Here is a 57,671-nt window from a genome sequence, read left to right as displayed (position 1 = left end):
ATTATTAACATCATTTTGATTAACATCAACTTTTTCTAAAGAGACATGTTTCATGTCCAATAACTTTTTAGCATACTCACTGTTATGATAATTTCTTAAATACTTGATTTTAATGATCCCGGCCTGAAGTAACATCTTTGTACACTGCAAACAAGGTACATCAGTGACGTATAACTCAGCATTATCAGTTGACTCACCAAACTTAGCACATTGTAGAATGGCATTCATCTCGGCGTGGATTGTTCTTTGACAATGACCATCTACTAAATAACACCCTTCGTCAATACAATGGACATCTCCTGATACTGAACCGTTATATCCACAAGCAATTACTCGCTTATTTCGCACCAATACCGCACCGACAGATCGTCGATTGCATGTACTTCTGGACGCAACTAACATCGCTTGCAACATGAAATATTGGTCCCACGGAATCCTCTTCTTTTTCATAACTGTCATCACCTTCACTAGAATAGTTAAATCTAGTATACCAATATTTATCTATCACAGTTGCTTCAAACAGTAATCGAACTTTTCAAATTTGCAACGGTCTTATCACCAAATCCAGGAACGTTTTTCAAGTCCTCAGGCTTTTTAAATGGGCCACTTTGTTTCCGATAAGCAATTATTTTATCAGCCTTCTTATCACCAATCCCATTTAGCTGTTGAAGTTTAGCTTTATCTGCTTCATTAATATTAACCTTTCCGCTATCAGAACCCTTATCACTTCCAGCCGAATTGCCTGATGAATCACTAGCAACTTGATTGGTCTTTGGTAATCCATTAATTTCTCCACGAATTGGGACATAAACAACCTGTTGATCAGACAATTTTTGCGCCAAATTAATGTGTTTAGCATCCGCTGAACGATTAAAACCACCTGCTAATTCAACTGCATCAGAAACACGCATGTTTTTACCAACCTGATAAACTCCTGGTTTATTAACTGCTCCCTTTACATCAACATACACTTGTTGGTGATCATCATTCCCATTGCCTGCCGAATTCTCTGCGGTTGATTTAGTAACGTTTTTTCTGCGATTTGCTTTGGCTGTTGTTTGCAAATTAGTACGTGGTGCTTGCCCGCTACTATTTTGAGATGCAAAAACACAATATCCCAGCAGTCCCACCACAATAATTATCAATCCTCCAATAATTCTGTACTTGTATTCCTCAATAAATTCATATAACTTATCCATCTTTCTCTCCTTTCACATTTAAATACGAAAAAAACACAGCTTTTAGCTGTGTTTTTGATTTAAATAATTCAAAGCGTCATCAAAAGATGTGACCGGAACAATTTTCATTTTAGGGGCATACCTTTTGGCAGTTGCTTTAGCCACTTGGTAATTAGTCTTATGACCTTGCTCCATTCTCAAAATTGGCTCAGTCGGTTTAACGTATGGACAAAAGAAAACCTGTGCGCCACTCTTATTAGCAGCAATTATTTTCTTATCCACTCCACCAATTTCGCCCACTTGACCATTGGCGGCAATCGTCCCAGTTCCTGCAATTCGTTTGTAATCGTAATTCGTATGTTTTAATTCACTATATACTTGCAGGGCAAACATCAGACCACCAGAGGGTCCACCAATTTTTCCTGGGTTAATATTGGCCTTAGGATCAGTTTTAACACTCATATCATCAATCATTCCGATTCCAATCCCATAAAACCCCTTGACCAGTTGTTTCTTTGTGCCGATCGCCTGTTTATCTTTTCCATTCCGTTTAAAAGTAATTTTAAGTTGCCCATGCTTGGGTAAACTTTGAATGTACTTTACATATTCGGGACCCTTATATAATTTTTTTCCATTTATTGATTCAACCAAATCACCAGGCTTCAATTTATTAGCGAAATCGGATTGCGGATAAACGTTTAATACATACACACCATGATAACTTTGCTTAATTTTACCATGAGCTTTGTGGTAGCCAACATAAATTGCATTATTGATAGCCGTCTTCATATAAATATCTTGTACGTTATCATACTCTTGATTACTTTGATTTCCCATCACATCTGACGTTTTCTCAATTGAAACATGGGGATTCACTTTTGAATACAAGTAAGTGATTGGTCTAGCCTGCGACATTGAAACTGCAGTGATCATAAACTTATTCTTCTTATTTGGTTTAATTCCTTGAATTTTAACCATTGGTTGAATGTTAACGGCTTCACCAGGCGCTTCAATCAAAGCATTAAGCGGCCAAAAAAGGAACCACAATATAAAAATAATGATCCCTAGGAAAATCAAAAAATATCGGTTATGTTTAATCCATTTCCAGATTGTCTTCACTGATTTCTCTTCTCCTTTAATGCCTCACACACAACGTTAGGAACAAATTTTGATACATCTCCACCAAAATGATTAATCTCTTTAACCATTGAAGACGAAATCAATTCATAATCATGGTTGGCAAACAACAACACGGTCTCAATTTGCGAATCCAACATTTGGTTTAAACTAGCAATTTCCTGTTCGTTTTCAAAGTCTTTAGTATCCCGAATCCCTCGGATCAGGATATTGGCATGTTCTGCTTTTAAGAAATCAACCGTTAAATTAGAATAGACCTTAACAGTAACGTTTGAATAGCCAGCCACACACGTTTCAACCATTTCTTTCCGTTCTTTAGGGGTAAACAACCCCACTTTACTCGAATTGTCGCCAATGGCAACGACAACTTCGTCAAATAGTTGCGTTGCTCGCTTAATAATATTCAAATGTCCATTGGTAATGGGGTCAAAGCTACCCGGATAAATGGCTTTTTTCATAATTTTTCCCTTTATATTAAAATTTGATAGATTGATATCACCGTTAAACCATAATCTTTTTGTTTAATGAGGCGATAGTTTTTAACATCATCAGACATATCAGTTTGATTGTCAGTCTCACAGATTACCATCCCATTATGACTTAACAAACCGCTATTGCTAATTTCTTCTAGTTGTTTAACCATCTGTTGCTTTTTATATGGGGGATCCAAGAAAATATAGTCAAAGAAATGACCTTCTTCTTTCAATTTAACCAGTGCTGATTCGGCATTCATCTTCCACACAGAAAAATCAGCAGCATTCGGATCAATCGCAACGTTCTGTTTAATAGTTTTATACGCAGCATACTGTTTATCAATTAAAACGGCATGATCCATTCCCCTAGAAATGGCCTCAAGGGAGACGGCTCCTGATCCGGCATATAAATCCAGAAAATTACCGCCATCAAAGTATGGTCCGATCATGTTAAATAACGCTTCTCGCACTTTGTCGGTTGTTGGGCGCGTCCGATTCCCAGGGACTGGTTTAATTTTACGTCCTCCAAATTTTCCTGAAATTATTCTCATTTTTGTTTCCTACTCTTCAACGTTATTTTCAGCATTAATCTCACCAAAAGTAAGTGCCAAGTCAACGGTTTTAGAGACACCAACCTTTTTAACAAACCTAAGTTTACTAATTTCTTGGATAGTCGTATCTAAATCAGAACTATCAACAAAAATAATAACATAATGCATCTTTTTCGATACAAATCGAATATCACCAAATCTCTTTAAGTTTTTAATTTGACGAATCGAGTATGTTGAAACAATCAATTCCGTTCGGTCAGTTAATTTGGCCATGATTTCACCTTACTTCACTTTTTTATTACTACGTTCTCTTTTTTCTACTCTACTAATATAAAGGACTAGTCCAAGACAAATGGAAAGTGCCGTTATACTTGAACCCCCGTAACTGATAAATGGAAGTGCAACTCCAGTTAAAGGAATCATACCAACCGCACCACCAGCATTGAATAGAGTCTGAATAAAAATGTAGGCAGCAGTTCCATAACAAATCGTACTATAAAAAGTATCGTTAGTTCGACTGCCAACTGCGATAATTCTTAAAACGAGATACAACAAAAGTCCCAAAACGACTAAAATACCAACGATCCCAAGTTCTTCGCCAATAACTGCAATTATAAAATCAGTATTTGGCTCTGACAAGTAACCCATCTTTTGAATACCGTTACCAATCCCGACACCAAACCAACCACCGTTACTAATTGCATAATAAGAATTCACCAATTGATGCCCGGTAGTCTGAATGTACTTAAAGGGGTCGGAAAAACTAATTAATCGTTGAAACTGGTAACTATGAAGATGATCTAAAATTCCATCAAAGGGTTTAATCCAAATCCTAAAACCTAAAATAAAGATGCCAATTACAACAATCCAAATTCTTGAAGCCTTAAAGTTACTTCCGGCTGCCAGAATCATCATTAAAATAATGAATAAGTTAATTGCAAAACCACCGGTATCAGGTTGGAAGAAAATTAAAACGAGCATGATAATTGGAAGTAGGCTTGGCTTAGCAACAGTTCTAAACTCTTTAAATAACCCAACGTTCTTAAAGAATGGTCTTTCGTGTGCTAAAACATTTGCGTAATACAAGATGAATAACGGCTTACAAAATTCAGCCGGTTGAATACTAACTGGTCCAATTCTGATCCATCCGGCTGCCCCATTCGTACTAGTACCAAAAAACTTCAAAAACACTAAAACAACGGCCATAAAAACCATTGCTAACACATAGAACTTTAAGTTACCCTCAAGCAATTTACTTCTTAGCCTTGAAAAAAACAACAGAACAATAAAACCAACAAACACAAATATCGATTGCAGAATCAGATAACGAAACGCCATATTAGTATGAGCGCTTAGCCCTTCACTAGATGAAAAGACCATGACAATTCCAATCAAACTCAGTAATAGGTACGGTACCATAATGTACCAGTCTAGCTGTTTTAAGTATTTAATCATATTAATCTCCAACTGAATATGTAAAATCCATGAATTAATACCTCTCATTATACTAGTATCACCAAATAAAAAAAGACTATTTAGCAATGGTTAAATAGTCTTAATTATTTTAATTAATTGTGACGACGCTTCTTAGCTGCCTTTTCACGTTCATTAGTATTTAAAATTCTCTTTCTCAATCTGATATGATCCGGAGTAACCTCACAAAGTTCATCCTCATTTAAGAATTCAAGTGATTCTTCAAGGGTCATATGAACTGGTTCCTTAACCTTCGCAATATCTTCGGATCCAGCCGCACGAACGTTGGTCTGATTACGACCACGGGTAATATTAACCGAAATGTCATTATCTCGTGCGTTTTCACCAACAATCATACCTTCATAAACATCGGTACCAGGATCAGTGAAAATCTTACCACGGTCTTGGACAGCCATGATGGCATAAGTAGTCACTTTACCGGAATTAATTGAAACCAAGGTCCCATTACGACGACCAGGATTCCAATTTTTGATAGCTGGAAGGTATTGACTGAATGAATGGTTCATAATTCCGTATCCACGAGTCAATGATAAGAATTGGGTGCTGTACCCAATTAACCCACGTGATGGAACTAAGAAAGTCATTCGAACCTGACCATTTCCAACGTTTTCCATATTTTTCATCTCACCCTTACGTTGTGACAAGGTATCAATGATTGAACCAGAATATTCTTCTGGGGTATCAATTTGAACGGATTCAAATGGCTCACACTTAACTCCGTCAACATCCTTATAAATAACTTCAGGACGAGAAACTTGAAGTTCGTAACCCTCACGACGCAAGGTTTCAATCAAGATTGAAAGATGAAGTTCCCCACGTCCAGAAACAACCCAAGCACCTGGATCATCAGTGTCTTCAACTCGAAGAGAAACATCCGTATGAAGTTCCTTCTTCAGACGATCGCCAAGTTGACGAGCAGTTAGATACTTCCCGTCTTGACCTACAAATGGTGAAGTATTGGTTCCAAAAGTCATTCGAAGGGTTGGTTCGTCAATTCTCAAAACAGGAAGTGGTTCCTGCTTATCAGGACTAACAACGGTTTCACCAACGTTAATGTCTTCCATTCCAGAGACAGCAATTAAATCTCCGGCCTTAGCCTCATTGATCTCAACCTTTTGAAGACCAATGAATCCCATCAATTTAGTAACACGGAACTTCTGAGTGCTCCCATCAAGTTTCATGAGAACAACATTATCCCCAACCTTGATCTTACCTCTGAAGACACGGCCAATCCCAATTCGACCAACGAAATCGTTATAATCAAGCATTGCAACTTGGAATTGTAATGGATCGTCTGAATTATCGATTGGTGAAGGGATGTTTTTGATAATGGTATCAAAAACCGGCTTCATAGTGTGTTCCTGCTTTGAAACGTCAGGATCATAACTTGAAGTTCCGTTCATAGCAGAGGCATAAACAACTGGGAATTCCAGTTGTTCTTCATCAGCACCTAATTCAATGAATAAATCAAGAACTTCATCAACAACTGCTTCAGGTCTTGCACCAGGCTTATCAACTTTGTTGATTACAACGATTGGAGTCAAATGTTGTTCCAAAGCCTTCTTTAAAACAAAACGGGTCTGTGGCATTGTTCCTTCGGCTGCATCAACAACCAAAAGGACACCATCAACCATTCGCATGATACGCTCAACTTCTCCACCAAAGTCGGCATGTCCTGGAGTATCCAAAATGTTAATTTGTTTGTCGCCATATTTAACGGCAGTATTTTTTGACAGAATGGTAATTCCACGCTCACGTTCAATCGCGTTAGAATCTAACGCACGATCTTGAATCTCAGTGTGATCATTCAATGTGTCAGATTGCTTTAATAATTCATTAACCAAGGTCGTCTTACCATGATCGACATGGGCAATGATGGCAATGTTTCTAATATCGTCTCTTGTTTTCAAAAATGTTTCCTCCTCAAAAAAGCAATTCAAAAATTTGCAATTTGATAAGTTAATAACCCAACTTCGATAAAAAAGCTGTGAGTCCATCACAGCTTTTGATTAACGCTTCGTCGAAATTTTCAGAATATCTTTTTGCGCCTTTTTTGTCGCTAACAAAACTGTGTTTGATGATAGCATATTTATGGGCTTGCCGTCAATAGTAGAAACGGTCATCCCAAGCGTTTCAGCAAGAACACGACCAGCAGCAATATCCCAAGGCCTTAAATGCGAAATATAACCGATTGTCTCCCCGCAAAGAGCAGCAACGATTTCGATCCCAGCACTACCATAAATTCGATAACCAGAACTAGCCTCTGCAATTTCTTGCATATGATAAACATCCCTAATAACAAGCGGACCACTCATTCCAATCAACCCATCTTCAAGAGAACCGTTAACTGGAGGATTCATTGTCTCAGAATTAACATAGATACCAATATCAGGGCCACCATGATACAACTTGTTATTTATAACATCATAAATGAACCCGAGCGTTGGTACGCCATCGATATAATAGGCAATCATCATTGCGAAGTGATTACGTTGCTTTACAAAATTCATCGTTCCATCAATTGGATCTACAATCCAAACCCGTCCGTTTAAATTGTCAATTTTGTCACCTAAGCCCTCTTCACCAAGAACTTTACTGTCAGGTTTAAGTGCTTTTAGCTGTTTTACAAAAAACTTTTCGTTGTCTTTATCAATGTTTGTAACTAAATCTTTCCTTCCAGTTTTTTCATCTACGTCTAAATGACCATTTAATCTTTCCATGACAAACGCACGTGCGGTTTTTAAGATTTGGCAAACATCTTGATCAATTTTATTTAAATCATCTACTGTTGTGATGGAAATCATTCCTTTCGCTTAATGGTCTTTAAATCCGAGTTTTCTTTTGCTAATTTAACAACATGATACACATCTAAACCAGACTGCTTTTCAAAATCTCTTTGTAAATTATTTTGTTCGACTCTTGCCGGATTAATCTCACAGAAGCGTCGATAACTATCCATTAGTTTCTTTCGATTAACTCCCTTATTATTATAAGCCATTTCAATATTTTCAAAGAAATGACAAACATCAATTAATTCTTTTCGACTCCAATCATCAACAATGGGATAAGAATAACTATCATTAGTTTTTCGAGGCATTTTTTCCTCCATTAATCACGGCTGCAATAATATTATTGGCCCATTCAACGTCTGAGTTTAACTTTTTTTGTTCGTCCTCTGAAAGCTGAAGTCGAATCGATTGAGCTGCTCCATTTCGATTAATTAGTTTGGGGCTAACATCCAGCCTTAGCTCATCTTTTTCTTTATCAACATTTACAACTGAACAAATTAACGATTGACCCTCATACATCGAAAAAAGTAGTCGGACAATAGCTTTACTTTGAATCATTTCATTAATAACAACCCCCTGATCATCAATCACTTCCTGAACTTGAGTAATGATGTCACTACTATAGTTGTTACTATCATCAGCCAGGTATGAAAGCAAGGTTGCAGGACCAATGTAAACCCTACTCCACGCGACTAAATTATTAGTATTTAATCCTAAGACATTGACATTAATATCATCAGCACTAACGTCAAAATTCCTCTGGAGCTCATTCTTTAGTAGCATTTCTTGGGGAAGAGTTCCAACGCCAATGATATTTTGATTATCAAGTCCAGAAAAACTTGCTGCAAAATACGTAAAAACTTCATCATGTGGGGCATCAATCACTATTTTACCGCGAAATCCATTTGAGACACAGTCATTGATTAAATTCCTTAGTTTATCAATTTCCGGTCTCAAGTCTTCTGCAATTTGAGTAGCATCCGTCAACTTGGGATTATAGAAATCAACGTTTGGCAAATACAATAATGCATCGAAATTATTTAATTCTGGCTTACTTGCAATCTGGATTGACAAGTTATGACACATCTTACTAGAAAAGACGGTTGATCGAACTTGTTCACTGTCGTCTACTTGGATAGTAACGGGAAAGTCTAAAACAATTAAAGCGTTCAAAAGTGATAAGATCCTGGTTATGCTTCCTTTAATTAATATTTTTGGTTGCATTCCAATTCCTCCATTCTTTGTTTTTAAAGAATTTATTAATTTTTTGCTTGTTAATAAAATACCATTTCAAATTTCTTTTTGCACATAAGAGTAAATTAAAATACTGAAATACCATGAAATTAACTGGTTTTGCGATTTATGATAAAATAACTGGTAGAAGTTGACATGAATTAGGAGGTAAAACGTTATGTACCTAATGAAAGACATAACTCGAGAGGGAAATCCTGTGTTACGGGAACAAAGTCAACCCGTTAAATTTCCACTTAGCGATGAAGATCGTAAATTAGGCGAAAAAATGATGCATTACTTGGAAGTTAGTCAGGATCCTGAACAATGTAACAAATACCATTTGCGAGCAGGAGTTGGTTTGGCAGCTCCACAAGTTGGACAATCCAAATCAATGGCTGCTGTTTTAACCCCACCAGAAGGCGAAGACCAAAAATCGCCCTTCAAGGCAATTATGATAAATCCAGTTATTATCTCAAACTCCGTTCAACGTGGTGCATTAACTGAAGGTGAAGGATGCTTATCGGTCGATCGTGATGTCCCTGGTTTTGTTCCGAGGGCAGACCGTGTTACGATTAAATATCAAGATTTGAACGGTAAAGTTCATCAAGTCAGGTTAAAACACTATCCAGCCATCATTGCTCAACATGAAATTGATCATCTTCACGGAACTTTGTTTTACGATCATATCGACAAAGATGATCCATTTTCCAAAACCGAAGATGAAGTATTTTTTGATTAATATCGTGTTTTTTGTGGGAGACGTTACTACGTCTCCCTTTCTTTTTCATTTAACTTATCCAAATCACTTAAATATTCATGAGTTGCAGGATTAATAACATTGGCTACATCAAAAACCATTACACTTTTGTTCAACCAACAGTCAGTCACAATCAACGTTTTTTTATGATTGGAGTCAATAAAACCATCTGAAATGGCATATTCAGATAGTTTTTGATTAAAAAGGTCCCGTAAGAGATCCGCATCATCATAGCCCTCTTTTACAACGCAACGATATTCAAAAACCATCACTCCCCTACCCCAGAAATCAGACAGTACTTGTGACCCAACGTAACTTTGCACAATTTCACGTTTGTCTTCAACCTCAAAGTATTTGACCACTTTATAGATTTCGCCATCAACGCTATGCTTCATTTTTAACTGATACCTTTTGGTCGGTAAAGTGACAAAAAAATAATGCAAACAGTTATAAATTAAAAAAGCAACGACAATTGCAACGACCAATTCTAAAAATATTTTCACTGTTCTTCTCCCATTATTGATTATTAGGTCAATTTATAGATCAATTCTAACATGAAACATGTTTGTCGATTCACATGATTCTATACTTATTTACCATAATATGCTAAAATATGATTAATTGTTGCGTTCCTGCAACCTAATGTACGAAAAATAACATTAAATCAACAAAAAGGGAGTAATTATATTGATTTACAAGGTTTTATATCAAGATGAAAATAATTCTAACCCTAAACGTGAAGCAACTAAAACGATTTACTTAGAAGCTAAAACCGTTGCTGACGTTAGAACTAAACTTGAACAACACACAAAGTACAACATTGAATTCATTGAACCGCTCGAAGGGAAGCACCTTGAATTTGAAAAAAATGATCCCGGTTTTAAAATTACGGAGTTTAACTAGTTATGAAGAAATTAAACATCAAAAATAACGAAACTGCTATTTATGGTGTTGGTGGACTCGGAGAAATTGGTAAGAATACTTATGGTGTACAATTCCAGGATGAAATCATCTTAATTGATGCTGGAATCAAGTTCCCAGAAGATGATCAATTGGGAATTGACTATGTCATCCCAGATTATCAGTACTTAATTGATAATAAGGACAAAATTAAGGCGCTTGTAATCACCCATGGTCATGAAGATCATATCGGTGGTGTGCCCTTTCTTTTAAAGGTTCTCAACGTTCCAATTTACGCTGGCCCGCTAGCATTAGCATTAATCAAAAACAAATTGGAAGAGCACGGCTTGTTAAAACAGGCTGAACTTCACGAGATTAATGATAAGTCAGTTTTGAAATTCAAAAAGACGAGTGTTTCTTTTTTTAGAACCACTCATTCAATACCAGATACAATGGGAGTCGCTGTTCATACGCCTGACGGTGTCATTGTGGAAACGGGAGATTATAAGTTCGATCTCACGCCTGTCACTAATCAGCCGCCTGATTTACAAGCCATGGCCAAACTGGGTGAGGAAGGTGTACTCTGTTTGATGGCTGACAGTACCAATGCCGAAAAGCCGGTCTGGACTAAGTCAGAAAAATGGGTTGGAAAATCCGTTCGTCATATTTTTGACGAAGTCAAGGGCCGTATTATTTTTGCTACCTTTGCTTCCAACCTCTCAAGAATTAAAACGGCTATTGATACAGCACTAGCTCATGATCGTAAAATTGCTGTATTTGGTAGAAGTATGGAAGCAGCCATTGTCAATGGTAGAAAGCTTGGTTACCTAGACGTTCCTGACAGTGCCTTCGTCGATGCTCAAGAGTTAAAGCACTTACCGGCAGATAAGGTTATGATCCTGTGTACCGGCTCTCAAGGTGAACCAATGGCTGCTTTGGCTCGAATTGCTAACGGAACTCACCGACAAATTTCGATTCAACCAGGTGATACGGTTGTCTTTTCAAGTAACCCAATTCCAGGTAACACATTAAGTGTCAACCGGGTAATTAATGAGCTTGAAGAAGACGGCGCTAAAGTCATCCACGGTAAGATTAATAACATTCATACTTCTGGACACGGTGGCCAAGAAGAAGAAAAACTAATGCTTCGTTTAATGAAGCCAAAGTTCTTTGTTCCGATCCATGGTGAATACCGAATGTTAAAGATCCACACTAAACTTGCGCAAGAATGTGGGGTCCCTGCCGACCATTGTTTTATCCTAAAAAATGGCGAAGTACTTGCTTTAACAAAAGATAGTGCTCGTGTTGCTGGATACTTCAATGCTGGTGATGTTTATATTGATGGCAATGGCGTTGGAAATATTGGAGACAAAGTCCTAAGAGATCGTCAACTTCTTTCAGAAGAAGGTTTAGTAGTGGTGGTTGCTACCATCAACTTAAAGAACCAGGAAATCCAATCTGGTCCTGACCTTCTCTCACGTGGATTCGTTTATATGCGCGAATCAGGTGAATTACTTGATGAAGGACGAAAGTTAGTCTTTAGAACCATCCGTCGTGCCATGAAGAATAAAAATGCAGACGAAAAATCAATTAGTAAAGCAATTGTCAATGATTTATCAAACTTCTTATATGAAAAAACACAAAGAAGTCCCCTAATCTTGCCAATGCTAATCATGAACAATTAACAATAAGGGCTGAATCCAATTGTTTGGATTCAGCCCTTATTTTAGTCTCATATATTATTATTAGTCTTAATAACAAAAAGGTACGCTTAGTAAGCATACCTTTTTTAATTATTTATACTTAACGATTTTGTCAATTTCATCTAATTCATCTTGAGTAAAGTCAAGATTATCCAATGCCTTCAGGTTATCATCTAAATGATCGACTTTTGACGCACCAGTGACCACACTGGCAATCGTTGGATCGTGTAATAGCCATGCTAATGACATTTGGGCAAGTGTCTGGTCACGATTCTGTGCAATATCGTTTAATTTATTTAGTTTATTAACAGCACTTTCATCACCATTAGCCAAAATAAACTTGTTAGTCTTATGCAATTTAATGTTACTTGGAATCCCCTTTAGATACTTACTAGTCAAAAGGCCCTCTGCCAAAGGACCGTAAGCAATAAAGCCATCATGATTATCTGCTAAGGTCTTAAGGGTCCCATCATCTTCCGGCTCTCGATTAAGCATATTATATGAACTCTGGTTAACTACAAACGGAGTCTTCAGTTCCTTAAATAATTTAATCATTTCAGCAGTCTGATGGCCATCATAATTAGAAATTCCAATGTAAAGTGCTTTACCTGCACGAACTAATCCATCAAGGGCTTCAGCAGTCTCTTCTAATCGAGTATTAGGATCAAATCGATGGGTATAATAAATATCCACATAATCAAGTCCCATTCTTTGAAGACTTTGATCTAGCGCAGTAACGAGGGTCTTCTTTGAAGAATAGTTACCATAAACACCTGGCCACATATGAAATCCAGCTTTAGTGGTGATAATTAATTCATCACGGTAAGGCTTTAAATCGCGTCGATAAACTTGGCCAAACATTCTTTCAGCAGCACCTGAACCGGGCCCATAGTTATTAGCTAAATCAAAGCTAAAGATTCCCTTGTTGAAAGCATGGAGCATTACCTTTTCACTATCTTTAAAATTAGCATCGTCACCGAAGCTGTGCCACATTCCAAATGATAATGCAGGTAACTGCAGTCCCGTTGTTCCTGCACGTCTTACTTTCATATTATCGTAACGATCATCTTTTGCTCTAAATACCATTAGAATCCCTCCAAATTTATATTACTTAAACAATTTACTTGTTGATTGTTCGTTCTCAATTAATTTTAAGGCATCACCAATCAGCTTGCCAACTGAAACGATCACCATTTTGTCAACTCTCTTATTCTGTGGAACGACAATGGAATCGGAAACGATCACCTGTTTAATGGCTGGATCGGAAAGATTTTGTCTCGCTTCTTCAGTAAGAACAGGATGAGTAGCAACTACATAAACCGCTTTTGCTCCCGCATTCATAATCGCTTGAGCAGTGATTTTCATCTTCTCACCCGTCACAATCATATCATCAACAACAATTGCCTTTTTACCCTTTACATCACCAATAATCGTACTAGGAACCTGACTTAGATCCTCAGGATTTCGATTATCAACAATTGCAATCGGAAGGTTCAAGTAGCCAGCCATTCCTCGTGCCTTGGCGACACTATTATAATCGGGTGAAACCACAACGGCGTCATTACTAATATCATGTTCTTTTAGGTAATTACCCATTAATTCAAGTGACCGCAAGTGATCCACTGGGATATCAAAAAATCCCTGAATTTGTGCCGCATGCAAATCAAGAGTAATGACTCGATCTACCGCACTAGATTCAAGAAAAGTAGCAATTAATTTTGCAGTAATTGGTTCTCTTGAACGCGCTTTTCGGTCAGATCTTGAATATCCATAGTACGGGATTACCACGTTAATAGTATGGGGACTAGTTCTTCGAACCGCATCAATCATAATCATCAGTTCCATCAAATTATCATTAACAGGATCAGAAAGCGATTGAACGATGTACACATCATCTCCACGAATACTTTCATCAATTGAAATTTGAATTTCACCATCACTAAAATGATTGATGGTTGCTTTACCAAGGTCCATTCCACTATATTCAGAAATCTTTTCTGCTAACGGACGATTCGAATTCAACGCAAATATCTTTTCCGACTTTTTTTCTTTTTTTGTTTTCACCATCAAGTTTCCCCTCATAACCAACTAATTACTACCTACATTATAATCGAATTTAATTCATTTATCATTATTAAAATTTTGAGGGGTAATTCCCTGCATCCCAATCATGGGATCAATTGTATTTTCAATAATCTGATCCTCCGATAAAATAAAATCTGAGGGAGTTTTCTTTTTAAAAGTCGGTCTACCCTTTTTTGAATTTCCAATTACCTTTGGAGTAAACTCTTCGTCAATCACGTATTGTAACCGTTGCTTCAAAGTCGTTTTCCGATTAACCGATTCATTTTCAATACATTCTTCAAATGAATTTGGATCTCCAATCATAATCAACATTTTCGAAGCTCTAGTAACTGCAGTATACAATAAATTCCTTTTAAGCATCCTCTTATACTGAGGAACAATCGGTAAGATAACCATTTCGAACTCACTACCCTGAGCTTTATGAATCGAGGTACAGTAGGCAAGTGTTAACTGATTCCAGTCATTTCGAGTATAGGTAACCTCATTTTGATCAAACGCAATGACCAGTTTATCTAGATAATGCTTATTATCGCTATTAACTTCAATTCCAACGACTTTACCAATATCACCGTTAAAAATGTTATTCTCAGGGACATTTACAAGTTGAAGAACCTTATCGCCAATTCGATAAGTGGTTCCCCTAAAGTCAACTTCTTTCTGAGAGTCAGCCGTTTTAGGATTCATAATGTTTTGAATCTCAACGTTTAAACGATCAATCCCTGCAGTTCCACGATACATTGGAGCCAGTACTTGTACATCCGTAGAACTAAATCCTTTCGTTTTGGCCTTATTAACAATCTGCTTAATTACCGAATCAACTTGTTGGGTATTACAATTAATAAAGCTACGATCCCTTTGGTTTTTTAAAAGTGTTTTGGGCATCTCACCATTCTTGATATCATGGGCTAATTCTACAATGGTTGATCCGTCATTTTGACGGTGAATTTGGTTTAATTCCACGCTAGGAATTGTGTGAGAACGGAGTAAATCATAAAAAACCTGACCGGGACCAACCGACGGTAACTGATCTTTATCACCAACAAAGATCACCTTCATACCGTTTGGAACCGCCTGGCATAAAATTTTAAATAAGTCTGTATCCACCATCGACATTTCATCAACGATTAACAAACCACCCTCCAAATCATTGGCAGCTTCTTCATCGCCATGACCAGTAAGACCTAGCAAGCGATGAATGGTACTGGCAGGAATTTTAGTTGACTCACTCATTTTCTTGGCAGCTCGCCCAGTAGGAGCTGCTAATAATACTGGATATGCTTGTTCTTTATAGTCATTAATATCTAAAGATAAATCATTAGCTTTGGCAAACGTTCTAACAATTCCGTTGATAATAGTCGTTTTCCCAGTTCCAGGACCACCAGTAAGCAAAAATGCAGGGTTTATCATTGCTTCATTAATGGCTTTTTTCTGAGAGTCGTCATACTCAATTCCGACCTCACTCTCAACTTTGCCAATTATCTTAGAAAAATCATTAGGTTGATCCTCCGCCTTTTTGCCACCCTGCTCAATTCGCTTGATGTTTTCAGCAATGCGTATCTCGTCATCGTATAGATTTTTTAAATAAATTTTATCTTCATCAACGACAATTTTTTGGTCTTTAGCTAAATCATACAATTCTTCACCTAACTTCTTATCGTCAATACTCTGCGTTCGATCGGTTTCAAGAATTCGAGTGCTTTCTTGCATCAATTCTCTAGTGTCAGAATACGTATTACCACTTTTAATGGATAAAGAGTCAAGAGCTGTCAGTAATCCGGCACGCAACCGTCCTTTATCGTTGTAATCTACTCCAACCTTATTCGCAATTCGATCAGCACGCTTAAAGCTAATTCCAGAAATATCTTCAACGAGTTGGTAAGGATTATTCTTAATGACTTCTAAAGCCTGCTCTTTATACTTTTTAAAGATGGCAGAAGCTAAGCTACTGCCGAAGCCATAACTATTCAGCCCAACGATGGTTTGTTCAACCCCATTATTTTCGTGAATTACTTTTGTAATTACATCCTTTTGCTTCTTGGTTAATCCAACTGAATTTAAAACCGCCGGGTTTTCTAAAACCTTCTCAATTAAATTCGTTCCCAATTTGTTAACAACTTTTTCGGCAGTCTTCGGCCCGATACCAGTAAATTCATCACCTGATAAATAATTAACCAAACCCTTTTTGGAAGTTTGACCAACCCGCTCGTAGTTTTCAGCTTGAAATTGCTTTCCATACTTGGGATGGTCAACCAACTTACCAATAAAACGATAGGTGATATCATCACTAATATCCGCAAAGTTACCAGTGATAACAATTTCATCTTCATGCCAATCTACATTGGTTTCATTAACCTTTACCAGCAAAACTTTGTAGAAACTATCTGAACTTTCAAAAAAAGTTGTCTGAACTTGTCCTTTCACAAATGGTTGCTCATTTTGAGATGAATTATTCAATTTTCCGTTCGTTTGAAATAAATCCATGGATTCAGACAATTATTTTCTCCTATTTTTTGGAATCATTTGGTTTCGAGTCATCAGGGTGCTCATTTTTTTGTTTATTTAATTGAACGACTTTTTCAATGTCTTTTATCTGACTTTGTTTGGCATCAAAATTTTTCTTATCGTACTTTTCGGCTTTCTTGAAATAATCATCAAATGGTTCACCAATCACCATCGCAATTAATCCCCGATCGAAATTAGCTTTCCCATCATTTGGATTACTTTTTAGAACTCGATCGTAAAAATCGGCTGCTTGATCGAAATCACCAAGTGCCATTAGGCACTCCCCCATCATTCGATTAATTTCAGAATCTTGCTTTGCTAATTCTTGAGCCGTTAATAAAAACACTAAAGCTCTCTTATAGTCCTTTTTCCCCATATAACTTTGAGCCAACATCACGTAAGCGTCTTTTTTTAACTCAGGATCATTCACCTGCTGAAACTGTTGAATGGCTTTTTCATATTCACCAGCAGAATAATATACGTTACCTAAACCATATAACAGCGTGCTTTTTGCTTTTTTATTTGAATCGCCAAATAAACCCAAAGCCTTCATTAATAACTCTTCAGCCTGGGTATAACTTTTAAGCTCAACTAAAAACACACTTAAATCATAGTAAGTTTGGTAGTCCTTGGGGTGATCATCAATATCTTTTACTAACTTATGAAGTGTTTCTTCCGCTTGCTTTTGACGGGGATCTTCCGTTGGTTTATTTTCTCGTCCATTATCTGTCATAGCCATCCTCCTATTACACTAAATCTGATTTTTCAACTTTCCTGTCTAAATAACTGGTGTTATTCCAATCCACCAATCGATACGTTTTTCCATGATTACTAGTTTCAATAACGGTAGTACTTGTATTAGCCAATCCACCACGTTTCCGTAAATCTCTCAGTGGGATCCCTAATAATGAATTAATCAAAGCATTTAGAGCTGCTCCATGACTAACAATTAAGATATTATCGTTATTATTGTAATTTTGCGTAATTTCATTAATTTTACCTTGCATTCGCTTGATTAATGCGGGGAAATTTTCCCCACCAATTGCTTCAGGACGATATTGATCTGGATGGTTACGAAAGGCATCAAATTCTTCTGGGAATTTCTTTTGCACATCAGTAAATTTCATTCCTTCCATCTTACCGAGATGAAACTCTTCCAAGCGACTGTCCAGTGAAATGGAGACTGGAGATTTTAACCATTTTTGAATATGGAAAGCGGTAATTCGTGCTCTTTTGATAGGGCTTGCATAAATATGTGCAAATTGAACACCCGAAAGAAATTTACCCGCTTGATCCATTTCATGGTAACTTTCGTCAAGAAGCGGTGAATCACCTCCGGCACCTTGATACCTACTTTCAAGATTCCATTCGGTCTTCCCATGTCTCACAAAATAAAGTCTCATTTAAATCCCTCACACACATTGATATAGCTTTATTATGCCAGTTTAGAATTAAATTATCAAAAAAGTCCGACTCAAAACGAGTCGAACTTTGTTTAAATATTATACATATTGTAGTTCATGATCATTTTTAAACGCGGCATCAATCGTAGCGGTTCCTAAACATTCTTGACCGTCATAAAAAACTACTGCCTGTCCGGGAGTAATTGACCGAACTGGTTCATCAAAAGTTACCTTAACATGATTATTATCGTCATCAATATGAACGGTAACCCCAGTATCCTTTTGACGATACCTAAACTTAGCCGTGCAATGAAAATCATTTCCTCGCGTATTGGAATCAATCCAAGAAAGACCAGAAGCAGTTAAATAATCAGCATATAAATGTTCATTGTCATAACCCTTTCCAACGTACAGAATATTCTTAGAAAGATCCTTACCAACAACAAACCAAGGTCGATTATCATAACCATCTCCACCAATACCGAGACCTTTCCTCTGACCAATTGTATAATACATCAGCCCATTATGATGACCCTTAACTTCACCATCAAAGGTCATCATTTTACCTGGTTTAGCAGGAAGGTATTTGCTAAGAAAATTATTAAAGTTGTTTGGACCAATGAAACAAACTCCCATTGAATCCTTTTTGTCGGCTACCCAAAGGTTAGCTTCTTTAGCAATTTTTCTAACCTCAGGTTTAGTCATTCCACCAACTGGAAACATTACTCGATCCAATTGATCCGCTGAAAGTTGACTTAAAAAGTAAGTTTGATCTTTATTAAGATCTGTGGAACGTAATAAGTGGTTGTGTCCTTCTTTATCACGTTTCAACTGAGCATAATGCCCCATTGCAATATAATCGGCACCAAGATCCATTGCATACTCGAGAAAAGCTTTGTACTTAATCTCAGTATTACAAATTACATCAGGATTAGGAGTACGTCCGCGTTTGTATTCCGCTAAGAAATACTTGAAGACCCGGTCCCAATACTCATGTTCAAAGTTAACAGAATAATATGGGATGCCGATTTCGTTAGCAACATGAGCAACATCCTTGTAGTCTTCAGTAGCGGTACAAACACCATCAGCATCGGTGTCATCCCAGTTCTTCATGAAGACTCCAACCACATCGTATCCCTGTTGTTTTAAGAGGTAGGCGGCAACTGAAGAGTCAACTCCACCACTCATACCAACAACAACACGTGTTTTACTGTTATCTTGCATAACATCACCATCATTCTTTAGATTCTGAAAATCTACGATTTGAAGGTCGCAATTCCAGTATTTACTATCATACTCTACTAACTAACATTCTTGCAACTTTTCACTCTTCTACACTTTTTGAAATACTTTTCTTAAAATCATATTCTGCATAATGAAATTAAACTGATCACGTTCTTCTTGATGATTATCATTAGAAAAGATATCCACATCATTCATTTCATTACCATCAACGACTGCCATCTTAAATTCACTCATATCAGAATTGATTGTAATCTTAAGCTTGATCGCCCTTTTATTGAATGGGGACTCAGGGTCAATGGATTTCTTATAGGAAAAATTGCCACTTTTAGTGGTGTTAAAACCAAGGTCAAGTAAAGTGTATTGTTTGATTTCTGGGTTCAACTCATATTTGTCAGTTCCACCCTTTAACTGGACTACCTTTGAAAATGCCATTACTTCTTGTTTCCCTTCTTCAAGCGATGAACAATCGCCGTAATCTCAGTAACTAATTTTTGAATGTCTTCATCAGTGGTATATGCCCCAAAACTAACTCGAATGGATTCTGAAAGTCTAGGACTATCTTTTCCAAACATTGCAGTTAAGACATGAGAAGGTTCTAAACTACCAGCGGTACATGCTGATCCACCCGACACGGCAATCCCCGCTAAATCTAAATTAGTCTGCATAACATAGGTAGAAATTCCCTTGATCCAAATGTTTAAGACGTGTGGCAGGGTATTATCACTCATCGATCCGTTTACATCAATGTCAATTCCGTTATTAGTTAATCCATCAACCACTTCGCGCTTAAATCGCATAAAATCTTCTCTTCGTTGCTTTTTCTTTTCACTAGGAAGGTTTCTAACGGCCGTAGCAAATCCTGATATTTGGGGAATATTTTCGGTTCCGGCACGTCGTTTGTCTTCCTGATCGCCACCCATAATATAACTGGTAAAATTAATTCCATTTCGTCGATACAAAAAACCAATCATTTTTGGACCATTTAACTTATGAGCCGATGTAGATAGTAAATCAATATGATCCCTTTTGACATCAATATCAAGTAGACCATAAGCTTGCACAGCATCAGTATGAAACCAAGCCTGATGATCTTTAAGTAGTTCCCCAATTTCATGAATCGGATTCTTACTACCCACTTCATTATTTCCCATCATGATTGAAACCAAAATCGTGTCATCATCAAGCGCATTCTTCAGATCAGTTAAAGAAATATTACCTTGCTTGTCAACCGGTAAATAAGTAACTCTAAATCCATGATCTTCTAAATATTTCATTGGCTTTAAAATTGCTTCATGTTCAATTGCAGTTGTAATAATGTGATTACCAAGACTCTTTCGAGCTTCAGCCGTTCTAATCACAGCTGTATTATCACTCTCAGTTCCACCACTTGTAAATACAATTTCGTTATCATCCGCATTAATACTTTTAGCAATCACATGTCGACTATCTTCCAAGATTTCTTTGGATTGTCTTCCAAGTTGATACAAAGTAGAAGCGTTTCCAAAGTTATTTTTAAACTTATCGTACATGTCATCCAACACTTCACTGGAGACTGGTGTGGTTGCGGCGTTATCTAAATAGATCTCACCCAATTAAATCATCCCTCTGAGCTTCTTTAGTATTCTTAAATAAATTTAATAGCATCTGTGCCGAACGTTTTCCGGCGTCAACAACAAACTCATCAAAACTCTGATTAGCGTTTTCATCACCAACATCTGACATCGCTCTAATAACGACGTACGGAATATTAAACTGGTGGGCAACTTGTCCTACTGCAGCGCCTTCCATCTCGGCCGATAAGGCATCTGGAAAGTTTTTCAGAATTTCATCGATCATTTTTTGTCCAGCAATGAATTGATCTCCGGTAACAATCAAACCCTTTTTAGGGTTAATTCCGGTATCTTTTGAAGCATCGGTAATTTTATTAATCCAAGTGTTAGAAGCGTCAAATCGAGCTGGCTGACCGGGTAATTGACCGTATTCATATCCTGCAGCAGTAGCATCAACGTCATGATAAGCAGTTTGAGTGGAGATTACTAAATCACCAACGCTCAGTCCTTCCCCAATGCCAGCTGCTGATCCAGAATGAATGATTACATCAACATCAAAATTCTCAAGTAAAAGGGCCGCTGTAATTCCTGCTTCAACTTTGCCAATCCCAGATTTTACTAAGACAACTTTTTGACCATCGATGGTCCCTTCATAAAACTTGATGCCATTAATATCTTTTTCTCTCTCATTTTTTAATGCTGATTTTAAAGATTTAATTTCTTCATCCATTGCACAAATAATTCCAAATGTTTTCATTTTCCCAAATTCTCCTAAATTATCCAACGAATCTCATAATTGCTAGCACGAGCACAATTAATAACAATAATAATAATATAACGACATTCAATCTTCTTCCGAGTCGTTTACGTTTGTACTCAGAAGCATCTTGTCTTTCTCTTTCATATGAGTCCGGTTGATCGGTATAATAATTCCCCGAAGATTCATCGGATTGACCCTTATTAGCATGATGAAACAATCGATCAAACCAGCTTCGCTTTTTCAAACGGGCATGCCGAGTCTCTTGATTTTCTGATTCATTATCATAACGAGTACGGGGATCTCTTCTCCCACTATCACCATACATGCGCTGATACTCAGATCTAGTCATTTCAGACCGATCTTTTTCCCTATCATTAACTACCATATATTGACCGCCTATTTCTGCATCAGTTCCCAGTATTGGATTGCCATAATTGTCTTAGCATCAATGATTTTGCCACTTTTCATCATTTGTTTGGCTTCATCTAGCGTATACTCATTAATTTCTAAAAATTCACCAGGATCTCTAGGTAACTTTGTCTTCACTGGGGTTAATCCCTCCACTAAGTACAAATACATATACTCATCAGAAATTCCAACTGATGGATAAAATGAATAAAGCTCTTTAATTTCCTTAGCGTTATATCGAACTTCTTCATTTAATTCCCTTTTAACGGCATGAATCGGTGAATCATTGTCGCGATCATCCAATTTACCTGCAGGGATTTCAATCATCACTTGTTTTGCTGGGGCGCGCCATTGTTTCTCTAAAATCATTTTATTGTCTGAGGTGATTGCAAGCATTGCTACTGATTTACAGTGGTGAATAATCTCTCTAGAGGCTAACTGTCCATTTGGAAGCTTAACTTGCTGTTCTTCTACTTGAGCAATTGGTCCATTATAAACCGGTTTACTACTAATTACTTTTTCTTCAAAATCCATAATAATCACCTTCCAAAAATAGTTTAACCATAATATAACCCCAATGCAATTGCTTTAATCTTGATGTAAAACCACCTTAGCAGCCTGGAAACCGTGTTGTCCCATGGCTTTTACAAAATCAACTTGATCACCAGGCTTAATTTGCTTTGGATTTCCAGAAATAATTCCAGTAATATGCATGAAAATGTCATCAGAATTAGGAACCTCAATGTACCCAAATCCCTTATCCCTTTCGTAACTTTTAATCGTACCTTTCATTTCGTTTTACCCCTTTGTTAATAAAAAATCGGGATCAAATCCCGATTCCATTACTTTTCATCAAATCCGTCTGTTGCTGTTTCTGGAAACTCTTCTTTAACAATCTTAGCACAACGACCACAGAACTCTGGGTAATCTGGGTCAGAACCAACATCCTGCTTAATGAGACGACAACGAACACAGGTCTCACCTTTGGCATGCTCTACTTTAATTGCTAAATTATCATCAAATCGATCTGCATCTGAGTCAACTTCATCAATTGATTTAACCTCTAATTGAGAAACCATCAAGATTTGAGCAATATCCACACCTAAATCGTTAAACAGCTTCTTAGTTGCATCATCAACATACAAAGTCAATTTAGCTTCAGACGGTTTACCAATGACTTTACCATCTCGAGCTAGTTCCATGGCTTTCAACACGTTCTTTCTCAACTTCATAAATTGATCCCACTGATGACTAATTTCATCTTCATTGTCAAAGTGCTTAACTTCTGGCATTTCAGCCAACTGAACAAATTCTTCTGGTTCATTTAAGAAATTCCAAATTTCCTCGGTCGTGTGGGGGATGATTGGAGTCATTAATTTCGTTAAAGCAACTAGGACCTCGTATAAAACCGTTTGCATTGAACGGCGTCTGTGACCATTCTTAGGATCAATGTACAAAATATCTTTTGCAAAATCCAAGTAGAAAGCCGACAAGTCACTAGTAATAAATGACAGTAATTCCTTATTAATACTCATGAAGTCGTACTTGTTGTAGGCATCTTTAACGTTTTTAATTAATTGATTCAAGCGAAGCATCATGTACTGATCAGCATGGTTCATGTCTTCATACTTAACCGAATCTGATTCTGAATCAAAATCACTTGTATTAGCTAACATATACCGAATTGTATTTCTGATCTTTTTATAACTATCAGAAACGACCTTAAAATTACCCATTGATACCCGTACATCAGCTGAAGTATCAACAGTGGTAACCCACAAACGAACAATGTCAGCTCCCATTTGCTTGATAACATCACTTGGGGCGATCGTATTTCCAAGTGATTTACTCATTTTGTGACCTTTTTTATCCAGGGTAAATCCTTGTGATAAAACATGTTTGTAAGGTGCAATGTCGGCATAGGCAACACTTGTAATCAGACTAGAGTTAAACCAACCACGGTATTGATCGGATCCTTCAACAACGAGATCAGATGGATACGTCAATTCAGGGCGTTCAGCCAAAACGCCCTGATGAGAAGTACCAGAATCGAACCAAACATCCATAATGTCATTTTCTTTGGTAAACTTACCATTTGGTGAATGCTCACTAGTAAATCCGTCTGGTAAAAGATCATTGGCTTCCCTTTCAAACCAAATATCGGAGCCATATTTACCAAACAAACTAGCAACGTGTTCAATCGTCTCATCAGTAATGATTGGTTCTCCATCTTCACCATAGAAAATTGGTAGTGGAACTCCCCAAACTCGCTGTCTAGAAATGACCCAGTCACCACGATCACGAATCATGTTATAGAGTCGCTTTTGGCCCCAATCAGGGTTAAATCCAACCGTATCGATGGCATCCAAGATTTCTTTTCTAATCTTATCAACTGAGGCAAACCACTGTGGGGTAGCACGATAAATGACAGGCTTTTTGGTTCGCCAGTCAAAGGGATAACTATGTTTATAAGGCATGTAATGAATTAACTGTCCCTGTTTTTTTAACTTATCCAAAGCAATTTGGTTAGCATCCTCATAAAAGACACCTTCAAAATCAGGACCGGCTTCTTTAGTGAGGTATCCTTTAGCATCTACAGGAGCAAATACATCTAAACCGTATTCCATCCCAATGTTATAGTCGTCCTCACCAAATCCAGGAGCAGTGTGAACTAACCCAGTTCCGGAGTCATTAGTAACAAAATCGCCGTTCATTACAACCAGTTGACGATTTTTGTCAAACGGATGTTGGGCTTTAATGTTGTTTAGATCCTTCCCTTTGACCGTCTTTAAGGTTTTAATATTTTCCCAGCCGAACATTTCTGCGTCTTTATCAAGTAAATCGGTTCCGATAACATATTTTTTCGGGTCATCATCGTGTTGAATAATCGAATAGTTAAAGTCGGGTTCAACGGTAATTCCCTCAGAACCAGGAATCGTCCAGGGCGTCGTAGTCCAGACAACCATATAAGTATCATCATCTAAAATTCCATTTCCATCAATCACTTTTTCAGCAAAAAATGCCGACGGAGAAGTCACATCATGATACTCAACTTCTGCTTCCGCTAGTGCGGATTCCGATGACCAAGACCAAATTACCGGCTTAAGTCCTTTATAAATCAAGCCTCGATCAGCCATTTTACCAAAAACACGTACTTCAGCCGCTTCATATTCGGGCATTAAAGTAAGGTATGGATTATCCCAGTCCGCTGAAACACCTAAACGTTTGAATTCATCACGTTGGCGGTCAACTTGTTTTAAGGCATAATCGTGACAAAGTTTACGAAAATCATTCGTAGACATCTCTTTGCGATTATAGCCTTTCTTTTTAAGTTGCTGTTCAATTGGTAGTCCATGAGTATCCCATCCCGGAACATAAGGAGCACGGTATCCATTCATGGATTTAAATCGAACAATAATGTCTTTGGTGATTTTATTCATGGCGTGTCCCATATGGATATCACCGTTAGCATACGGAGGTCCATCGTGTAATACAAACGATGGTTTGCCTTCATTCAGTTTTTGCCGTTGTTGATAAAGTTGATTATCTTCCCATACTTTTTCCCGTTCAACCTCTTTAACGGGAAGATTTCCTCTCATTTTAAACTTAGTTTTACCTAAGTTTAGCGTATCCTTAATTCTCATAGTATCCTCCTCAAAATAAAAAGACTTCGCCCTAATAGGGACGAAGTCTTCGTGGTACCACCCAAATTCAAAATTAACAACCGTTAATTTTCTCATTGCATCATAGACTATTAACGAAGTGATCTTTTGCTAATAATTACTTTTTTAGGCTCACACCAACCCTAATTCGCTGAAAAGACCATTAGCAACTTTCTATCTTCAATCTATCATTATTTATGTAGCTTATCATTGGGATAAATTTCAACTGTCGGATCCGTGTATGGTCCTGAAACCGACTCCACAACAAATTGATCACCCTTTGAAGAATCATTACTAGATGAGTTTACACTGCCAATAGCCTGCTTGTCAAGATTCTTCACAGCATCTTGAATCTCATCATAATTGCTAAAATTACTTGAATCGAGTAATTTATTCCAATCTTCACTCTGGGCAAAGTCTAACTGACTTTTAAGCATTCCAATCATCTTTTGACGGAAATCCTTCACACTATTTCTAAAATCATCAGTCGCAATCGAAAGACTTTGAGCCTGTTTCGAAGTGTTACCCATGATTTCATTTGATTGAGCAGTAGCTTCAGTTAAAATAGAATCGGCTTGCTCTTGAGCCTTTTGTTTGATTTCATTTGCATCACTTTCTGCATCCTTTTTAACCTTATCAGCTGCTTCTTGGGCAACTAAAATCGATTGGTTCAAAGAATTCTTTAGGTCATCATAGTAAGTGAGGTCTTTTTTGGTTTTCTTTAATGATCTTTTAAGCTCCTCATTCTCATCTTGCAGAATTTGGTAATCTTTAGTGAGTTGATCTAAAAAGTCATTGACTTCATCAATGCTGTATCCTCTCATTTTTAGTGAAAACTTTTTATCATGAATATCTTGAGCCGTTAGCGTCATAATATCCCTCCTCATTTATTTTTTATTACGTTTAACTCAGCTTTTAATTTTCCCTTTTTCGAGTGGCCATTGTATCCCACTACCTTTATTCTACCGTATCCTCTGACAGAAATCATATCAGAAACTTTAATTTCATAATTTGGTTTAGTAAACTCAAACCAATTTAAACGAACCTTTTCGTGTTCAATTAAACCTTTAGCCATACTTCTAGAGATATGAAAACCAATTGAAATAACAACGTCTAAACGAAATGATGGTAAAGTAACAAAATCTACTATCCAGTCATCTTTTTGCTGAACAATTTGACTAAAATTAATTTGGCTTAAATCAACCTTTACTTTACCAATACGATCAACTGATCTTATCAAATACTTAGCCATTTCATTCTCACAAATAAATTGCCAACGTTCTCCGTCGGTCAAAATATCGCCGAGAACTTTGCGTTCAATTCCACTTCCCATCAAACTTCCAAGAACTTGATTGTGATGGATAGACGCAAATTTTTCAGGATATTGAATCTCAATTAGTGATAATTCATAATCATCAAACTTCGGCACAAAATAGTCTGGATAAATCAGACCTCGTTTCATCTCAGCATTTTGATATCCACCAAACGTCAACAGCTTCAAACTAGGATAACGATTTACCAAAGTCTGAAGTAAATAGCACTCCCTTGAGTTGAGAAAACTAGTAAGAACTGGACGATACTCAGAACTCGCACTATCAATCCAATCACTTGCAGTTTGAAGGAACGGTAATTCGGATTTTCTAAAATGTTGTTCAATATTCTTTTCAACACCCATTTTATGCGACCAAACTTATGATAATATTTCCAATGTAGGTTACACCAAACTGTAAAAGTTGAAGTACAACTAAGGCCAATATTGGCCCAAATCCTAACATCCCAATGTGAGCAAAATTAAAGTACTCTAAAAAAGGATTCACAATCCGACCCAAAAACTGACCAAATCGAGACTGTGAGGCACCTGGAAACCATGTCAGTAAAGCATCGATTACGATTGCCAACATATAAATCTGAATTGCATAATTAATAATCTGTGCAATCCAAGTAATTACCATTACCAATTAAATCATCCTAACCTACTATTGAACTTTTCGTCCATTGCGCCATCAATATCAAAATTGTTAGGAGCACAGAGAAAAATTTTCTCATCAATTCGTCTTATTTTTCCATCAATAGCGTAAATAGTCCCATTTAAAAAATCAACGATTCTTTTGACGGACTCATTACTAACCCCGTCCATTTTAACAATTACAGCATTCCCACCAATTAATTTACTGGCAATACTTTTTGCGTCAGCATAAATTCGGGGTTCCATAACAGCAATTTTACTATTAGAAATATCACTTTTACTCATTGATACGACCTTACGCGGATTATTTTTTACAGATCGAACGCTATCAACATTATTTTGGTTTGAGTCGTCGTCTTCATAAGTCTCGTTATTATCATCGAGACCAAAAAAACGCTTAAAATTATATGACATTACTAGCTCCTCTCCGAATACTATTGCTTATTATTTCGGTTCCGATATCTGAAGAATGGAGGGACATCATCATTGTCGTTTCCACTATCATTATTATTTGAATCAGAATTATTTCCAGCTTCAAATGGTTCAAAGTCTTGCTTTTCCACGTTCGAAAACTTGTCATTATCTGATGAATCAGCATTTCTAACTTCGTTTTGGTTATCACTAATGTCCCAGTTGTGAAGCGGATCATCATTACTAGAATCAGCTGAATTATCTTTAGTAGCATTATCAGTCTTAGGACTAGCAAAGGTACTCGAACGATTCTTCCTAGTTAGTGCTGGGCTAGCAGAACGGTCTGGATCCCCAGTCTGAATCCCAGTTGCAACTACCGAAACTTTAACTTCATCACCCATATTTTCATCAATTGAGGTTCCAAAGAAGATATTAACATCATTTGACGTTGCATCAGATACGATATTGGCGGCATCTTGTGCCTCAGCAAGTGATAACTCTGGTCCGGCAGTTACATTCAGCAAGACTTGTTGGGCTCCGTCGATTGAAACTTCCAATAATGGCGAATTAATGGCTTTCTTAGTTGCTTCTTCAGTTCGGTTTTCGCCGGTTGCTGCACCCACTCCCATAAGAGCGGATCCTTGATTCTGCATTACACTTGTTACATCGGCAAAATCCAAATTAACAACCCCAGGACTAGTAATCAAATCAGTGATTCCCTGAACGCCCTGACGTAAAACGTCATCAGCATCCTTAAAGGCTTCCATCATTGGAGTTTTTTTATCAACCATATCTAACAAGCGGTTATTTGAAACCACCACTAAAGTATCAACGTTTTGCTTAAGGGCTTCAATTCCTTCGGTAGCGTTATGATCACGTTTTGGTCCCTCAAAAACGAAGGGACGAGTAACAACCCCAACTGTCAATGCACCAGCATCTTTAGCGATCTTGGCAACAATCGGAGCTGCCCCAGTTCCAGTTCCACCACCCATTCCTGATGTAACAAACACCATGTCAGCATCGTGTAAGGCATCAGTAATGGCTTCTTCACTTTCTTCAGCTGCTTTTGATCCAACTTCTGGATTTGAACCGGCTCCTAGTCCCTTGGTAAGCTTGGGTCCAAGATTAATCTTAGTTTCTGCTTTAGAACTCCCTAAAGCTTGTAGGTCGGTGTTAGCGGCAATAAATTCGACCCCTTTAACGCCTTCTTCGATCATTCGATTAACGGCATTTCCACCACCGCCACCAACTCCAATAACCTTAATTGTTGCACCATTATTTTTATTTGCATCCATTGAATAGTCCATATTTTATAAATACCCCCGCGTTACTCGAAAAAGTGGTGTACAATGCCACTTAATTTTTCGCCTAAATTCTTATCACTCTTTGGTTTCTTTTCACGTTTCTTTTTTGCCGTTTTATTCTGACGTTTTTGCTTAAAGGGAATGGATCCAGATACGCTTGGTTCAGATCGAGGTTCAATTTCTCTGGCATTTCCGTTGTCATCATAGGCGAACTCACCATGGTCAAATGCTGAACGTACTAAACGCTCAATTTGACTTAAATTACCACCATAATTAACTAATGATAATGCTAACGATAGTGAGGGGTGTCTTAAACCAATTTGATCAGGAATATAAACTCTGACATTAACGCCAAAGGTATTAGCGGCTAATTCAGCAATTCCTGGCATAGAGGATACCCCGCCAGTTAGCACAATCCCACCAGGGAGACTTAATGCATCAATTCCATCAAGATCATCTTTGAGTCTGCCAAAGATTTGATCAATTCGTGCTTCGATAATTTCAGCTAATAATTTTTCACTTACATTAACTGGTTGTCCTTGGCCAACAACTTCGACTGGAAACTCATTATCTTCACTAGCTTGATCAACATCAGCATATCCATATCCACGTTTCAACTTTTCAGCGTTAGCGGCAGAAGTGTTTAATACTGAAGAAATATCTTTAGTTATGTATTGTCCACCCTCAAGATCAACATTGGCGTATTTGAGTTCAAAGTCATGAATAACCGCAACCGTTGATTGTCCTCCACCTAGGTCAATCAATATTGTTCCAAACTCTTGCTCTGATTCACTTAAAATATATTTTCCTTCAGCCTGGGGATCGACAACCAATGCTTCAATATTCAAACCAGCATTAGTAACGGCCTTTTTAATATTATGAATAATAGTCTTAGGCCCACTAATCATTCGACCATTCATTTTCAAACGATTTCCAACCATCCCTCTTGGATCTTGAATACCGTCAAAACCGTCTACCATGAATTCATCTGGAGTTAAATCGATCACTTCACGTTCGGGTGGAAGGTTAGTATCAATAGCAGACTCAGACACATCCACAACATCATCGTTTGTGATTTCCTCAGACTGGTCGGGGAGCTCAATCATCCCAGAACATTTATCAATTTTAATCTGATCAGCCGGGATGCCCACAATTACATTGCTAATTTTGACACTTGCCTTTTCCTCAGCCTGACTAACAGCTCGTTCAATAGCATTTGACGCCTTATCAATATCAACAATAACTCCACGACTAACACCAGTTGATTTTTCATTACCAACTCCGATTACATTCATTTGACCGTTAGCCTTCTCAGCTACAATCACTTTAATCGAAGTAGTTCCAATATCTAAACCAATGTACATATTTGAATCGTTCATTATCTGGAACCTCCATATAGGGTCTATTGAAAAAGATGATCCAATATACCATAATCTCACTTAATTTTAACACACATGATGAACGTTAATAAAGAGCTCTCATTTCCCCAAAGGATAGGAGTATGCCCCCACCTCCATGTTAATCACGCTCTTTTGTTTTAGGTCCTTAGCAATTGCAGGATAGTAAGCCATTTTATCTGCCATGGTACTGATTTTTACGTAAATCTCATTTCCATCTTTCATCAAAATCTGAACTCGCTCCGGATTACTTTTAGTATTAGCATTTTTTAACTCTTTAATCTGATTCCTAATTGATGGACTAATTTTTTTATATTGTCTTAACACATTCCTAATTTCATTGCCCTGTTTAAATCCAGAAACAATGCAGACATCGCTAGGATCATCAATTTTCACTGCTTCACCGGAGATATGACCTGATGGGTAGACGGGATAATACTTTCCGGCTTTAAAAATGTACTCCGGATTCGAATATCCATCTACCTTCACCATTAATTGATTATGCTTTTTAAAAGAAAAATCAACGTGTTTAACCTGCGCATTATGAGCTAACACATACCTTTGGGCTTTAGCTTTGTTTCTCTTTACCATTATCAGCGAATCCCCGACTTGAAATGGAATCTGATCTTTAATGTTTTCGCCCTTGAGTTGATGATTAGTTTGAATGTTAATCGATGAAACCCGACTGTATGGCAGTACCAAATAGAGAGAAATTAACGCTACAACTATAAACAATAATAGGATTGGCAAAAAGCCTCTAATTAATTGCTTGCGCTGTTGCTTTCTAATCCCAGGGATTTTGTGTCCGACTCGATATCGACTATTCTTCCTTTGTTTTCTCTCCTGGTACCTTTCCAACCGACCTGATGAATTGGAATCATTACCGCTAGTTTTCATTAAGATCACCCGTTAAGCTTTTTTATGATGCTTCTCAATTGCCTGCTCACAAACGCCTAAAAGTTTATCAGCAGCATCACGAACTCCCATGTCATATGAGTTAGTAGCCATTTGCTTTCTTAATTCGGTGTTATGCATTAAAGAATCGACTTTTGTCACTAAAGATTGCCCATTCAAATCTTTTTCAGTCAAAATCATAGCGGCATTATTTTTTACGAGACTCATTGCGTTCTTAGTTTGATGATCCGCCGTAACATAGGGACTTGGAATTAAAATGGCCGGAATTCCAATGGCAGTTATTTCTGCAATACTAGTGGCACCAGCACGTCCAACAATTAAATCAACTTTAGGCAGAACCGCTGGCATATTTGAAATATAAGGTAAAACGGCAATATTATCGTTAATTTTAACGTTTTTTAAATCATTTTTAACCCCTTGATATCGCTTCTGGCCGGTAACAAAAACAACTTGGTATTTTCGTCGGTCAAATTCAGGGATCGCTTCTACCGCTGATGAATTAATCTTTAGTGCACCCTGACTTCCACCAAATATCAAAACCGTCGGAACATCATCTTTTAAACCAAACTCACTCCACTTAAAGTCGCTTTTCATATTAGCAACCTGCTGTGCCCGTGGATTGCCAGTGAAAACAACTTTATTTTCGGGAAACTGTTTTCGGGCATCGTCAAAAGCAATGGCAATTTCATCTACATAACGACTCAAAAAACGATTAGTGAGACCAACAACACTATTTTGCTCATGAATAACGGTAGGAATTCCTAACTTAGCTGCGGCATATACTACGGCTCCACAAACATACCCGCCGGTTCCAACCACAACATCTGGTTTAAACTTTTTAATGATCTTTTTTGATTCTTGGACACTTTTTAAAAACAACCAGATCGTTTTAAAGTTATACAGACTAAACAACTTCCGTTTGAATCCTTGAATTTTTAAGGCATCAAATTTAATTCCCTTTTCTGGAACAATTTTACCTTCCAATCCGCGATCGGACCCAACGTACAAAACCTCTGAATGAGGCTTTTGAGCTTTTAACGCGTCAATTAGGGCAAGCGCCGGATAGATATGTCCACCAGTTCCTCCCCCAGATACAATCATTCTCATTATTTAGTCTCCTTTTTCCCAGTTAGCTTCTCAACGTCTTTGATGAATTCATCCCCACGATCACGATAAGTGGCAAATTGGTCCCAACTTGCGTTAGCCGGTGACAACAATATGATATCTCCTGGTTTACTCATTTTAATCGCTTCCGGTACGGCTTCATCAAGGTCTTTAACTTTTTTAATTTGTGGAACACCAGCTTTTTTAGCAGCATCTTCTAACAAGTCGGCGGTCTCACCAAACAAAACAATTCCAGCTAAATTAGACTTAAAATCAGGAACCAATTTATCAAAGGTATAGCCACGATCTAATCCACCTGCTAACAAAATGATCGGTTCATCAAACCCTCTTAAAGCCATTTGGGTGGCCTCAATGTCGGTTGCCTTAGAATCGTTATAAAACTCACGATCGTCAGAAGTTAAAACATATTGAACACGATGTCTAACTCCACCAAAATTCTTTAATACTGAAACAATCGCTTCAGTAGATATCTTATATAGTTTAGCTACCGCAATTGCGGCTAAGGCATTTTGAACGTTTTGTTCACCCGGAACCCGAATGTCCTTTTCATGCATGATAAATTCATCTTTAAAGTAAATATCACCCTCAGAAACGTAGGCTCCATTTTTGTACTTATCAGTGAGTGAAAACGGAACGATTTGAGCTTGACTACGCTTGCTTAATTCTCGCCATTCAGCACTATCAAAATTCATGATAAGAAAATCATCTTTGGTTTGGTTTTTAGTAATCTGCATCTTAGCATTTACGTAATTTTCACGTGTTTTGTGGTAATCCAAATGGTTGGAAAAAATATTAGTGATGACAGCAATATGCGGGTGAATTTTTGGAGTCCCCAGTAACATAAAACTCGAAATCTCTAATACTAAGACATCGTTCTTATTAACTTCTTGAGCCACTTTAGTGGCGGGAATTCCAATATTTCCTCCATCTAGGGCCCTTCCATCTTTTTTACCCGCTTGCAACATTTTAGTGATCATAGTGGTAGTGGTAGTTTTCCCATTACTACCAGTGACTCCCACAATTGGAGCATCTGAGATTTCTGCTGCAAGTTCCAATTCCACAATGATCGGAATGTTTTTATCTTGAGCGGCTTTAACCAAATCATTATCGTATGGAATGCCAGGATTCTTGACCATCAGATCAATTCCATCTAATAGGGAAAGAGGTGATTCACCTGCTACTACTCTTACACCATCCGCTTTTAATTCATCGTATTCTTTAATTTGATCAGCTGGCTTTGCATCGGTTAAAGTGACATTTGCTCCCAACTTAACCAATAGTTTAGCAGCATTGGTTCCACTCATTCCAGCCCCAAAAACTAAAATATTTTTATCTTTATAATTGTCCACGTTTTTCATAATTAAAATTAAGCTCCCTAAAAATTAAATCATTGTAATAACGCCAGTGATTGCAGTAAACAAACCTACTAGCCAAAAGACAATATCAATCTTCCATTCACTCCATCCCATCATCTCAAAAGTATGGTGAATGGGGGTCATCTTAAAGATTCTTTTTCCAGTTAGTTTAAATGACGTAACTTGTAAGATGACACTGGCAGTTTCAACAACGAATACCAATCCAACCCATAATAACGAAAGTTCATGATGAAGCAAAATTGAAACGGCAGCTAAAGCGCCACCTAGTGCTAGAGAACCCATGTCACCCATAAAGATTTTAGCAGGCTTGTGATTAAAAAGCAGAAACGCGATAAGCGCACCTGCAACTGCCATGCAAAACATTTCAACTTCAAACTGGTGTTGAAAATGAGCGACAACGGCATACGCTCCAAAAGCTATAATTGATAGTCCACTTACCAATCCATCCAACCCATCCGTGAGGTTAACGGCGTTAGAAAAGCCTGCTAGCCAAAAAATGATAAACAAAACATAGAAATACCCCAATGGAATCTCGCCGAGGTTAAAAAAGCGAATTGACATTGGAAATCCATTAGCATAGTAAACCCAAGCAAACACCAACGCTCCAATGACTTGAAGCAAGAACTTTTGCCAAGCTTTAAATCCTTCATTTTGACGCTTAAACAGTTTAATTGAGTCATCCCACATCCCAATTAGTCCATAAAACACAAGAACAAAGATTAAAATGAGCAGCGTTGACTTCAATTGGCTAACTACTAATCCATAGATCAAGCACGTAATAACGATTGCAATTATGAAACCTAATCCTCCCATTGTGGGCGTTCCACTCTTACTTTCATGCCAGCTGGGACCTTCCTCCCTGATCATCTGACCTTCATGCTTTGATCTAAAATAACTTATTAATACTGGCGTTAGTCCCAGTGTAATAATAAATCCTCCAATTAGTGGAATTAACCAATCCATCACTTTTCATCCTCTCAAAATTTATTTTAATTTAACTGTCAACGTAGTTTTGGGGGTAATTCTTTGGCCTACATTGATACTCTGACTTTCTACTTTTCCTTTACCGCTGGTATTTAATTTGATACCCAATTGATCACTAAGCGTTTGAACGTCTTTTTCGCTCCAACCTTTAAGACTAGGCATCTTTAATACCCCACTAGTGATCAAAATAACGTGATTATCTCCTGAACCAGCACCGATCGCCGTTGGACTTTGCTTAGTAACCGTGTCACCATCACCAATCACAATTGGCTCCAGATGACTTTTACTAAGTTGCTCTTTAGCCACATCAGTCTTTTGACTAACGACATCTGGAACTTGCACATCATCAGCTGTATTTTGGGTTAATGCCCGCTGCATAACTGGATTGAAGATTTGCGCCATCAATTGGGTAGCGGTCTTTCCACCATTTAAAGTGGGTTGTTTCATACTTACGTACATAATGTATCTTGGGTTTGAAGAAGGTACCATTCCAGCAACCGAATACAAGTAACTATCGTCACCATTCTCATAACCGCCAGATCCATTACTTACCTGAGCAGTACCAGTCTTTGCAGCTACTCGATATCCAGGAATCTTGTAATCTTGACCGATCCCATATGGCTTATAAACAACATCTTCCATATGCTTTCGAACGGCTTTAGAAGTTGAGGGTTTAATGGGATGACCCAACGTTTCTTCCTTATAATTCTTAACCACCTTATTGTGATCATTGGTTATATCATCAACAAACCTTGGCTTGATCATTTTGCCGTTATTAGCAACTGAAGTCATGGCTTGCACCATCTGCAAAGCAGTTACTTGAATACCTTGACCAAAGGCAGTATTAGCCTGTTCAATTGGTAACTTAAATTGCATATTCCCCGAATCATCATCACCAAAAACTGAATTAGTATTCTTCAGAAACTGAAACCGATTAATGTAATCTTTCCAAGTATTTGGCCCCATCTGTTGTTCCAAATGTGCCATGGCAACGTTACTAGACAAGGCAAATCCCTTATTATAAGTGATCATTCCCCATCCTGTTGGTAGCCAATCGGGCACAATCTTACCATCAATATCATATTTGCCTGATAAATAACGCTCATTTCCATGGAAATTACCACTATCAATTGAAGCGGCTAGCGTAAAAATCTTCATGGTTGAACCTGGCTCAAAAGCATCTTGGGTTAATGTATTCCGCCAAATTCCACCTAATCCCTTGCCAGTTGTAGCATTGAAAGTTGGTCGTTGAGCAGCGGCTAAAACTTTCCCAGTCTTAGCATCAATCAGCATGGCATTCATACTCTTTGGATGAACCTGTGATTGTACCTCACTCATCTGGTTTTCAAGCAGAAATTCTAATCGAGAATCAATTGTGGTATGAACACTATTCCCGTTAACCACTGGTCGTTCCTTTTTATTATCATCAGGTACTTCGTAACCATAATTATCATGTCTTACTTCTTCATACCCATTTGTCCCACTCAGAACTTTATTAAATGACTTTTCAAGGCCCATTTGTCCCACTAAGTTTGTCTCCTTAGTCTTGTTATTGGTAACTGGAGAAGCCAACCCAACAATGTGAGATGCAAAGACCCCATTTGGATATAATCGACTCTGTTGTTGAACAAATTTGATGCCGGGCAAATGATGAGAAACAATTTTTTGTTTATCAACTAAAGAAATGTTTTTTCCCGGATTTCCAAATTCAACCTGAAAGGCTTGTTTCTTTGGTTTAAGGGCCTTAAGGGCATCTTTGTAACTAATCGGCAAGTTTTCAGAAAGGATCCGAGCTGTTTTTTCAGGATTAGTTACGTAATCTGGTTTATCATCTTTAGTCTTTTGCGACTTGTTTAAAATAGCATAAATCGAGTAAGTACTGGTATCCTCAGCCAACGCTTGATTATTGTTATCATAGATGGTTCCACGTTTAGACTTAATCACGTTAGTTTGGGCATACAAACTCTTTGTTTGCTGTGCCAAATTAACGTGATTCGCACTTTTGAAAATTGCTTTTTTAAAAAAAAAGCCGAAAATCAACAGGAAAACTACAATTACTAAAATCCGAAAATACATCCCAAATTTTTTTCGATTAGCAATCGCATTTTTCCGATTTTTTATCTGCTCTTGTTTTTTATTCATTTTGTGACGTTCCTTATTTGATCATTTGAAAGTTTTAATCCCGATCCTTTAGCAACCTTATCTAAACGTGAACTACTTTGAAGTTCATCAATCTGTTGCTTAAGTCCGGTATTGGTATTATGTATTCTTGTTGATCGACTCTCAGTATCTTGCAACGTTTGTTGGGCCCCTGAAAGTGAAATTCTTGTCCAAACCAATGCGACCGACATTAAGAATATCATCGCACATCCAACTACTAAAATTGTAATTTCCAGCTTAGGACTGAACTTATGTTCTCTTTGGGGAGTAGTAACACGCTTTGAATTGATCTGATTTCTTCGATATGTTTCATACGCGTTTCCATTTGAATATTCTTTTTTTGCTAGACCATTTTGTGCCAAAGTTCCCACCTCCTATTTAATTTTCTCAATGATTCTGAGTTTGGCACTGTGCGATCGATGATTTTGACTAAGTTCATCAGCACTGGGTAAAATTGGTTTTCTTTGGACCATTTTAAACTTTGGTTGCATTGAATCCGGTATGACCGGTAAATCATGGGGTAAATCTTGAATGGTGGTTTTTTCTTTAAAAATCCCCTTTACCAAACGATCTTCAAGCGATTGAAACGTGATTACACTAATCCGACCATGAACATTTAACATGTCTAACGCCTGCTCAAGTGAATCTTCTAAAGCGCCTAACTCATCATTAACGGCAATTCGTACGGCTTGAAAAACGCGCTTAGCTGGGTTACCACCATGTCTTCGTGCTGGAGCTGGAATGGCATCCTTAATGATTTCAGCTAACTGACTTGTAGTATCAATTGGATGATCAGCTCTATTTTTTTCAATACTACGAGCAATTTGCTTAGAAAATTTTTCCTCACCATAACGATAAAAAATTTTCACTAACTTTTCATACGACCAGTAATTAATAACTTCCCAAGCATCTAGATCGTTTCTTTGATCCATCCGCATATCAAGACGAGCATCCTTTTGATAACTAAAGCCCCGCTCGGCATCATCCAATTGTGGTGAAGAAACTCCTAAATCATAGACAACCCCATCAATTCCAACGACATCATAACGTTTCAAATCACGTTTAAAATTTCTAAAATTATCATGAATAAAAGTAATTTCATTATCTTTTAAGAACTTTTCTAAATTGGTTTGATTATAATCGATGGCAACTTGATCTTGATCAAAAGCGTATAAATGGCCATTTTTTAGTTCCGACAAGATCTTAGAACTATGGCCTCCGCCTCCAAGAGTACAATCAACATAGATTCCATTGGGCTTAACATTCAGACCACGAATAGCCTCATTTAATAAAACCGTTTGATGTTTAAACGTAGACATTAAAATTCACCTCAAGTTAGACATCAAGTAAATTTTCAGCAATATCGCTGAACTCACTCGCAGCCTCATCCGTATAACTATCCCACTTAGAAGCATCCCAAATTTCAAACCTAGTCGATACTCCAGCCAAAACACAGCTTTTGGCCAGGTCGGCATACTTACAAAGAGCGGTCGGGATATTGACTCGGCCTTGTTTATCAATATCACATTCAGTGGCCGCAGAAAAGAAAAAACGTGCAAACATTCGCGCATCTTTTTTGTTAAAGGGCAGTTCATTAATCTTATCCTGAACTTTTTGCCATTCATTCTCGGTATACCCAAAAAGACAGTCATCTAAACCACGAGTAATGACAAATTTATCTCCTAATAAATCTCTAAATTTAGCGGGAATGATGAGACGTCCCTTGGCATCGATGTTATGTCGATATTCGCCCATGAACATAATTCATCATTCCCTTCTCCCCTAAATATAAATTTAGTTTACCACAATAAACCACTTCCTACCACTTTGCCTCCATAAAAATCCACAAAAAATAAAAGCACTCCGGAAAACAAATCCCAGGAATGCTTTTATATCAGTGTATTATAATAATTTTTACAATCAAAGAAAATATAAAAATAATTATCCAATAAATGTCACTTATTCGCCAAAAATTAACTAAAAATTGTTTTGGCAACAACTGTCCTTCATCGATCACTCGGTAAAACAAAAAGATAATCCCAATTATCATCCAAGCCAAAATGAATAATGGCAAAAACGAAAATCCATGACTCGTCATAGTAATGACGTGAACTAACCAAATTCCAATGATTGGAAATGAATCAAGAACACTCAGCCGTTGAAACATCCGATTTTTAGTAATGCGCTTAAAAAAAATAATAATAAAACCAATAATAATGAAAAGTAATAAAGGCTTAATTAATGACTCCACTAATAAATGGAGATTAGATACATAATTGACCATTTTTAACCTCGTAAATTAGGTATAATAAGTGATTTGCAATATTTTTAGTTCAAAGTTAGAATTGTGACAGTATGAATACTGAAAGTGGTGGATACTTTGAATAAATGGAAAGATAAAACAACGTTTCAAAAGATCTTAATGATCTTTGTTTGGTTAATGATTATTGCAACCATTTTATCAGTGGTTGCTGGATCAGCAGCTGCTTTCTTTGGTGGCATGTAAATTAATAATATCGTTTTAAGGCATTCTGAAGCAAATTCAGAGTGTCTTTTTATTTTTCATCATCAGAAGAAGGCTTCTTATAGACGTCTCTAGGTTTACTTCCATGCTGTGGTCCGATATACCCACGTTGTTCCATATCATCAACAATCCGAGCCGCCCGATTATAACCAATTCGAAACTGACGTTGAATCATCGACGTACTGGCTTTTTGTTCTTTTACAACAAATTTTAGAGCATCATCAAATAGATCATCCTCATCATCGTCTTTTTCTTCTTCTTTAATTTCAGCATCAGTAACCATCATTGAGTCATCATATTCTGGCTCAGCTTGTTTCTTGACAAAATCAATCACGTTTTCAACATCACTATCAGAAATAAAGGAACCTTGGACACGCGCTGGAATGTTTTGATCGATCGGGAGATACAACATATCACCCCTCCCAAGCAATTTTTCAGCTCCATTCGTATCTAAAATTGTTCTTGAATCAACTCCACTTGATACCGCAAAAGCGATTCTTGATGGGACATTAGCCTTAATCAATCCGGTAATAACATCAACTGACGGACGTTGAGTTGCCAAAATCATATGAACTCCAGCTGCTCTTCCCATCTGAGCTAGTCTAATGATGGCACTCTCCACTTCATTTGAGACCGTCATCATCAAGTCAGCTAGTTCATCAACAACCACTACAATGTATGGGAGAGTTGGAAGGGCCGTCCCTTCAGTCCGATTCTTTTCTTGAATATACTTATTATATCCACTAATTTTACGTTGACCTGTCTGGGCAAACATCTCATAACGATGTTCCATTTCATCAACCACTTTATGAAGAGCGCGAGCGGCTTTCTTAGGATCTGAAACCACTGGGCTTAAAAGATGAGGAATACCATTATAAACACCCAACTCAACTTTCTTAGGGTCAATTAACATAAATTTAACCTGGTCGGGAGTAGCTTTTAAAAGAATACTAGTGAGAATTGAATTAATTGCAACCGACTTACCACTTCCAGTTGATCCCGCAATTAACAAATGAGGCATCTTGGTAATATCGCAAGAAACAACGTCACCGTTAACGTTTTTACCCAAAGGAACATTTAAAATACCATGGTTATTGCCGGTCTGATTTTCAAATACATCCCGAAACGAAACGGTCGAAATTGCTTTATTAGGAACTTCGATCCCAATTAAAGATTTGCCTGGAATTGGTGCTTCAATCCTGATGTCTTTTGCTGCTAATGCAAGTGCAATATCATCACTCAAATTGACAATTTTAGAAACTTTTACACCAATTGCTGGATGCAACTCATATTCGGTAACCGATGGTCCTAAGCTTACATTTTTTACCTCAGCATCAACCCCGAAACTCTTTAAAGTCTTTTGTAGAATTTTCGTATTTTTATCGATCGCATTATATTCTGCAGTCTGATCTTGCTCTGGCACTTTAGTAAGGAGATTAGTTGAAGGAAGTTGATAGTGGTTACCAGAAGAATTATTTTCAAAAGTTGGTAAACTCGTTTTGGTTTCATTATCAAAATGATTCCGTTTAGGCTTCTTACTTGCAACCGTTATGTGAGGAGTATTCTCATTTTGTTTAACACCAACATGTTCCCTTGGCTTATTGACTGGAGCAGTTGGCGAATTAACGGATGCTTGAGACTTCGAACTGTTCTTCTCATTTTCTTTTTGATGTCCTAGATAATCTTGAAACTGATTTGTCTTTGCTGATTGCTGCTTTTGTAATTTTCGATTATTTCGTCGCTCTTGATTATTCAGGTGCGCCCGATTAAATGACGCAATAATCGCAGTAAACCACTTAGCTGACCAAGTCAAAAAGCCTTTGAGCCACTTAATAACTGGTAGTTTAAAGAAGATGATCGCTCCAACGACCATTAAACTGTAAGCAAGGATCAAAGTCCCTACTAACGAGATAAGGGTATCGAAAAAAGATAATAACGTAGCGCCAATCATCCCACCCCCAACGTTACTAGTAGAGACACCGTTAGTAATATCAGAAAGTAACGCATTGAAGGTGGTGGACACAAAGTTAACATGGGAATTTAAAGAATTCGAAAAGGTAATGGATAAGTTTAAAATACAACCAATAAATGCTATCAAAAAACCCAAAATATAATGGTAATCGATTCGAGGAATCTTAATTCCTAGAAGCAATAAGATGCCAAAAACACCTAGAAAAATTGCCAAAACCTGGTAGGCGTTCCCAACCACTAACCGAAATACATTAGCAAACAGGGTCCCCGCCATTCCTAAGCTGAAAAAGCCTAAAACGGCGATCAACATAAAAATCAAACCAATGATATTTAATTTCTTTTCACCGCAAAAGTTCTTTAATTTGTTCCAAACAGAATTTCTTTTTTTCCTTGGACGACGTTTTCTCGTTATTTTACGCTTTGTAGTTTTACGTTTTGTTTTTCGTTGAGCCAACTAAGGCACCCCTTCGCATTATTTTAATTTATCGTGCTCATAAGTATGAGTCACTTCAAGTCCAGCAAATTTCTGTTGCCTTAAAGCCTCATATATTACAATCGCACAAGTGTTCGATAAATTCAACGCTCGAATATGAGAATCATCTTGAGGAATTCTAATAGCTTGTTTGGAATACTGACGTTCAAAGTTTTCGGGCAATCCCGTCGTTTCTTTTCCAAACAAAAAATAATAATCCACGTTATCATCACTATAATTGGGATCTGTATACACCTTTTTCCCAAACTTTGAAACCAAAAACAACCTTTGCTTGTCTGGAATGGTTTTTAAAAATTCAGGAAGATTTTCGTGATAATTGATCTTAACCTTATCCCAGTAATCTAATCCAGCTCTCTTTAAGTGTTTATCATCAACCGAAAAACCCAACGGTTTAATTAAATCAAGAACGGTATCAGTTCCCGCACATGTTCTTGCAATATTGCCAGTATTAGCTGGCATTAATGGTTCAAATAATGCAATATGATTAGTCATTTACATCCTCCAATAATTCGTTCAATAACTTTCTTTTTCAATTATATCACGCGTCTAATTCCATTTAAGCGCAAAATCGATGTCAATTCAGATCTATAATAGTTATAATTGTTGCAGGAGGTAGTTTATATGACAATCGTCGAACCACTTGTATCAAAATTTAGGGAGGTATCTGCTGAACTTGAAAGTTCTCAATTAAAAATTGCAATTAATCAGGAAATGATGACCCCTAGTCGTGGATTTATCGCAGAAGCATGTAAATATGCTCACGAAAAAAAGCGAAGCCTCGACGTCTTAATTTCATCAAATAATAATACTAGTACCTTTAATGATTCTGAGATAAAAATAATGGAAGATGATCTTTTCCAATGCCAAGAGTTAGGTGTTGATGGTGTCATTATTGGTGCTTTAAATGACCAAAATAAAGTCGACTTAGAGGCCATGGAAATTTTGATGGCAGCAGCAGGCGGCATGCAACTGTATTTTTCACCTGCATTTGATCAAATAATTGAAAAAAATTGGACTGATACTCTGAACTGGATTGATAACAATAACTTTGCTGGAGTAGTTGCATCAACCAGAATAGAAAGTTTATCTGCAAAAATAAAAAATTATCAGAATCTTCAGTTAATTCCACTCGTAGAGTCCAAAGATGAATTGGATAAGGTCCAAAAGATTGCTGATCCCAATATTATAATTAACAAAAAATAGCTTCAGCTATAAAAATAATCCCGTAACGCTAAAAACTAGCGTTACGGGATTATTTGTTTTTCTCCAATCAATGAACTTTCTTAATGTTCAAAATGACGTGGTCCTCTGAACTTGTGCCATAGAAAAGCACCAACTCCAGCAACTACCACCACAATAATTCCTCCAACTACCCAGGGAGTAATGCTCCCATCTTTTTTCTCGTGCTTAGCATCATTTTTGTCATGATCTTTTTTTGCCTTTTTGTTTTTCTGATTCTTCTTATCAGATTGATTCTTTTTATCCTTGGCATTCTTATCAGCATTGGGTTTTTGGGAATTACCTTTGGCCTTTGATTGATCCTTGGCTTTTTCATTTTGCTTTTTTTCATTTGTCTGATTATTACTAGTAGCATTTTTCTGGGTGCCAGTAGCTGAACTATCACTAGTCCCGTTATTATTTTTACCATTAGTCTGACTACCATTACTACCATTGGAACTCACACCAGCATTAGCACGGTTAGGTTGTTTATTATTTGCCGTACTGTTACCAGTTGATGAATAAATAATCGTCATTTCCATAATATCTGTCGAACTATCACTACCACCAAATGTCATTTGGGGACCATTACTATTATTTTGTCCATTTTGAATACTAGAATACTTGTATCCAGGAATGTTAGGAATCGACGCAATATAGGTACTACCAGTTGCTCCCATGGCGGTGGTTGCAGGACGAATTACGTGACCATTTTGATCAACGTAGTGAACTACAATCTCCCCTTGACCACTATTACCCTGCGCAAATTGAGTAGTTTGCGCATTAACATGTCCCACATTAGGCACAAACACTCCAATGGTGACCACTGCAAAACTAATTAAAATTAGTGAGGTTACTTTCTTTAAGTTCATAATCCATACTCCATTTCATTTATTTGAAAATGTTTAAGGGTGTTTCTAAAAATTATTTTCACCTAATTAATTTTAGTTCAAGTCGGCAACGTAACGGTAAGCACCTGAAGCTGCTCGGTATCTTAACCAAGTGTATCCATTAGCAATTACTTTGCCATCATAAACAACGCTTTCTCCAGCATCATATTGTCCCACAACTTGTGAACTAGTACTTGGTGAAGTTCTAATGTTAGTAGCGTGTCTGAAAGTAAATCGGCCAGAAGTGGGAGTAACGTCTGATTGGTTGTTACCAGAAACAGAACCATTTCCTAATTCAGCAACATAACGGTAGGCACCTGATCCACCACGATATCTTAACCATGTGTATCCATTAGCAATTACTTTGCCATCGTACACTACTCGTTCACCAGCATTATATTGGCCTACGACCTGTGAATTAGTATTTGGAGCAGTTCTGACGTTTGTAGTTTGACCAAATGTATAAGTACCTGAAGTTTCAGTGACATTTGGTTGGTTGTTTGGAGTTGAAGTATTGTTATCTAGTTTGGCAACGTAACGGTAGGCACCTGAAGCTGCCTTATATCTTAACCATGTGTATCCACCGGCATTAACAGTACCATCATAAACAACTCGCTCACCGGCATCGTACTGTCCCACAACTTGTGAACTAGTACTTGGAGCAGTTCTAATGTTGGTAGTTTGATTAAAGGTATACATCCCTGATTCTTGCTTAACGTTTGCATCTGGGTTAGGTGCGGGAGTGGAAGTATTGCTTAATTTAGCAACATAACGATAGGCACCTGATCCACCACGATATCTTAGCCATGTGTATCCATCGGCTTGGACAGTCCCGTCATAAACAACTCGTTCACCGGCATCGTATTGACCTACAATCTGAGAACTAGTACTTGGGGCAGTTCTAATGTTAGTAGTTTGACCAAAAGTATAGGTTCCAGAAGCTGGTGTGACATTTGACTCTGGCTTTGAGGCTGGTACGTCGATTACCTTAGCAACATACAAATCATCACCAGAATATGATTTGTATCTTAACCATGTATATCCATCAGCATCAACAGTACCATTGTAAATGACACTTTCTCCAGCCTTATATTGTCCTACAACTGGAGCACTTAGGCTTGGTGAGGTTCTAATATTGGTGGTTTGACTGAAGGTATAAGTACCAGAAGCTGGCTTAACATCAGGAGCTGGTAGTGGATTACCTTCATCTTGAAAGGCAATTTGATCGATGCTAGTTAAATTATAGTTACGGACACAGTTAATAAGTGTCTGAGCATAACTAGGATCAGTCGCATATCCATCATTTTGTAAAGCATAGGCTACACTCACGTAATCTCGTACGCCAAGTAAGTTGCTGTAACGTGGGTTGTCTCTTAAGAAAGCACCATGGTCTTCAATGCTTGCAGCCCAGCTTGGGTATAATCTAAAGGCTGCTTGAACAGTAACCCAGTGTCCATTGATGTATTCTTGAGTTGGAAAGTAAATTGATTGACCGTTATAAGAACCCTTGATTCCAAATAAATTGTTACCCTTAACGGCTAATCCAGATCTCCCCCAACCACTTTCAATGATGGCCTGAGCGATTGAAATTGATGGTAAAACACCATATTTCTTCCATCCAGCAATTGCACCAGGAGTCACCTTATTAATAAAGTCCTGAGTATAACTGGCAAAATTAGTGTTATTTGAAACATTAAAATTAGTATATTGTGATGGGCGTTGCACGTTTTGATTTACGTTGTTTTCAACGCTTGAATCATAATAACCAGGACCAATCTGCTTATCTGGAGTGGCAACGTCAGCCTTTAAGTTAACGTTTTGATTTTGATCTGCATTCTGTTGATGCTCATTATTATTTTCAGAAACTTTGTTCTCGTTTTCAGCATTATCAGCTGCCTTGAGAGCAACTTCAGAATTCTGTGCTGATTGTTGACTGGCACCAGCTTTTGGAGCTTTTGTTATTTGCTGTTGATCACTAGTCTTTGAAACTTTTGGTGATTGTTGCTGTTCATTAGAATCATTCTGATCTTTGACATTATTAGTCTCAGTCGATTTTGAAACAGCATTACTATCATTTAATGAGTTAGTTTGAGCTGATTGATCAGTCTTAGTTGGTTGTTGATTATCAGTAGTAACTTCATTTTCGTTCTGAGATTGTTTAGAATCACTTGATTGTAATGTTGGTGTATGTACATTTGTTTCAGAAGAATTCTTAACTTCTGTATTTGTCTCACCATTTACTGATTCTGCTTGTTGTAACTGTGTGGCAGTCTTATTAGTGTTTTCCACTTGGGTTGAACCACTATCGTTTTGGGTTTGATTAGTGTTTGCAACTGTTGGTTGTTCTTGAACAATTTCCTTCTTTGGTTGAACATTTGAAGCCGGTTCACTTTCAGAAACTGGGACAGTACTTACCTTATCAGCATTTACTGAACTATTTAAGTTAAACGTGAACAATGCCGCACTGGCAAAGACCGTACCCATAGCTACTTTCATCCAGCCCTTTTTGGTTTTCACCAATTTGTTACGGCGTTTAGTTTCTCCAGTACTAAGAGCCATTTGGTTGTGCTTCTTAATGAGCTTCTTCATCAATTATCTCTCCTTTTAAAAACTGTAACATCATAATTAAGTATAACATCTAACGATCAAAAATTAATAAAAATATAAACAATATTAATAGTAATTATTCTAAAGTGAAATCTTAAAAATGTCTACCCCAATTTACTTAATTATTTATTTTGGCTCATCTTTAACTCATGAAAAAATAAAATTCTAGGACACCAGTTTCCTAGAATTATACGTTTTAGCTAACCAAATATTATAAAAATCAATAAATATTAATTCAATAACTCTTTAAAATCACTGGGAATTTGGGATTCGACTTTGACGTCTTTTTTTTCAAACGGATCAAAAAAAATTGTCTGATAACAATGCAATTTTTGCCGTTTATTGCTGTGTTCGTAAGGATTGTATAGCCAGTCTCCCACAAGCGGATAGCCAATTCTTGCAAAATGAACCCGAATTTGATGTGTTCGCCCCGTATGCAACCTAATCTTGACCAACGACATTCCATTATTAACCTTCAATGTCCAAAATTCAGTTCGACAATATTTGCCGTCATTTCTGACTTCTCGTTCGATAAATGATCCTGGTTTTCTACCAATTGGGAGCACAATCTGCCCGTGCTTGATGTTAAGTTCACCTAACACAACGGCAACATAATATTTTTTTACCTGTCGGTCTTTCAGTTGCTTATCAAGTACCGAATGAGCTAAATGATTCTTAGCAAAAATAACCGGACCACTCGTATCACGATCAAGCCGATTAACGATGTGAACCTTCTTACTTGGATAATCATTACGAACATAATAACCTAAAACACGATTTAAAATTGTGTCATTAGGATAAATATGTGAAGGAACTGAAGCAACTCCGACCGGCTTATCAATTACCAAAAAATTATCATTTTCAAATAAAATCTTAATCGGTAAATTTGAAACCTGCAAAAAATCATTTTGTTCTTCAGGTGGCAAAATAACCTTAACTCGATCACCACGTGATAATTCAAAACTAGTATAAACATCCCTACTATTTACCATCAAGTGACCACCATGATAACGAATACTTTTAAGCAGCGATCTGGTAACCCCATTTTTCATCACAAACGTTCTGACTTTCATGGGTTTATATTCATCATAAATCCAATCAAAACTAATCATCGTCAAGGGTTTCCCCAATGAATGAATTACTTACCCGCTGCCAAAAATGAGTGTGACGATATTTGGCAAAATAAATTCTTCGTTTGGAAATTTTGAATTTAATGGACTTAATTGGACGATCTTTAATTAATAACTGGTCGTATGTTAGAACGTTATGGAGTGATACCTCCGGCACAATCGTAATAGATTCAGTTGGTGGAATAATGATCGGTGAACCAATCGTTCGAAAAACCCGGTTATTAATTGAAGCCATCTCAGCCACTTGAATTGAATTGAACTTAGGCGAAATAATTGCTCCCCCTACTGATTTATTGTATGCGGTTGATCCAGTGGGAGTTGAAATACATAATCCATCGCCACGAAAGTTTTCAAAAAGTTCTCCTTTGATGAAGACTTTGGCCACCATCGTTCCGAACAGTTTTTTAAAGGTAGCCTCATTTAGCGCAATCATATAATCTGGTTGGCCACCATCAGCATAATCTACTTCGATATCTAATAAGGGATAGCTAACACTTTGACCATTATCATGCTTCAAACTTTCAACCAACTGGGTCACTTCAGTATCACGCCAGTCAGTATAAAATCCCAAATGACCCGTGTGAATTCCAACGAACCTAATCTTGTCAGTCAAATCATCGTAATGATGAAAAGCAGAAAGTAACGTACCATCTCCACCAACGGAAATTACAATTTCAGGATTAAGTTCATCAATTTCTAAATCTTTTGCATTTTCAATCTCTTTTGATAATTCCGATGCAATTCGACTCGAGGTCTCACCATCGTTACTATAAATTGCAATTTTCATTTTTGGTCCCTCGATTCGTGTTTATCGTTTTGATCCTTAAGATCTCGATCTAACTCTTGTTTAATCTCTAACATTTCTTCATCCAACTTATAAGCGGTTTCCGATGCCCCCTGTAACCTCTTATGAACTTCAGGAGGAAAAACATCAGGATGCTTATAGTTTAAAGAATGTTCAATGGTAGCCCAAAAGTTCATTGCTAAAGTTCTAATTTGAATTTCAGCTAGAATATCCCTTTGCCCATCGACTAACTGCAAGGGATAATTAAATACAATGTGGTATGAACGGTAGCCACTGGCCTTTTCATTATTAACGTAATCCCGTTCTTCTAAAATATTAATGTCATTTCGTTTTCTAAGAATGTCTACTACTGTGTAAATATCATCAAGAAATTCACACATAATGCGCAATCCACAAATATCTTCCATGTCTTCAGACAAGCGCGCTTCCTCAATGTGACGTCGCTGCATTTTTTCTTTGATACTATCAATTGGTTTAATTCTACTAGTAACAAACTCAATTGGTGAGCGTTCGCCGCGTTCTAAGTACTCTGAGCGAATCCCACGTAATTTTAATTTTAATTCCCTTGAAGCTTCTTGATATGGAAATAAAAAGTCATCCCAATTCTTTACCATAAAACAACAATCTCCAGTCTGTCATATTGTTCCAGAAACATAATACCACACTTAATTATCATCCCAGTATAATAAGAGTACTAAAACAAATTTATTGAATTTTTATAAAAAAATGATAATCTAGTAAGTGCGTCGTTATAGAAGAGAAAGATAACAAACTAGGAAAGGAAAAAGTTATGATTGAACTATATTTATTTGTAGACCCAACTTGCAGTGATTGTGCTGAATCTGAACAAACTATTGATCGTTTATCAAAGCAATTACCCTGTAAGACATCATTTCGAATCATTCCGATCATGAACCTTAGCGTTATATCAGGTAATAAGGAAGCTCACTCACAACTTCTTCCATATAAACTAATCCTTGATTATAAAGCAGCACTATTTCAAGGAGCAAAAAAGGGTCGAACCTTTTTGTTTGCACTACAGCACGACATTCTAAAAAGAAACATGACTTACTGTGATAGCTTAGTTTACGACATTGCCCAAAAAGCTAATCTAGACTTGGAAATGTTTAAAGAAGACCGTCGTTCAAAATTAACTGAGAGCACCTTTCAATCTGATCAACAAATGATTTCAGAAATGAATATTTCAAATCATGGTAATTTAGTAATATTTGACTGTGATTCTTCAGACAACGGTTTACTAATTGATAAAGTTGATTACCAAGAATTATTTGATATTTGTAATCACATAATTCAAAAGGAATCAAGAGAGCTTGATGGTAAAATTAAACAAACAAATAATCTAAGGGTTCTCTAGAATAAAAAAAGTGGTTTCGCACCTAATAGTGCGAGACCACTTTTTTATTACTAAAGCCAACCAAACTGGCTCTTTTCAGTATCTAGCTTATTAATTTCTTTCATTTCATCGGGTGTTAACTCAAAATTGAAAATATCCAAATTACTCTTAATCCGATCTGGTTTAGTGGATCGTGGTAAAACAATAATTCCATTTTGAATTAAGAAGCGAAGGCCCACCTGACCAATGGTCTTATCGTGAGCTTGAGCAATCTTTCCCAACGTTTCATTGGTAAAGAAGCCGTTACGACCTCGTGCAAATGGTGACCAAGCTTCCAGTCGTAAATCATCTTTTTTAGCAACCGGCAAAAAGTCCCTTTGTTGCCGAAATACGTTAGTCTCAACTTGATCGACAACTGGTTTAATGGTTGCACTCTTCAAAATGGTACTGAGATCATCACCATAAAAGTTGGACAAACCGATGCTCTTTAGTTTACCAGCCTTAACGGCATCTTCCATGGCACGATAAGTTTCAGTTAGAGCACCTGCAGGCCAATGATACAACATTAAATCAATGTAGTCAGTTTGTAATTTTTCTAATGCTTCATCAATCATTTTAGTTGCTTCATCGTAAGATTCTGGGCTTTCAATCTTAGTGGTTAGAAAAATATCATCACGGTTAACATCACTGTTCTTGATTGCATTTCCAACTTCACGTTCATTTCCATAATCACGTGCAGTATCGATCCCAGGATAACCATCCTTTAATGCTTGATCGACACTCTTTTCCGTCTCTCTAGCTGGAATTTCATAGGTTCCAAAAAAGATCTGTGGGATTTTAATCCCATTGTTTAATGTAAATGTTTCATCTTTAGCTGTCATGCAAACACCCCTCCTCAATTAATTACAAGTACAGCATATTCCTCTCACATAATATTTCAAACATTGTGCTTATAGTAAATCTAAAGCATTTTTTCCAGTTCATCTAAGCGTTTTTCAAACTTATCAAAGGCTTGATTTAAATAATCCGGTTTAGTCATATCAACTCCAGCTGCTTTCATAATAGTAATAGGATTCTTACTACTTCCTGATTTTAAATAGTTCAGATACGAATCAATCTTTTTAGGATCTCCACTCATAACTCGATCCGCTAATGCGGAAGCAGCCGCAAAACCAGTTGCGTATTGATAAACGTAGAAATCATAGTAAAAATGAGGAATTCTGGACCATTCAAGTCGAATCTCAGGATCAGAAACAACGTCTTTTCCATAATATTCTTGGTTCAAATTAAAGTAATATTTGTTCATAAAGTCCGCAGTTAACGACTTTCCTTCTTGTTCTGATTGATGGATAAACTCTTCAAATTCAGCAAACTGGGTTTGCCGAAAAATTGTTCCCTTTACTCCATCTAAATAGGAATTAAGGATGTATTTGCGAACCTCTGGATCTGAATTATTCTTAAGTAAATAATCCGTCAGGATGTTTTCATTAGTTGTTGACGCAATTTCAGCTACGAAGATTGAATAATCGCCGTACTGGTATGGTTGGTTATGAGAAGTATAGTAACTATGCATACTATGTCCTGTCTCGTGCACCAAAGTGTATAAATTATCAAGATTATCTTGCCAATTAAGCAAAACAAATGGATTCGTATCATACATCCCAGATGAGTATGCTCCCGTGCGTTTTCCTTTATTTTCAACTACATCAATCCAGCGATTATTAAATTCTTCTTTAACATGTTTAACGTAGTCCGGACCGTAAACACTTAGTGCTTTTAAAGCTTCATCCTTGGCTTGACCAAAGGAATACTTAAGACTTGGTTTTCCACTTAATGGCACGTACATATCATACATGTGTAATTCAGAAACATTTAAAGCTTTTTTTCTAAGCGCAACGTACCGATGAAATAACGGTAAGTGTTCATGAACACTTTTTACTAAGGTTGTATAGACAGTTTCAGGAATCTCATTTTCATTCATTGCCATTTGTCTTGCTGAATCATATTTTCTCGTCTGTGCTTCAAAGTTATGAACAGACACTTCGGCTGACAAAGTTGAAGCAAGTGTGTTTTGAAATTGATCAAAGGTTGAGTAAAAGGATTTGAAAGCATTCTTTCTCACTTTTCGATCTTGCGACTCCAAGAGTAAACTATAAATACCGTTAGAAAGTCGTACGTTTTTACCTGACCCATCATCCACCTGAGGAAATTTAAGGTCAGAACTATCTAAGATTCCAAATGTCTTTTCGGGTGCCTCAAAAATTGTTGAAGCCCTAGCCATCAACTTTTCTTGGTCCTCAGGTAAGACATGATCCTGATTAACTAAAATCTTATCAAAAAGTCTTCGATATTCTTTTAACTTTGGATTTTCCTTAATAAACTGTTCGATGCTTTCAGACCCTAAGGAAATGATTTCGGGCTCTAACCAAGACTGTGATTGTCCCACCTTACTTCCTAGTTTTTCAACCCGATCCATGTCACTCTGTAATTCATTATTAGTAGTATCAACATCACTAGCTGACTGAGCATAAACATATAATTTTTCATATTTTCGATTCAAGTCCAATACTTGCCTAATTACATTTAAAAGCGACTCACTATTTAAGCCAAGTTGCCCCTTTAATTGACTAACCTTTCCAACTAAATCATTAGCTTCACTATATGCTCGTTCGAACTCCGCATGATCCTTATACACAGTAGTCAAATCCCAAGTTAATTCTTTTGGAACCTCGTTTCGATTTGGCAAATCATTTATCTTTGACATTTTACAATCTCCATTTCATGAACGTTTCTTAATCATGCTTATCTTAGCATAAACATCTCTATACCACGTAAATTCTTCAACTCGTTCAATCTTTCCATCATCAATCACCAACAGCTTATTATGAATCAAACAAGCCACAAACCTTTGAATATAAGCCTTCCTTACATTTTCAACATTGGTTAGAAAAACAAATTGATCATTTGGATCAGCAAAATGGCTTTCTTGATATACTTTATCCATAAATTGAAAAATACTTTTACCAACCCACTTTTTTAGTTCACAGATGAAAATTATTTCCCAAGTCAACCACTGGTGACCGAAAATTGGAGGCAACATCCGATAATGATGACAAATAAGTGGACATCCAGTCACCGTTTTTCCATTTAGGTAACAGTATTCCTGTAAAGCCATCATCCCCTGATCACGATAGCGAACTTTCTTCTCAATTTGTTTACATACTTTGATTAAATTAGGCTGCTTTAATTTATCAGATTGCTTTTTGTTAAAAAATTCAAACATTGAATACCAGCGTTTAAATGACTTCTCTCGGTAACGATAGACCCCATCAACTTGATGAATTTGGTAGCGGATAAAATATCGTGATCTAAAAGAATTCATATAAACAAGATAGTACCCCGTGTTTTTATGATATCTAATGAATTGAAGTACCGAAGGACTCGAAACCTTCTTTTTATAATATTTCATTCCCAAGATCCACGAAGATTCCAGACCAATTGAATGGTAACCAGCTACCCGCTTACTCAACTGTTGAAAGCTAATAGGACTGCATTGATACTCAATTGCCATATTACTCAAAAGAATATCTGCTCGTTGCTTTAAAGCTGGTAAATATACCTCTACATCAGCATCACATGGTAACGAGTTTAATATGATGTCTTTGCCAAGTGTATGCGCATAAGATTCACCGGCTCCCGTTTTACACTTCGAATTTGCTTGATGAGCAAAATGTGGAATTTTATTAATACCCTTTCTCAAAACTACCAATTCACCACAATCACAGCAATAATATTTATGATTCTTTTTGGCATCTCGTGCCATAACAAGCTTTCCATTTTCTAAAGCCATTAACATAAAAAAGACCCTTCGCAATATACGAAAAAAGATTCGCTAAATGCGAATCTTTTTACTTAAAATAATATGCAATTGTTTCAAGTGCATCACCAACCGTAATTTGCTTACCATACTTCTTTAATTTGTCTTCAGTCAGCGGCGCAATTTTCCCATACTCATAAACAATTCCCATTTCATCATTAATCATATGATTAAGGTCATCAAGATTAGAATTACCCTCACTATCGTATTGACCATTCAAATAGTATCTAAACATAATAATATACGAATTTTGATATTGATACAAATCAGTTTTTAATTCTACTGAATGGCGGGGAGTAACTTCCTTCCATTTATTGGCAAGACCAATTAAATCATCAAATGAATTGAATTTGATTGGAATTAGTCGTTTACCAGTCTTTTTATCAAAGATATCATACATCTTGCGAATTTCATTAACGTTTTTGCTGGTTCTTTGTTTTCCTTTTTCATTTAATGGAGGTAACATCCCACCATTATCGCCAATTTGATTCGAAATATTCTTATCTTTACTAATAAATAACTCTAATCCATCTTGGCTAGGAAGAATTTGAAACAAAACCGTATCTGTATCCGTAAAGTCTTTTTCAACGTCAGCTTCATCAAGAATGCTATAGAAAAATTGTTCACATTTTTCTCGATTTCCTAAAAGATCAAGCATTCCAATTCCATGTTTTTTTAAGTCTTCCTTGTTAATCAGTACACGGATTGTATCTTTGTTAACACGATGGAATTTCATAAAATGAATCGCCTCCTAAATCCTAATTGCCTTTCTTATTCTAGGCAATTCAACATTAACCTTTTTGCCAGCGGCTTTTTGTGCTTGCTGTAACAATTTTACGTGACTACCACTTTGAGGGAGATGACTTATTAACAGGTTCTTACTATCAGACAATCGAGCTAAGTGACCAGATTGTTTAGAGGTCATATGCCACAACTTACCATCCACGTCCTCAAAGAAATTCGTATCTGATATTAACATATCAGAGTTCTTAACAAAATTAATTAGACCATCAAAATAACGTGTATCAGCTGTATAACTCAATACTTTTCCAGATGATCGTTCAACAATCTTCATCGCAAAGGCTGGCACGGGATGGATTGTCTTTAAAAATGTGACTGTAAATGGTCCCACTTCAAGTTCACTATCGACACTAAAGGGTTCTTTTTCAGTCGAATTGGGCCAATCTAACTGGTTGTAATGAATCTGATCAGCTGTGTTTCCGTAAATTGGCAAAACATCGGTGTCATAACGTTTATCACTTAACTGCCAATAATACTGTAACACCCCAACATCAGCGATGTGATCTGCATGATAATGTGACAAGATAACTGCATTTAATTTTAGTGGATCTAAAACCCTTTCTAATGAAAGCATTACTCCGCTCCCACAGTCAATTAACAAATTAAAGTTACCGCTAGTAACTAAATATCCACTAGTACCAATTCCATCATAAGGATAACCACCATAATCACCTAAAACCGTAAGTTTCATTTTTATCCCCCATTTCCAAAAATTAGGACATTTTCCTTTTAACTCATTAGGATTTATTCTAAACTAATTATGAAGCAATTTACACCAAAAGGAAGTTAATAATATGATAAGACAAATTTCTGTAACATTTGGCACTAAGAATGTATTAGTGCACATCATGAAAAGTAATCCTGAAAGGGATTTAGCACTATTCTCCACCAACAATAATGATTCAGGCCTCCAGCTCCTGGATTACAGTGGAAAGGAATCAATTTTCAAAAGTCCCATCACTTATGACGTCCTTTCACATGTTGGCGAAGACAACTGGAGTTATTTCATCAATTATGTGGAACTTTCACCATCAGATGACCAACGTAAAGTTTTAGATGCAAACATGAACACCTTCATGAGCAGTCCTGAATTACCAAGCGGAATGTTTTCGGGGTATTATATGTCAGATTCAAAGGATCATACTAAGCGTATTATTCTCACTTTATGGCGTGGAGCATACGCATACAATGATTGGGCTAATCGTCCTGAAAGTATTGTTTCTAAATTTAAAAACGATCCTAACATTGATTACCGCTCAGCCAGTTATCAACGGGTTGCACCAACCAACAATTAATAGATATAAAAAAAGAGATGAATAATTCATCTCTTTTTTTATATGATAATGATACGGTTCGTACGAGACTCGAACTCGTGATCTCCTGCGTGACAGGCAGGCGTCCTGAACCAACTAGACCAACGAACCAAAATTGCGGGAGCTGGATTTGAACCAACGACCTCCGGGTTATGAGCCCGACGAGCTACCAGACTGCTCTATCCCGCGATAATTATATAGTAAAAATAATGATGACCCGTACGGGATTCGAACCCATGTTACTGCCGTGAAAGGGCAGTGTCTTAAACCACTTGACCAACGGGTCATAATAAACGGAGAAGGAGAGATTCGAACTCTCGCGCCGCTTGCGCGACCTACACCCTTAGCAGGGGCGCCTCTTCAGCCACTTGAGTACTTCTCCAATGGGTCTAGGTGGACTCGAACCATCGACCTCACGCTTATCAGGCGTGCGCTCTAAACCGACTGAGCTATAGACCCAAATAAAACAAATAAAAGCGGGTGACGAGAATCGGACTCGCGACAGTAGCTTGGAAGGCTACGGTTTTACCACTAAACTACACCCGCATAAAAATATTAAATTAAGTGGCGCGGGACAGAATCGAACTGCCGACACACGGAGCTTCAATCCGTTGCTCTACCAACTGAGCTACCGAGCCATTTAAGCGGTTCGTACGAGACTCGAACTCGTGATCTCCTGCGTGACAGGCAGGCGTCCTGAACCAACTAGACCAACGAACCAAAATTGCGGGAGCTGGATTTGAACCAACGACCTCCGGGTTATGAGCCCGACGAGCTACCAGACTGCTCTATCCCGCGATAATATAAAGGAGGATGAGAGATTCGAACTCTCGCGCGATTTGACTCGCCTGACGGTTTTCAAGACCGTTCCCTTCAGCCAGACTTGGGTAATCCTCCAAAAACAACAAAGTAATTGTAACATATAAGTCAATAAACCTCAACGCCCACCAAACAGCGTTCGGATGGACCTTGTAGGACTCGAACCTACGACCGGACGGTTATGAGCCGTCTGCTCTAACCAACTGAGCTAAAGGTCCAAGACCTAATCGCGGCAGAGGGGATCGAACCCCCGACCTCCCGGGTATGAACCGGACGCTCTAGCCAGCTGAGCTACACCGCGATTTAAGATACATAAAAGTATCTAATCGGGAAGACAGGATTCGAACCTGCGACCCCCTGGTCCCAAACCAGGTGCTCTACCAAGCTGAGCTACTTCCCGA

At 37.3% G+C, this 57,671-nt stretch carries 59 protein-coding genes and 13 tRNA genes (1 of these 72 running past the window's edge); 7 read left to right on the top strand and 65 right to left on the bottom strand.

The window, feature by feature from the left end; translation table 11 throughout:
- The 11 genes from AC6UD6_RS02425 to AC6UD6_RS02375 form a co-directional block, all read right to left on the bottom strand.
- A protein-coding gene (locus AC6UD6_RS02425) for a ComE operon protein 2 (protein ID WP_500695550.1) crosses the window boundary here: on the bottom strand, positions 1–450 show its 5' portion. 36 nt of this gene lie to the left of the window's left edge; only the first 450 of its 486 coding nucleotides appear in the window; its start codon is at positions 448–450; the stop codon falls past the left edge of the window.
- A 65-nt stretch (positions 451–515) separates the two neighbouring features.
- Complete coding sequence (locus AC6UD6_RS02420) at positions 516–1,199, bottom strand: helix-hairpin-helix domain-containing protein (protein WP_500693899.1); 684 nt, start codon at positions 1,197–1,199, stop codon at positions 516–518.
- 42 nt (positions 1,200–1,241) lie between these two features.
- Complete coding sequence (locus AC6UD6_RS02415; protein WP_500695549.1) at positions 1,242–2,297, bottom strand: SepM family pheromone-processing serine protease; 1,056 nt, start codon at positions 2,295–2,297, stop codon at positions 1,242–1,244.
- Complete coding sequence (gene coaD / locus AC6UD6_RS02410; RefSeq protein WP_500693901.1) at positions 2,294–2,773, bottom strand: pantetheine-phosphate adenylyltransferase; 480 nt, start codon at positions 2,771–2,773, stop codon at positions 2,294–2,296. The genes AC6UD6_RS02415 and coaD overlap by 4 nt, the downstream gene beginning before the upstream one ends.
- A gap of 11 nt (positions 2,774–2,784) precedes the next feature.
- Positions 2,785–3,339 carry a 16S rRNA (guanine(966)-N(2))-methyltransferase RsmD gene (gene rsmD, locus AC6UD6_RS02405; protein ID WP_500695548.1) on the bottom strand — a complete coding sequence of 185 codons (555 nt, stop codon included), beginning with the start codon at positions 3,337–3,339 and terminating at the stop codon, positions 2,785–2,787.
- A 9-nt stretch (positions 3,340–3,348) separates the two neighbouring features.
- The gene (locus tag AC6UD6_RS02400) at positions 3,349–3,612 is read right to left on the bottom strand and encodes a YlbG family protein (RefSeq protein WP_500693903.1); all 264 of its coding nucleotides are present in this window, start codon (positions 3,610–3,612) and stop codon (positions 3,349–3,351) included.
- A gap of 9 nt (positions 3,613–3,621) precedes the next feature.
- Complete coding sequence (locus AC6UD6_RS02395; protein ID WP_500693904.1) at positions 3,622–4,794, bottom strand: FtsW/RodA/SpoVE family cell cycle protein; 1,173 nt, start codon at positions 4,792–4,794, stop codon at positions 3,622–3,624.
- Positions 4,795–4,907: 113 nt separating this feature from the next.
- Positions 4,908–6,743, bottom strand: coding sequence for a translational GTPase TypA (typA, locus tag AC6UD6_RS02390; RefSeq protein ID WP_500693905.1), 1,836 nt, complete (start codon positions 6,741–6,743; stop codon positions 4,908–4,910).
- A gap of 99 nt (positions 6,744–6,842) precedes the next feature.
- The gene (locus AC6UD6_RS02385; RefSeq protein ID WP_500693964.1) at positions 6,843–7,634 is read right to left on the bottom strand and encodes an inositol monophosphatase family protein; all 792 of its coding nucleotides are present in this window, start codon (positions 7,632–7,634) and stop codon (positions 6,843–6,845) included.
- Positions 7,634–7,930: a UPF0223 family protein gene (locus tag AC6UD6_RS02380; protein WP_500693906.1), complete on the bottom strand. Its 297-nt coding sequence runs from the start codon at positions 7,928–7,930 to the stop codon at positions 7,634–7,636. The genes AC6UD6_RS02385 and AC6UD6_RS02380 overlap by 1 nt, the downstream gene beginning before the upstream one ends.
- Positions 7,914–8,846, bottom strand: a complete 933-nt coding sequence (locus AC6UD6_RS02375) for a Rossmann-fold NAD(P)-binding domain-containing protein (protein ID WP_500695547.1) — start codon at positions 8,844–8,846, stop codon at positions 7,914–7,916. Before AC6UD6_RS02375 ends, AC6UD6_RS02380 begins: the two co-directional genes overlap by 17 nt.
- Positions 8,847–9,033: 187 nt before the next feature.
- On the opposite strand from AC6UD6_RS02375, the gene def reads away from it, so the two are divergent.
- Positions 9,034–9,594, top strand: coding sequence for a peptide deformylase (gene def / locus AC6UD6_RS02370; protein ID WP_500695546.1), 561 nt, complete (start codon positions 9,034–9,036; stop codon positions 9,592–9,594).
- Positions 9,595–9,620: 26 nt separating this feature from the next.
- Here the strand turns inward: def and AC6UD6_RS02365 are convergent, their stop codons facing one another.
- Positions 9,621–10,115 carry a hypothetical protein gene (locus AC6UD6_RS02365; RefSeq protein WP_500693909.1) on the bottom strand — a complete coding sequence of 165 codons (495 nt, stop codon included), beginning with the start codon at positions 10,113–10,115 and terminating at the stop codon, positions 9,621–9,623.
- Between the two features lie 184 nt (positions 10,116–10,299).
- Here AC6UD6_RS02365 and AC6UD6_RS02360 point away from each other — a divergent pair, with 184 nt between their 5' ends.
- Positions 10,300–10,515, top strand: coding sequence for a DNA-directed RNA polymerase subunit epsilon (locus AC6UD6_RS02360; protein ID WP_500693910.1), 216 nt, complete (start codon positions 10,300–10,302; stop codon positions 10,513–10,515).
- A gap of 2 nt (positions 10,516–10,517) precedes the next feature.
- On the top strand, positions 10,518–12,197 hold the full coding sequence (rnjA, locus tag AC6UD6_RS02355) for a ribonuclease J1 (RefSeq protein WP_500693911.1): 1,680 nt from the start codon (positions 10,518–10,520) through the stop codon (positions 12,195–12,197).
- A gap of 108 nt (positions 12,198–12,305) precedes the next feature.
- Here the strand turns inward: rnjA and AC6UD6_RS02350 are convergent, their stop codons facing one another.
- The 28 genes from AC6UD6_RS02350 to AC6UD6_RS02215 form a co-directional block, all read right to left on the bottom strand.
- Positions 12,306–13,301: an aldo/keto reductase gene (locus AC6UD6_RS02350; protein WP_500693912.1), complete on the bottom strand. Its 996-nt coding sequence runs from the start codon at positions 13,299–13,301 to the stop codon at positions 12,306–12,308.
- A gap of 21 nt (positions 13,302–13,322) precedes the next feature.
- Positions 13,323–14,282, bottom strand: a complete 960-nt coding sequence (locus AC6UD6_RS02345; protein WP_500695545.1) for a ribose-phosphate diphosphokinase — start codon at positions 14,280–14,282, stop codon at positions 13,323–13,325.
- Positions 14,283–14,336: 54 nt separating this feature from the next.
- On the bottom strand, positions 14,337–16,793 hold the full coding sequence (gene recD2 / locus AC6UD6_RS02340) for an SF1B family DNA helicase RecD2 (protein ID WP_500695544.1): 2,457 nt from the start codon (positions 16,791–16,793) through the stop codon (positions 14,337–14,339).
- A 10-nt stretch (positions 16,794–16,803) separates the two neighbouring features.
- Positions 16,804–17,535 carry a tetratricopeptide repeat protein gene (locus AC6UD6_RS02335; RefSeq protein ID WP_500695543.1) on the bottom strand — a complete coding sequence of 244 codons (732 nt, stop codon included), beginning with the start codon at positions 17,533–17,535 and terminating at the stop codon, positions 16,804–16,806.
- Between the two features lie 13 nt (positions 17,536–17,548).
- A complete protein-coding gene (locus AC6UD6_RS02330; RefSeq protein WP_500695542.1) occupies positions 17,549–18,205 on the bottom strand; it encodes a histidine phosphatase family protein in 657 nt (218 codons plus the stop codon).
- A gap of 99 nt (positions 18,206–18,304) precedes the next feature.
- Complete coding sequence (gene mnmA, locus AC6UD6_RS02325; protein ID WP_500693917.1) at positions 18,305–19,429, bottom strand: tRNA 2-thiouridine(34) synthase MnmA; 1,125 nt, start codon at positions 19,427–19,429, stop codon at positions 18,305–18,307.
- 108 nt (positions 19,430–19,537) lie between these two features.
- Entirely contained in the window at positions 19,538–19,882 is a 345-nt protein-coding gene (locus tag AC6UD6_RS02320) for a DUF1831 domain-containing protein (RefSeq protein ID WP_500693918.1), read from the bottom strand.
- The gene (locus AC6UD6_RS02315; RefSeq protein ID WP_500695541.1) at positions 19,882–21,042 is read right to left on the bottom strand and encodes a cysteine desulfurase family protein; all 1,161 of its coding nucleotides are present in this window, start codon (positions 21,040–21,042) and stop codon (positions 19,882–19,884) included. Before AC6UD6_RS02315 ends, AC6UD6_RS02320 begins: the two co-directional genes overlap by 1 nt.
- Positions 21,035–21,757, bottom strand: coding sequence for a 5'-methylthioadenosine/adenosylhomocysteine nucleosidase (locus AC6UD6_RS02310; protein ID WP_500693920.1), 723 nt, complete (start codon positions 21,755–21,757; stop codon positions 21,035–21,037). The genes AC6UD6_RS02315 and AC6UD6_RS02310 overlap by 8 nt, the downstream gene beginning before the upstream one ends.
- 19 nt (positions 21,758–21,776) lie before the next feature.
- Positions 21,777–22,145, bottom strand: coding sequence for a hypothetical protein (locus AC6UD6_RS02305; RefSeq protein WP_500695540.1), 369 nt, complete (start codon positions 22,143–22,145; stop codon positions 21,777–21,779).
- An 11-nt stretch (positions 22,146–22,156) separates the two neighbouring features.
- Complete coding sequence (locus tag AC6UD6_RS02300; RefSeq protein WP_500693922.1) at positions 22,157–22,702, bottom strand: NUDIX hydrolase; 546 nt, start codon at positions 22,700–22,702, stop codon at positions 22,157–22,159.
- 54 nt (positions 22,703–22,756) lie between these two features.
- Entirely contained in the window at positions 22,757–22,960 is a 204-nt protein-coding gene (locus tag AC6UD6_RS02295) for a cold-shock protein (protein ID WP_500693923.1), read from the bottom strand.
- Positions 22,961–23,010: 50 nt separating this feature from the next.
- Positions 23,011–25,812, bottom strand: a complete 2,802-nt coding sequence (gene ileS, locus AC6UD6_RS02290; RefSeq protein WP_500695539.1) for an isoleucine--tRNA ligase — start codon at positions 25,810–25,812, stop codon at positions 23,011–23,013.
- Positions 25,813–26,021: 209 nt separating this feature from the next.
- Entirely contained in the window at positions 26,022–26,702 is a 681-nt protein-coding gene (locus AC6UD6_RS02285) for a DivIVA domain-containing protein (RefSeq protein ID WP_500693925.1), read from the bottom strand.
- A gap of 11 nt (positions 26,703–26,713) precedes the next feature.
- Positions 26,714–27,505: a YlmH family RNA-binding protein gene (locus AC6UD6_RS02280; protein ID WP_500695538.1), complete on the bottom strand. Its 792-nt coding sequence runs from the start codon at positions 27,503–27,505 to the stop codon at positions 26,714–26,716.
- 1 nt (position 27,506) lies between these two features.
- The gene (locus AC6UD6_RS02275) at positions 27,507–27,782 is read right to left on the bottom strand and encodes a YggT family protein (protein ID WP_500695537.1); all 276 of its coding nucleotides are present in this window, start codon (positions 27,780–27,782) and stop codon (positions 27,507–27,509) included.
- Between the two features lie 11 nt (positions 27,783–27,793).
- A complete protein-coding gene (locus tag AC6UD6_RS02270) occupies positions 27,794–28,210 on the bottom strand; it encodes a cell division protein SepF (RefSeq protein ID WP_500693927.1) in 417 nt (138 codons plus the stop codon).
- A gap of 20 nt (positions 28,211–28,230) precedes the next feature.
- A complete protein-coding gene (ftsZ, locus tag AC6UD6_RS02265; protein ID WP_500693928.1) occupies positions 28,231–29,514 on the bottom strand; it encodes a cell division protein FtsZ in 1,284 nt (427 codons plus the stop codon).
- Between the two features lie 20 nt (positions 29,515–29,534).
- Complete coding sequence (ftsA, locus tag AC6UD6_RS02260; RefSeq protein WP_500695536.1) at positions 29,535–30,890, bottom strand: cell division protein FtsA; 1,356 nt, start codon at positions 30,888–30,890, stop codon at positions 29,535–29,537.
- Positions 30,891–30,989: 99 nt separating this feature from the next.
- Positions 30,990–31,805 carry a cell division protein FtsQ/DivIB gene (locus tag AC6UD6_RS02255; protein ID WP_500695535.1) on the bottom strand — a complete coding sequence of 272 codons (816 nt, stop codon included), beginning with the start codon at positions 31,803–31,805 and terminating at the stop codon, positions 30,990–30,992.
- Between the two features lie 12 nt (positions 31,806–31,817).
- A complete protein-coding gene (murG, locus tag AC6UD6_RS02250) occupies positions 31,818–32,930 on the bottom strand; it encodes an undecaprenyldiphospho-muramoylpentapeptide beta-N-acetylglucosaminyltransferase (RefSeq protein WP_500695534.1) in 1,113 nt (370 codons plus the stop codon).
- Entirely contained in the window at positions 32,930–34,306 is a 1,377-nt protein-coding gene (gene murD, locus AC6UD6_RS02245; RefSeq protein ID WP_500695533.1) for a UDP-N-acetylmuramoyl-L-alanine--D-glutamate ligase, read from the bottom strand. Before murD ends, murG begins: the two co-directional genes overlap by 1 nt.
- 24 nt (positions 34,307–34,330) lie before the next feature.
- Complete coding sequence (gene mraY, locus AC6UD6_RS02240; protein WP_500695532.1) at positions 34,331–35,287, bottom strand: phospho-N-acetylmuramoyl-pentapeptide-transferase; 957 nt, start codon at positions 35,285–35,287, stop codon at positions 34,331–34,333.
- Positions 35,288–35,308: 21 nt separating this feature from the next.
- Positions 35,309–37,450, bottom strand: coding sequence for a penicillin-binding transpeptidase domain-containing protein (locus AC6UD6_RS02235; protein ID WP_500695531.1), 2,142 nt, complete (start codon positions 37,448–37,450; stop codon positions 35,309–35,311).
- Positions 37,447–37,830 (bottom strand): cell division protein FtsL, encoded by a 384-nt coding sequence (gene ftsL, locus AC6UD6_RS02230; protein WP_500695530.1) that lies wholly within the window; start codon positions 37,828–37,830, stop codon positions 37,447–37,449. Before ftsL ends, AC6UD6_RS02235 begins: the two co-directional genes overlap by 4 nt.
- Before the next feature lie 12 nt (positions 37,831–37,842).
- Positions 37,843–38,787, bottom strand: a complete 945-nt coding sequence (gene rsmH / locus AC6UD6_RS02225; RefSeq protein ID WP_500695529.1) for a 16S rRNA (cytosine(1402)-N(4))-methyltransferase RsmH — start codon at positions 38,785–38,787, stop codon at positions 37,843–37,845.
- A gap of 16 nt (positions 38,788–38,803) precedes the next feature.
- Positions 38,804–39,229, bottom strand: coding sequence for a division/cell wall cluster transcriptional repressor MraZ (gene mraZ / locus AC6UD6_RS02220; RefSeq protein ID WP_500695528.1), 426 nt, complete (start codon positions 39,227–39,229; stop codon positions 38,804–38,806).
- A gap of 133 nt (positions 39,230–39,362) precedes the next feature.
- Positions 39,363–39,752, bottom strand: a complete 390-nt coding sequence (locus AC6UD6_RS02215) for a DUF3397 family protein (RefSeq protein WP_500695527.1) — start codon at positions 39,750–39,752, stop codon at positions 39,363–39,365.
- Positions 39,753–39,848: 96 nt separating this feature from the next.
- Between AC6UD6_RS02215 and AC6UD6_RS02210 the strand changes: the two genes are divergently transcribed.
- Positions 39,849–39,974, top strand: coding sequence for a DUF4044 domain-containing protein (locus tag AC6UD6_RS02210; protein WP_500693939.1), 126 nt, complete (start codon positions 39,849–39,851; stop codon positions 39,972–39,974).
- 49 nt (positions 39,975–40,023) lie between these two features.
- Here the strand turns inward: AC6UD6_RS02210 and AC6UD6_RS02205 are convergent, their stop codons facing one another.
- Together AC6UD6_RS02205 and AC6UD6_RS02200 are read right to left on the bottom strand one after the other, a co-directional pair.
- A complete protein-coding gene (locus AC6UD6_RS02205; RefSeq protein ID WP_500695526.1) occupies positions 40,024–42,417 on the bottom strand; it encodes an FtsK/SpoIIIE family DNA translocase in 2,394 nt (797 codons plus the stop codon).
- A gap of 18 nt (positions 42,418–42,435) precedes the next feature.
- A complete protein-coding gene (locus AC6UD6_RS02200) occupies positions 42,436–42,948 on the bottom strand; it encodes a tRNA (cytidine(34)-2'-O)-methyltransferase (RefSeq protein WP_500695525.1) in 513 nt (170 codons plus the stop codon).
- Between the two features lie 129 nt (positions 42,949–43,077).
- Between AC6UD6_RS02200 and AC6UD6_RS02195 the strand changes: the two genes are divergently transcribed.
- Positions 43,078–43,659, top strand: coding sequence for a copper homeostasis protein CutC (locus AC6UD6_RS02195; protein ID WP_500695524.1), 582 nt, complete (start codon positions 43,078–43,080; stop codon positions 43,657–43,659).
- Positions 43,660–43,739: 80 nt separating this feature from the next.
- Here the strand turns inward: AC6UD6_RS02195 and AC6UD6_RS02190 are convergent, their stop codons facing one another.
- The 5 genes from AC6UD6_RS02190 to AC6UD6_RS02170 all read right to left on the bottom strand — a co-directional run bounded on the left by AC6UD6_RS02190 (position 43,740) and on the right by AC6UD6_RS02170 (position 49,720).
- Positions 43,740–44,546, bottom strand: a complete 807-nt coding sequence (locus AC6UD6_RS02190) for a MucBP domain-containing protein (RefSeq protein ID WP_500695523.1) — start codon at positions 44,544–44,546, stop codon at positions 43,740–43,742.
- A gap of 72 nt (positions 44,547–44,618) precedes the next feature.
- Positions 44,619–47,153, bottom strand: coding sequence for an SH3 domain-containing protein (locus tag AC6UD6_RS02185; RefSeq protein ID WP_500695522.1), 2,535 nt, complete (start codon positions 47,151–47,153; stop codon positions 44,619–44,621).
- 248 nt (positions 47,154–47,401) lie between these two features.
- On the bottom strand, positions 47,402–48,283 hold the full coding sequence (locus tag AC6UD6_RS02180) for an RluA family pseudouridine synthase (protein WP_500695521.1): 882 nt from the start codon (positions 48,281–48,283) through the stop codon (positions 47,402–47,404).
- Positions 48,276–49,088, bottom strand: a complete 813-nt coding sequence (locus AC6UD6_RS02175) for an NAD kinase (RefSeq protein WP_500693946.1) — start codon at positions 49,086–49,088, stop codon at positions 48,276–48,278. The genes AC6UD6_RS02180 and AC6UD6_RS02175 overlap by 8 nt, the downstream gene beginning before the upstream one ends.
- Positions 49,085–49,720 carry a GTP pyrophosphokinase gene (locus AC6UD6_RS02170; protein WP_500695520.1) on the bottom strand — a complete coding sequence of 212 codons (636 nt, stop codon included), beginning with the start codon at positions 49,718–49,720 and terminating at the stop codon, positions 49,085–49,087. Before AC6UD6_RS02170 ends, AC6UD6_RS02175 begins: the two co-directional genes overlap by 4 nt.
- Before the next feature lie 176 nt (positions 49,721–49,896).
- Here AC6UD6_RS02170 and AC6UD6_RS02165 point away from each other — a divergent pair, with 176 nt between their 5' ends.
- Positions 49,897–50,481 (top strand): DsbA family protein, encoded by a 585-nt coding sequence (locus AC6UD6_RS02165; RefSeq protein ID WP_500693948.1) that lies wholly within the window; start codon positions 49,897–49,899, stop codon positions 50,479–50,481.
- A gap of 50 nt (positions 50,482–50,531) precedes the next feature.
- Here the strand turns inward: AC6UD6_RS02165 and AC6UD6_RS02160 are convergent, their stop codons facing one another.
- From AC6UD6_RS02160 to AC6UD6_RS02140, 5 genes are all read right to left on the bottom strand, one after another.
- Positions 50,532–51,341 (bottom strand): aldo/keto reductase, encoded by an 810-nt coding sequence (locus AC6UD6_RS02160; protein WP_500695519.1) that lies wholly within the window; start codon positions 51,339–51,341, stop codon positions 50,532–50,534.
- Positions 51,342–51,421: 80 nt separating this feature from the next.
- Entirely contained in the window at positions 51,422–53,224 is a 1,803-nt protein-coding gene (gene pepF / locus AC6UD6_RS02155) for an oligoendopeptidase F (RefSeq protein ID WP_500695518.1), read from the bottom strand.
- Between the two features lie 15 nt (positions 53,225–53,239).
- A complete protein-coding gene (locus AC6UD6_RS02150) occupies positions 53,240–54,310 on the bottom strand; it encodes a competence protein CoiA (RefSeq protein ID WP_500695517.1) in 1,071 nt (356 codons plus the stop codon).
- A 58-nt stretch (positions 54,311–54,368) separates the two neighbouring features.
- Positions 54,369–55,073, bottom strand: coding sequence for an adaptor protein MecA (locus AC6UD6_RS02145; protein ID WP_500695516.1), 705 nt, complete (start codon positions 55,071–55,073; stop codon positions 54,369–54,371).
- Between the two features lie 15 nt (positions 55,074–55,088).
- A complete protein-coding gene (locus AC6UD6_RS02140; protein WP_500695515.1) occupies positions 55,089–55,829 on the bottom strand; it encodes an MBL fold metallo-hydrolase in 741 nt (246 codons plus the stop codon).
- A gap of 103 nt (positions 55,830–55,932) precedes the next feature.
- On the opposite strand from AC6UD6_RS02140, the gene AC6UD6_RS02135 reads away from it, so the two are divergent.
- On the top strand, positions 55,933–56,433 hold the full coding sequence (locus AC6UD6_RS02135) for a hypothetical protein (RefSeq protein WP_500693954.1): 501 nt from the start codon (positions 55,933–55,935) through the stop codon (positions 56,431–56,433).
- A 54-nt stretch (positions 56,434–56,487) separates the two neighbouring features.
- Here the strand turns inward: AC6UD6_RS02135 and AC6UD6_RS02130 are convergent.
- From AC6UD6_RS02130 to AC6UD6_RS02070, 13 genes are all read right to left on the bottom strand, one after another.
- Positions 56,488–56,562 (bottom strand) — tRNA-Asp (locus AC6UD6_RS02130).
- A 4-nt stretch (positions 56,563–56,566) separates the two neighbouring features.
- Positions 56,567–56,640 (bottom strand) — tRNA-Met (locus AC6UD6_RS02125).
- Between the two features lie 24 nt (positions 56,641–56,664).
- Positions 56,665–56,737 (bottom strand) — tRNA-Glu (locus AC6UD6_RS02120).
- Between the two features lie 8 nt (positions 56,738–56,745).
- A tRNA-Ser gene (locus tag AC6UD6_RS02115) sits at positions 56,746–56,833 on the bottom strand.
- Positions 56,834–56,835: 2 nt separating this feature from the next.
- Positions 56,836–56,910 (bottom strand) — tRNA-Ile (locus AC6UD6_RS02110).
- 16 nt (positions 56,911–56,926) lie between these two features.
- Positions 56,927–56,997: transfer RNA gene (locus tag AC6UD6_RS02105), tRNA-Gly, on the bottom strand.
- A gap of 19 nt (positions 56,998–57,016) precedes the next feature.
- Positions 57,017–57,089 (bottom strand) — tRNA-Phe (locus AC6UD6_RS02100).
- A gap of 7 nt (positions 57,090–57,096) precedes the next feature.
- Positions 57,097–57,171: transfer RNA gene (locus tag AC6UD6_RS02095), tRNA-Asp, on the bottom strand.
- Between the two features lie 4 nt (positions 57,172–57,175).
- Positions 57,176–57,249: transfer RNA gene (locus AC6UD6_RS02090), tRNA-Met, on the bottom strand.
- Positions 57,250–57,258: 9 nt separating this feature from the next.
- Positions 57,259–57,348: transfer RNA gene (locus AC6UD6_RS02085), tRNA-Ser, on the bottom strand.
- 66 nt (positions 57,349–57,414) lie between these two features.
- Positions 57,415–57,488 (bottom strand) — tRNA-Ile (locus AC6UD6_RS02080).
- Positions 57,489–57,497: 9 nt separating this feature from the next.
- A tRNA-Met gene (locus tag AC6UD6_RS02075) sits at positions 57,498–57,571 on the bottom strand.
- A gap of 25 nt (positions 57,572–57,596) precedes the next feature.
- A tRNA-Pro gene (locus AC6UD6_RS02070) sits at positions 57,597–57,670 on the bottom strand.
- Position 57,671: the final 1 nt, after the last annotated feature.

This window comes from Fructilactobacillus sp. X8R2C1, from assembly GCF_059900955.1.
Note: the sequence above shows the minus strand (reverse complement) of the source record. Positions and strands in the feature narration are given on the sequence as shown.

What these genes read in the sequence shown, in the direction of transcription:
- AC6UD6_RS02420 (WP_500693899.1), bottom strand. Translation starts at nt 1,199, where the DNA reads ATGGATAAGTTATATGAATTTATTGAGGAATACAAGTACAGAATTATT.
- coaD (WP_500693901.1), bottom strand. Translation starts at nt 2,773, where the DNA reads ATGAAAAAAGCCATTTATCCGGGTAGCTTTGACCCCATTACCAATGGA.
- rsmD (WP_500695548.1), bottom strand. Translation starts at nt 3,339, where the DNA reads ATGAGAATAATTTCAGGAAAATTTGGAGGACGTAAAATTAAACCAGTC.
- AC6UD6_RS02400 (WP_500693903.1), bottom strand. Translation starts at nt 3,612, where the DNA reads ATGGCCAAATTAACTGACCGAACGGAATTGATTGTTTCAACATACTCG.
- AC6UD6_RS02395 (WP_500693904.1), bottom strand. Translation starts at nt 4,794, where the DNA reads ATGATTAAATACTTAAAACAGCTAGACTGGTACATTATGGTACCGTAC.
- AC6UD6_RS02380 (WP_500693906.1), bottom strand. Translation starts at nt 7,930, where the DNA reads ATGCCTCGAAAAACTAATGATAGTTATTCTTATCCCATTGTTGATGAT.
- AC6UD6_RS02375 (WP_500695547.1), bottom strand. Translation starts at nt 8,846, where the DNA reads ATGCAACCAAAAATATTAATTAAAGGAAGCATAACCAGGATCTTATCA.
- def (WP_500695546.1), top strand. Translation starts at nt 9,034, where the DNA reads ATGTACCTAATGAAAGACATAACTCGAGAGGGAAATCCTGTGTTACGG.
- rnjA (WP_500693911.1), top strand. Translation starts at nt 10,518, where the DNA reads ATGAAGAAATTAAACATCAAAAATAACGAAACTGCTATTTATGGTGTT.
- AC6UD6_RS02350 (WP_500693912.1), bottom strand. Translation starts at nt 13,301, where the DNA reads ATGGTATTTAGAGCAAAAGATGATCGTTACGATAATATGAAAGTAAGA.
- AC6UD6_RS02345 (WP_500695545.1), bottom strand. Translation starts at nt 14,282, where the DNA reads ATGGTGAAAACAAAAAAAGAAAAAAAGTCGGAAAAGATATTTGCGTTG.
- AC6UD6_RS02335 (WP_500695543.1), bottom strand. Translation starts at nt 17,535, where the DNA reads ATGACAGATAATGGACGAGAAAATAAACCAACGGAAGATCCCCGTCAA.
- AC6UD6_RS02330 (WP_500695542.1), bottom strand. Translation starts at nt 18,205, where the DNA reads ATGAGACTTTATTTTGTGAGACATGGGAAGACCGAATGGAATCTTGAA.
- mnmA (WP_500693917.1), bottom strand. Translation starts at nt 19,429, where the DNA reads ATGCAAGATAACAGTAAAACACGTGTTGTTGTTGGTATGAGTGGTGGA.
- AC6UD6_RS02320 (WP_500693918.1), bottom strand. Translation starts at nt 19,882, where the DNA reads ATGGCATTTTCAAAGGTAGTCCAGTTAAAGGGTGGAACTGACAAATAT.
- AC6UD6_RS02310 (WP_500693920.1), bottom strand. Translation starts at nt 21,757, where the DNA reads ATGAAAACATTTGGAATTATTTGTGCAATGGATGAAGAAATTAAATCT.
- AC6UD6_RS02305 (WP_500695540.1), bottom strand. Translation starts at nt 22,145, where the DNA reads ATGGTAGTTAATGATAGGGAAAAAGATCGGTCTGAAATGACTAGATCT.
- AC6UD6_RS02300 (WP_500693922.1), bottom strand. Translation starts at nt 22,702, where the DNA reads ATGGATTTTGAAGAAAAAGTAATTAGTAGTAAACCGGTTTATAATGGA.
- AC6UD6_RS02295 (WP_500693923.1), bottom strand. Translation starts at nt 22,960, where the DNA reads ATGAAAGGTACGATTAAAAGTTACGAAAGGGATAAGGGATTTGGGTAC.
- ileS (WP_500695539.1), bottom strand. Translation starts at nt 25,812, where the DNA reads ATGAGAATTAAGGATACGCTAAACTTAGGTAAAACTAAGTTTAAAATG.
- AC6UD6_RS02285 (WP_500693925.1), bottom strand. Translation starts at nt 26,702, where the DNA reads ATGACGCTAACGGCTCAAGATATTCATGATAAAAAGTTTTCACTAAAA.
- AC6UD6_RS02280 (WP_500695538.1), bottom strand. Translation starts at nt 27,505, where the DNA reads ATGGGTGTTGAAAAGAATATTGAACAACATTTTAGAAAATCCGAATTA.
- AC6UD6_RS02275 (WP_500695537.1), bottom strand. Translation starts at nt 27,782, where the DNA reads ATGGTAATTACTTGGATTGCACAGATTATTAATTATGCAATTCAGATT.
- AC6UD6_RS02270 (WP_500693927.1), bottom strand. Translation starts at nt 28,210, where the DNA reads ATGTCATATAATTTTAAGCGTTTTTTTGGTCTCGATGATAATAACGAG.
- ftsZ (WP_500693928.1), bottom strand. Translation starts at nt 29,514, where the DNA reads ATGGACTATTCAATGGATGCAAATAAAAATAATGGTGCAACAATTAAG.
- ftsA (WP_500695536.1), bottom strand. Translation starts at nt 30,890, where the DNA reads ATGAACGATTCAAATATGTACATTGGTTTAGATATTGGAACTACTTCG.
- AC6UD6_RS02255 (WP_500695535.1), bottom strand. Translation starts at nt 31,805, where the DNA reads ATGAAAACTAGCGGTAATGATTCCAATTCATCAGGTCGGTTGGAAAGG.
- murG (WP_500695534.1), bottom strand. Translation starts at nt 32,930, where the DNA reads ATGAGAATGATTGTATCTGGGGGAGGAACTGGTGGACATATCTATCCG.
- murD (WP_500695533.1), bottom strand. Translation starts at nt 34,306, where the DNA reads ATGAAAAACGTGGACAATTATAAAGATAAAAATATTTTAGTTTTTGGG.
- mraY (WP_500695532.1), bottom strand. Translation starts at nt 35,287, where the DNA reads ATGGATTGGTTAATTCCACTAATTGGAGGATTTATTATTACACTGGGA.
- AC6UD6_RS02235 (WP_500695531.1), bottom strand. Translation starts at nt 37,450, where the DNA reads ATGAATAAAAAACAAGAGCAGATAAAAAATCGGAAAAATGCGATTGCT.
- rsmH (WP_500695529.1), bottom strand. Translation starts at nt 38,787, where the DNA reads ATGTCTACGTTTAAACATCAAACGGTTTTATTAAATGAGGCTATTCGT.
- mraZ (WP_500695528.1), bottom strand. Translation starts at nt 39,229, where the DNA reads ATGTTCATGGGCGAATATCGACATAACATCGATGCCAAGGGACGTCTC.
- AC6UD6_RS02215 (WP_500695527.1), bottom strand. Translation starts at nt 39,752, where the DNA reads ATGGTCAATTATGTATCTAATCTCCATTTATTAGTGGAGTCATTAATT.
- AC6UD6_RS02200 (WP_500695525.1), bottom strand. Translation starts at nt 42,948, where the DNA reads ATGACTAATCATATTGCATTATTTGAACCATTAATGCCAGCTAATACT.
- AC6UD6_RS02195 (WP_500695524.1), top strand. Translation starts at nt 43,078, where the DNA reads ATGACAATCGTCGAACCACTTGTATCAAAATTTAGGGAGGTATCTGCT.
- AC6UD6_RS02190 (WP_500695523.1), bottom strand. Translation starts at nt 44,546, where the DNA reads ATGAACTTAAAGAAAGTAACCTCACTAATTTTAATTAGTTTTGCAGTG.
- AC6UD6_RS02185 (WP_500695522.1), bottom strand. Translation starts at nt 47,153, where the DNA reads ATGAAGAAGCTCATTAAGAAGCACAACCAAATGGCTCTTAGTACTGGA.
- AC6UD6_RS02180 (WP_500695521.1), bottom strand. Translation starts at nt 48,283, where the DNA reads ATGATTAGTTTTGATTGGATTTATGATGAATATAAACCCATGAAAGTC.
- AC6UD6_RS02175 (WP_500693946.1), bottom strand. Translation starts at nt 49,088, where the DNA reads ATGAAAATTGCAATTTATAGTAACGATGGTGAGACCTCGAGTCGAATT.
- AC6UD6_RS02170 (WP_500695520.1), bottom strand. Translation starts at nt 49,720, where the DNA reads ATGGTAAAGAATTGGGATGACTTTTTATTTCCATATCAAGAAGCTTCA.
- AC6UD6_RS02165 (WP_500693948.1), top strand. Translation starts at nt 49,897, where the DNA reads ATGATTGAACTATATTTATTTGTAGACCCAACTTGCAGTGATTGTGCT.
- AC6UD6_RS02160 (WP_500695519.1), bottom strand. Translation starts at nt 51,341, where the DNA reads ATGACAGCTAAAGATGAAACATTTACATTAAACAATGGGATTAAAATC.
- pepF (WP_500695518.1), bottom strand. Translation starts at nt 53,224, where the DNA reads ATGTCAAAGATAAATGATTTGCCAAATCGAAACGAGGTTCCAAAAGAA.
- AC6UD6_RS02150 (WP_500695517.1), bottom strand. Translation starts at nt 54,310, where the DNA reads ATGGCTTTAGAAAATGGAAAGCTTGTTATGGCACGAGATGCCAAAAAG.
- AC6UD6_RS02145 (WP_500695516.1), bottom strand. Translation starts at nt 55,073, where the DNA reads ATGAAATTCCATCGTGTTAACAAAGATACAATCCGTGTACTGATTAAC.
- AC6UD6_RS02140 (WP_500695515.1), bottom strand. Translation starts at nt 55,829, where the DNA reads ATGAAACTTACGGTTTTAGGTGATTATGGTGGTTATCCTTATGATGGA.
- AC6UD6_RS02135 (WP_500693954.1), top strand. Translation starts at nt 55,933, where the DNA reads ATGATAAGACAAATTTCTGTAACATTTGGCACTAAGAATGTATTAGTG.